The following is a 57,537-nucleotide window of genomic DNA, read 5'->3' on the forward strand; positions in this document are numbered from 1 at the left end:
TCACGGCCACCGTGCGGCTTCCCATGCTGCCGTCCCTCCGTTCGCTGAACCTGGCCAACGCGGCGTCCATTGCTGTCTACGAGGCCTGGCGCCAGCAGGGATTTTCCGGCGCCCAGATTTGAGCGCCCGTTCCGGACGCCCGCGGCCCATCCGGACGGCTGCCGGCACCGAATCACTCCTGACAGCAATTCCAGGGCGAGGAAGGAGCGGCAGGTGACACGGCTAGCGACGAGGCGGGCGGCCCCGTCGGCTCTCCCCTTTCCTCGGGACAGCACCGGCCGCGATGCCCAGGTTTCACCGCCGGGCGACTTATGCTGGGTAGTGATGGAAACTCCCAACGCGCCAAATTCCGAGGCCCGGGCCGCAGTCACTGACTCACCGGCGGATCTCAGCAAGCGCTTGGCCGGGCTGCTCGCCCGCATAGCCGGCGGCGACCAGGCCGCGTTTGCCGAGTTCTACCAATTGACATCGCGCAGGGTGTTCGGCATGGCGCGGCGGGTGCTCATCGATCCCGAACTCAGCGAAGACGCCACGCAGGAGGTTTTCCTCCAGGTCTGGCAGAACGCCGCGAAGTTCAACCCGGAAGCAGGCAGTCCGCTCTCGTGGCTGATGACCATTTCGCACCGCCGGGCCGTGGACAAGGTCCGTTCCTCGCAGTCGGCCACCGACCGAGAGGCCAAATACGGCGCCAGCAGCCAGGACGTGGACCACGACTCCGTCTCCGCCGAGGTGGACAGCAGGCTCGAGGCCGAGGCGGTGGTCCGGTGCCTGGAAACACTGACCGAAACACAACAGGAATCGGTACGGCTGGCCTACTACGGCGGCCTCACTTACCGCGAAGTCGCGGAAAAGCTAAACGCAGCAGTACCCACCATCAAGTCCCGCATCCGCGACGGACTGATCCGCTTGAAGACTTGTCTGGGGGTGAGTTGAGATGACAGAAATGAATAGTCAGGGAGGCACCCGCCGTCCCGGCTCGTTCGGAACTGAGATCGCCGCCGACCTGGAATCCGGGCGGGCCGTGGATCTCGCCGAGCTCTATGCCCTGGACGCGATCAGCGATGCTGAACGCGCCGCCATTGACCGCTACATCTCCGCCGCGCCCGACGCCGAGCGCAGCGCTTTCCTTGAGCGTGTCCGCCAGGCCAGGGAGACCCTCGCGGCGTCCTTTACGGCTGAGGCGGAACCTCCCGCGGATCTTTTCGCACGAATCGTGTCCCAGTTGCCGTCCCTCGCGCAGCTGCCTGCCGATGGGCCCACCGAAGTCACTGCTGCGCCTGCCGCACAGTCGCCGGCAGAGGCGCTGGATGAACTCGCCGCGGCCAGGGTCCGCCGGGACGAACGACGCCGGCCTGCCGGCGCCCGCCGCTGGCTCACCGCAGTCGCAGCTGCCGCCGTGATCGCCCTCGGTGGCGTGGGCGTGGGCGCCTACATCACGGACCAGAACGATCCCCTGAACCAGGTGGTCCGGGCCGCCGACGTCCGCGAAGCCTCCGTACCTGTCTCCGCCGGCGGCACCGCCACAGTGCTGATTTCGTCGTCGAAGGATGCCGTGGTGGTCAAGATGAACGGTGTACCCGCACCGCCGGCCGGCAAGGTCTACCAGATGTGGCTGATCCCGAAGGACGGCTCGGCACCGGTTTCCCAGGGCCTGATGGACGAAGCAGCCCTGTCAAAGCCTGCCGTGGTGAAGGGCATTGCGTCCGCCGCAGCGCTCGGCATCACCGTGGAGCCCGTGGGCGGTTCGGCTACCCCGACGTTCCCCACGGTGGCTGCCGCACCGCTGGGCGCCTGAGCCCGGGGGCGGCTGCGCCAGAGGCCAGCCGCCCCATCACCGGACGTCCTAGAAGCCGGCGATCGTCCCCGGGCCGTTGACGGCGACCACGTGGAAGGCTTCGGCGCTGCGGCCCTCAGCAAAGCCCGCACGTCGTGCGTTCATGTGCAGGCCGTTCCGCACCGCCGCTTCCATGGCCGCGACGTCGGGATGCTGGCTCACGTGCACGTGGATCGCGTCGAGCTTGGCGTCCACGTGGTCGGTGACATCCTCAAAGTGGTTCTCCCGCTCTTCGGGCCCGGCATAGAGCCACAGCCACGGCAGCTTGTACGCCGCGAGGCCTGCCTCGGCCAGCTCCGGATAGGCGAACGGGTTTTCGACCGCAGGGTATACAGCCCGGGTCACGGCCTCCCCCACGGCAAGGTGGTCCGGGTGGCTCTTCTGGAGGCGGTTCCAGTTCCGTTCCGGATGCATGGCGAGCACGACGTCGGGACGGACTTCCCGGATCAGCTTCACCACACCTTTCATCACCTTGTGCGTCGGTTCCAGGTAGCCGTCGCGCTGATGGAGGTAGTGGATGTCGGTCACGCCCACGAGTTCGGCTGCCCGGCGCTGCTCGGCCGCCCTGAGGGCGGTGATCTCGGCCCGCTGCGCCGGGTCGAAGCCGCCCGCGTCGCCGTCGGTCATGATGCAGTAGCTGACGTGGATTCCCGCGGCCGTCCAGGCGGCGATGGTGCCGGCCGCACCGAAGTCGATGTCGTCCGGATGGGCGGCGAAACAGAGTACCCGCCCAATCCGGTGTGTGTCCGGGTTGAACGGGCTCTGTGCTGAGGCAGCGGAGTGCGTCAAGGTCAGCCTTTTCGCTTCTTGATTTCTTCGGTGGCCTGCGGAAGGACGTCGAAGAGGTCCCCGATGATGCCAAAATCGGCGATTTCGAAGATCGGCGACTCGGCGTCTTTGTTCACGGCCACGATGACCTTGGCTGTCTGCATCCCGGCTTTCTGCTGGATGGCACCGGAAATGCCGGCAGAGATGTAGAGCTGGGGCGACACGGTCTTGCCGGTCTGGCCCACCTGGGCGTCGTGGCTGATCCAGCCGGCGTCCGTGGCTGCACGGGAGGCTCCGACGGCAGCACCGAGGGCGTCCGCAAGCTGCTCAACGGGGCCGAAGTCGCCGTCCACTCCGCGTCCGCCGGCCACCACGATGCGGGCGTCCGACAGATCCGGGCGGCCGCTGGCGGCCTTCTGTTCGCGGGCGGTGATACGGGCTGCCGTGGCCGTGCCGTCCGCCGGCACTTCGACGGTGGACGTCTCCGGGGCGGAAGCCACGGATGCCGGCTCCGGCGTGACGTTGTTGGCCTTCACCGTCAGCACGGATACCGCCGTGGTGGCCCTGGCAGAGGTGGTGTAAGAACCGGCGAGGACCGACTTGTGGGCTGTACCGTCGGCGTCGACCGCCACAACGTCGGTGATGACGCCGGCGTTGAGCCGGATGCCGAGCCGCGCCGCGATCTCTTTGCCTTCGGGCGAGTTGTCCAGGAGGACCGTGCCGGCACCGGCGGCACCCGCGGCGGCCGCGAGATAGGCTGCCTTCGCCGAGACAAGGTAGTCATCCAGGTCCTGGGCGGAGGGCCGGAAAACGGCGGTGACGCCGTATTCGGCGAGCGTGGCCGAAACATCCTGATGCAGATCGCCGTTCACGGCAACAGCGGTCTCTCCCAGGGAACGTCCCAGGGTGAGCAGTTCGAGGGTGCTCTTCTTCAGGGCGTCGCCGGGGTTGTCAATGAATACGAGTACGTTTGCCATGTCTGTGATCCCTCTTAGAGCAGCTTCTGGGCGGCCAGGAAGTCGACGAGCTTGATGCCGGCGTCGCCTTCGTCGGTGATGATGGTTCCGGCGGTGCGCGGCGGGCGTTCCTCGGCAGCGGTCACTGTGGTCCACGATCCGGTGTGGCCCACGTGCGCGGGATCGACTCCGATGTCGGCCAGCGACAGCGTGGTGATGCTCTTGCGCTTGGCCGCGATGATGCCCTTGAAGTTGGGGTAGCGCGGCTCGTTGATCTGGTCCGTCACGGAGACCACTGCAGGCAGCGAAGCTTCGACGGTCTCAGAGTAGGTGTCGGCGTCGCGGCGCGCGGTCAGCCGGCCGCCGTCGACCGTCAGCGAGGACGCGAAGGTGACCTGCGGCAGACCGAGGCGCTCGGCGAGCTGGGCCGGGACCAGGGACGTTTCGCCGTCGGTGGACGCCATGCCCGTGAGGACAAGGTCCACCGGAGCGCCGGTGCCAAGATGGCGGATGGCGGCCGCGAGGGCGAGCGAAGTGGCGGCGGCGTCTGAGCCGGCCAGGGCACTGTCCGTGAGGTGCACACCTTCGGTGGCGCCCATCTGGAGTGACTTCTTCACCGCGTTCACGGCACCGGACGCGCCCATGCTCAGCGCAATGACCTGGTTGCCGGCCTTGGCGCCACCGCGGGCCTCAGCCAGCTGCAAAGCCGCCTCCAGTGCGTATTCGTCCAGCTCGGAAAGGATGCTTTCGTTACGGTCCGTGGTGTAGCCCTCGCCGGTGAGGTGTCGGTCGAACTGTGCGTCCGGTACATGCTTGACCAGGACGATGATTTTCAATGTCTCTTCCACTGTGTTTACAGCAGCCTTCCATGCTTGTGGACAGCCAGCCGGATGGGGTCATGGCCTCGGAACGCCCGGGGTACGGGTAGATCCTAGCTAACCATATAGCCGTCCCCCGTTGCCGTCCCGTTAACGCCTGTGTCACGGCGCTGCCCGGGCGCACGGGAACGCGGACGACGGCGGCGGCGGTCACCTGTGGTGACCTCCGCCGTCGTCGTTGATTGTTTGCCGTGCGCTCTGCTGTTCAGGCCTACTGGTCCGCCGCGGTGCCGAGCGTGACGTCCAGCGTCTGCTCCTGGCCGTTGCGCAGGACGGTGAGCTTGACGGTGGAGCCGCCGGCCTGCTCACGGACGGCCGCTGTGAGCTGGTTAGGCTCGCTGATGACCAGGTCGTTGAACTTGATCACCACATCGCCCACCTTGATGCCGGCCTTTGCGGCAGCTGAATTCGGCTCTACCGTTGCCACGTCGGCACCTACGGAGAAGCCCGAGGACGAGCTGCTGGACGACTTTTCCTTGACGCTGACACCCAACTGGCCGTGGGACGCCTTGCCAGTATCAATGATCTCCTGTGCCACCCGTTTTGCGTGGTTGATGGGGATGCTGAAGCCCACTCCGATGTTGCCGCTCGACGCGGAATCGGAGCCGGCGGACGCGATGGCCACGTTGACGCCGATGATCTCACCCTTGGTGTTGACCAGGGCACCACCGGAGTTGCCGGGGTTGATGGCGGCATCCGTCTGGATCACGTTGATTGAGATGGAACCCTGGTTGGCGGTGCTTTGGCCTTGGCCACCGTTTGGCGGGGCGAACTGGAAGCCCTGATCGCCGCCCTGGGAAGTGTCGCCTTCCTTCGGTGCCGCCGAGGACGCAACACTGATGGTCCGGTTCAGGGTTGAGACGATGCCGTCAGTGACTGTTCCGGTCAGGCCAAGCGGGGAGCCGATGGCGATGGCCGTATCGCCGACGTTGAGCTTGCCGGAATCGCCGAGGGTCGCAGGAGTGAGTCCCGATGCGTCGTCCACCTTGATGACTGCCAGGTCAGAGAGGGGGTCCGTGCCCACGAGCGTGGCCTTGAGGACTTTGCCCTTGCTGGTACGGACTTCCAGGGTTGCGTTGGCGCTTTGGCCATCCAGGGTCACCACATGGGTGTTGGTAAGGATGTGCCCCGCGTCGTCCAGGATGATGCCTGAGCCGGTACCGCCTGAACTTCCGCTCGTCGCGCTGATGGTCACCACGCTGGGGGAAGCCTTCAGTGCTGCCGCCGTAATGGCGTTGACGTCGTCCTTGTTGTTCACGATGACAGTGTCAGTCTGGCTGCTGCTCGCCGCCGACGGGGAGCCGTTGTTGAAGAGGCTGCCCGAACCGACAGTGGCAACGCCGCCACCCACGAGGCCGGCGGCCAGGATGCTGGCCACCAGGGTGCCGACGCCGAAGGAGGCTTTCCTGCGGGGCGCGTCGGCCGGGTTCGGGGCAGCGTTGTACTGGCCCGGGGAGTACTGGCCTGTTCCGTACTGACCTGTTCCGTACTGACCAGTTCCGTACTGACCAGGGTTGTGCTGACCTGGATTGTGCTGACCCGCAGAGCCGCCGGGAGCTGCCGAATGCGCCCCGTGCTGGGCGTACTCGTGGCCGGGAGCCTGCTGGCCAGGTGTCTGCTGGCCGGGCGTTTGCTGGCCCGGGGGTGTCTGCTGGCCGTAGAAGGGCTCGCGGGGAGGAAAAACCGTACGGGGTGCACCCGGCAGCGGCTGGGTGAGGTTGTCGGGTCCCCCGGATCGGTCCAGCTGCTCCGTCGGATTAGCCTGACCGACAGCGTCACTGCGGACCTCCGCAGGGTTCTGGTCCGCATTCCGGTTCTCATCCGGATTGCGGTTCTCCGGCGCTGCACCCTGGGTTGGGTTCTCAGTCATTGGACTTCCTTTCATCCTCGTCTGCATTAACTATGTACCGTCTGGCTGGAACTGGGACGAACGTTGGCTGGGAGGTTGCTGGGAGACCGAATTCCGCTGCCAACAGGCACTTCCAAGGGTTTCGCTGGTGGCATATTCGCCGCTGTGGACGCACCAAGAGGTGCACCATAGAATCAAAAGGAAATGCCACAGCGACCTGCGGCTTTACACCACGCGTGGGGGCGCTGCTGCTTTCTGAGACGCTTATTCGTCCCGAATCGGTGTCAGGCGTGCTGAAGGGTTGCACATGCGGTCAAAGTTCAAACGTATCCTCGCCGTGATCGGCCTGACCGGGCTGCTCGCGGTTCCTGCCGGCGCGGCCTGGGCTGAAGACCCGGTGACCATCCCACCCGGAACCAACATTGTGGACAACGCCAAGGTTCTCGGCGGACGCAGTGGCGAGGTCCAGGAAGCCATCCAGAAGCTCCTGAAGGACCACAAGTACAACCTCTATGTGGTGACCGTGGACACGTTCACCAACCCAACCGTTCCAGCTGACTGGGCCGCGGCCGTTGCGACGAACAAGGGCATGGGCAGGTCCGACGCCGTCCTGGCGATAGCCAAGGATGACGGCAAATTCAGCTTCGTCCTGAACTCTGCCAGCCCCATCAAGTCCAAACAGGGCGCCATCAGCCAGAACGCCGTCACAGCCAACCTGGCTGGCGGCAAGAGGGACTTCGCCCAGGCTGCCATTGACACCGCTGGAGCCATCGGGGATGCGGCAGGCGGCGGCAGCGGCAATGTCCCCTCGGGTGATGGCGCCGGCGCAGCTGTCCTCGTTGGCACGGGCGTAGTTGCCGCCGGTGGAGCCGGCGCATACCTCTACTTCCGTAACAAACGGAAGAAGGCAGCCCAGGCGTCCAGCGCCAGCTACGGCCCCCAGGGCGCCGAGCTCGATCCGCTGGCCTCGCTCAGCATCGAGGAACTCCGGCGCAAGAGCGGCTCGTTGATCATCGAAGCCGATGATGCGATCAAGTCCAGCGAGCAGGAACTCGGGTTCGCGGAGGCCCAGTACGGCGATGCCGCGGTGGGGAACTTCACCAAGGCCCTGGCCGAGGCCAAGGCCCACATGTCGGAATCCTTCAAGCTCCAGCAGCAGCTTGACGACCACATCCCGGACACGGAAGAACAGCAGCGCAGCTGGCTCGGCGAGATCATCCGCCGGTCAGAGGCAGCGCTCGGCTCGCTCCAGGAGCAGAAGGCCGACTTCGACTCGCTCCGGGAGCTCGAGAAGAACGCCCCGCAGGCACTGGCAGCCATCAGCGCCGGAGCCCACGAAGCCGATGCCAAGATCGCCAGCGCCGAACAGTCACTGACGGCCTTGCGCGCCAAGTACGCGGACAGCGCGCTGGCGCAGGTCGCTGACAACATCACCCAGGCCAAGGAACGGCTGGCTTTTGTGCAGAACGCCACGGCTACCGCCCAGGAGAAGCTCACCGCAGGCGAGGGCAGCCTCGCCGCGGTCGCCGTGCGGGCGTCCGAAGAGAGCCTGCACCAGACCCACGTGCTGCTGGACGCCATCGCCAAGGTGTCCACCAGCCTGGACGAGGCCCGCAATGGGCTGGAGGCGGCCGTCGTTGAAACCTCCCAGGACCTCGCGCAGGCGAAGGCCATGATCCAGTCCGGCGAACACCCCGAACTGGCCGGCCCGGTAGCCGGTGTTGAAGCCGCTCTGGGCCAGGTCAAGGCCGAAATCCAGGGCGGGAAGATCGATCCCATCGCCACCCTGCAGCGCGTTGAAACAGCGCACCAGGCCCTGGACCAGTCCCTCACCGGCATCCGGAACCAGCAGGACCAGGCCCGCCGTGCCCAGGCGTCGCTGCAGCAGACAATCATGTCGGCGCAGGCGCAGATCAGTGCCACGTCGGACTACATCACCGCCCGCCGCGGCGGCGTAGGCACCGAGGCCCGCACGCGGCTCGCCGAGTCCCAGCGCAACCTCGACTACGCGCTGTCCATCTCCCGCAACGATCCGGTTACTGCCCTCACATACGCCCAGCAGGCCCACGCCCTCGCGGCTCAGGCAGCGCAGCTGGCCCAGGCAGACGTCGACAACTTTGGTGGCTACGCCAACCAGGGCTTCGGCGGCGGTGGCATGTTCGGCGGGCGCGGCGGAGGCGGTGGCGGCCTCGGTGGCGCCATCCTTGGCGGTATCCTCATCAACTCCATCCTCAACGGCGGCAGCGGCGGAGGCTGGGGCGGAGGCCACAGCGATGGTGGCGGCTGGGGCGGTGACTCCGGCGGAGGGGACTTCGGCGGAGGAGATTTCGGCGGCGGAGACTCGGGAAGTTTCTGATCCGACAAAGCTAGGCGCCAACAGGAACCAACCTGCAGGCGAAAGAAGCGCTACAACAACTGTTCACTGATCTCAGTGGCCACCATTGAGCAGGACGAAAGGTAACACCATGGTTAAGCAGTCCATTTTCGGCCGGATCGCACAGCTGGCAAAGGCAAACATCAACACCTTGCTGGACAACGCTGAGGATCCGCAGAAGATGCTGGACCAGATGGTCCGGGACTACACCAACAACATTGCGGAGGCTGAGTCCGCCGTAGCCCAGACCATCGGCAACCTGCGTATGCTCCAGGATGACTACCGCGAGGACATCAAGAACGCCCAGGACTGGGGCAACAAGGCCCTCGCCGCGTCACGCAAGGCTGACGAATACCGCAGCGCCGGCGACAGCGTTGACGCCGAGAAGTTCGACAACCTCGCGAAGGTAGCGTTGCAGCGCCAGATGTCCGCGGAAAGCGAAGCCAAGGGTGCTGAGCCGAGCATCGCCTCGCAGACCGAGGTAGTGGACAAGCTCAAGTCGGGCCTGGACCAGATGAAGGGCAAGCTCAACGAACTCACCAGCAAGCGCAACGAGCTGGTTGCGCGCTCCAAGACGGCCGCGGCACAGTCCCAGGTGCATGATGCCATTAAGAGCATCGACTTCATGGATCCCACGAGCGAAGTTGGCCGCTTCGAAGAGAAAATCCGCCGCGAAGAGGCCAAGGTCCGCGGACAGCAGGAGCTTGCCGCGTCGAGCCTGGACGCCCAGTTCAACCAGCTGGAAGACCTCGGCGAGCAGGTGGAAATCGAAGCACGCCTGGCAGCCCTGAAGTCCGGCGGGGCCAAGCCGGCCATCGGCGCTTCCGGCACCCGGTCCGAGTCCACAGTCGACGAAGCCGACTTCGACAAGCTGTAGCCAGCCGCGTCCGCCGCTGAGTGGGCCAACCGGGGCCGGGGTTCATCACGAACCCCGGCCCTTGGCATGTCCGGACAGAAACCTGCAAACGGCCGTGCGGCTCCTGACTCGGGTGTGTAGCGTGGAAGCCATGGTCTCCCCCGTTGCCTCCTCCATCGTCTGGCTCCGTGATGACCTTCGACTGGACGATAACCCCGCTCTGTCCCACGCCGTCGAACTCGGCCTGCCGCTGACAGTGGTCTACATTCTCGACGAGGAATCCCCCGGAATCCGTCCCCTGGGAGGCGCGGCCCGCTGGTGGCTGCACCACTCGCTGACTTCGTTGGCGGGGGTGCTTGCTGAGGCCGGTTCCGCACTCATCCTCAGGCGCGGACCTGCCAGCCGTGTGATCCGGGACCTGGCCGCGGACACCGGCGCAACGCACGTGCTGTGGAACCGCCGCTACGGCGGTCCCGAGCGGTCCCGGGACGCGGACATCAAGGCCTGGGCGGCGGAGAACGGCATCGAAGCGGCCAGCTTCCAGGCCAACCTGCTGTTCGAGCCGTGGACCATCACCACCGGCAGCGGCGGTCCCTACAAGGTGTTCACGCCCTACTGGCGGGCCTGCGCAGCGTCCGGCGAGCCCCGTCCGCCGCTGGATGCGCCGGCCCGCCTGCCCTCCCCCGCCGTCGCCGGTTCGATGAAGCAGGCCTGCAGCGACGCGCTGACAGAGTGGTCGCTGCTGCCCGTGTCCCCGGACTGGAGCGGCGGACTGGCTGAGACCTGGGAGCCCGGGGAAGCCGGAGCGCACAGCAGGCTTGAGGACTTCCTGGACGGGCCCGCACAGGACTACGGCACTGGGCGGGACATTCCCGGTGTGGAAGGCACTTCCAGGCTGTCCCCGCACCTCCGTTTTGGTGAAATCAGCCCGTTCCGGGTCTGGCACGAGCTCCGCCGCCACTTCCCCCGCGAGGCGACGCCCGACGTCGGGATCTTCCGGTCCGAGCTGGGCTGGCGGGAGTTCTGCTGGCAACTGCTGTACGCCAATCCCCAGCTGGCTACCCGAAACTACCGGCCCGACTTCGACCGTTTCGAATGGCAGCAGCCCACCGCCGTGGAACTGGAGGCGTGGGAACAGGGCCGGACCGGCTATCCGCTGGTGGATGCCGGGATGCGGCAGCTCTGGCAGACCGGTTGGATGCATAACCGGGTCCGGATGGCGGCGGCGTCATTCCTCGTCAAGAATCTCCTGGCCGACTGGCGTCTGGGCGAGTCGTGGTTCTGGGACACCCTGGTGGATGCCGATGCAGCCAGCAACCCCGCCAACTGGCAATGGGTTGCAGGCTCGGGCGCCGACGCGTCCCCGTACTTCCGGATCTTCAATCCCGTCACGCAGAGCAAGAAGTTCGACGCCGACGGCCGGTACCTTCGCGAGTTCATTCCGGAACTCGCCCACATGGACCGCAGAGCCATCCACGAACCGTGGAAGCAGCCCGGTATCCACGGCTACCCCGCGCCCGTGGTGGGACTCCCCGAGTCCAGGGAGCGTGCGCTGGCCACCTACCAGAGGCTTCGGGAGGACCGGCAAGGCCAGGACAACGTCACCGGCCCGGAAATTAGCGGCTGACTTTGCCCATCAGGGAGGCGATGGGGCGGAGGAAGAGGGGACGCGCCAGGAACCAGGCTGCCACCATGGCTGCCACCGAGGCGACGAAGACCCAGAAGCCGAACCAGCCGGCTTCGTCGCTGCCGCCGTACATGTGGTTCAGGTTCCGCAATGCACCTGTGGCGAGCACCAGGAAGACATGCACCGCGATGAACGCCACGAAATAGATCATGACCGGGAAGTGGATGGCACGCGCGAGCTCAATGGGGTAGGCCTTATTGAGAGCGGTGGCCTTCTTGGGCCAGGCGGAGGACGTCCGAATACCGGAGATGAAGGCAAGCGGTGCGGCGATAAAGACCGTTGCGAAATACGTCAGCAGCTGCAGCGCGTTGTAGTTGACCCAGCCGTTGTCGGTGGGCCAGTTCAACGAGGCGTACTGAAGCGCTGCGGAGAGGGCATTGGGGATAACGTCCCAGCTCGTGGGCACGATCCGCATCCATTGGCCGGTGGCGAACAGCAGGATGGCGAACACCAGGCCGTTGAGGACCCAGAGCGCGTCCAGCGTCAGGTGCAGCCAAAGCTCCAGGGTGATCTTGGTGGGCGCATTCCTGGTCTTGATCAGGCCCTTGTTGTTGCGCGTCCAGTGGCCGCTGGGCCGCGTGGTAGTCCGCACCTGCCAGCCGGTCCTGATGATGAGCAGCAGGAAGAAGCCGTTCAGGAAGTGCTGCCAGGCCAGCCACGCCGGGAATCCCACAGGCGCGCCGTCAGGCAGTTCCGAATGGCCCGGATAGTCAGCCAGGAACGAGGCCACCGCAGGAAGGCCGGTCATCCACCTGGCCAGCAGCACCACGAGCACCAGCACTACGAGCGCGGCAGGAACACCCCAGTAGAGTCTTGACCGCTTGCTCGTCGAGGAGCCGGGCTTCTTCGTGGGTGTGGACATCGAACAACATTCCTCTCGAGAATGACTGACCAGGTGCTCAAATGGCTTTGCGAACGAGAATACTAGGAACAAGGTGTAATCGGGCAAAAGAAGACCCCGGCCGGCGTTATGCCGGTCGGGGTCTTCTACATGGTTGCGGGGACAGGATTTGAACCTGTGACCTCTGGGTTATGAGCCCAGCGAGCTACCGAACTGCTCCACCCCGCGTCGCAAGATCAACACTACCGTACTTTGGAGTAGGTAAAAACCAATCGTGATTGAGGGTCCCCACGACGCCGAGGTTGCCTGCCTGGGGCGGGTCCGCTTAAACCAAAAAGTCCGGATTCTGTTTCCAGAATCCGGACTTTTCGCCAGTTGCGGGGACAGGATTTGAACCTGTGACCTCTGGGTTATGAGCCCAGCGAGCTACCGAACTGCTCCACCCCGCGTCGCAAGATCAACACTACCGTCCGGTGAACGGGAGGCCAAATCCTGGCGGCGTGATGTGCGTCTCGCTGGGTCAAACCCCTTAGTTGCTGGCCGCCGGCGAGGGCGTCGCCGTCGGCGTAGCTTCCGGCGACGGTGTCGCCCCGGGCGATGGCGTGGCTTCAGGGGCTGGCGCCGGGATCTTGCCCTCGGCGTCAATCGCCTTCTGCAGAGCCGCCGCGAGTTTCTTCTGCTCTTCCCCATAGGCTGCAAAGTCGCCAGCTGCCAAGGCTGCCTGGCCGGCCTTGATGGCGGCGTTGGCCTCATCCAGCGCCGCCTTCAGGTCAGCCTGGGCACCTGCGCTTACGGGCGGCGTAGTCCCCGGAGCGGGAGGCGTCTGGCCGGTGTTGTCGGAGTCACCCGCGGCAGCGCCTGAGTCGCCGCCGAAGAGTTGCTTCAGGGCACCGTCGAGGGTCGGCGCAAAGCCGACCTTGTCACCGAAGGCCACCAGCACACGCTGCAGGGTGGGGTAGGACGTCTCGCCGGTCGACTTGAGGTAAACCGGCTGGACGTACAGGATGCCGCCGCCCACAGGCAGAGTCAGCAGGTTGCCGTTGAGCACCTCTGAAGCACCCTGCCTCAAAAGGTTCAAAGCCTGCGACACCGTGGGATCGGAGTTGAACTTGTTCTGGGCCTGGCCTGGCCCGGGAACCTGTGTTTCCGGCGGAATCTGCAGGAGCCTCAACTTGCCGTAGCTGTCCGCCTTGACGCCCTTCTCGTTTCCGGCGTCAGAGTCGGCCGCCAGGAATCCGTAGAGCACGTTCCGGGCAGTGCCGTTGACGATCTGCGGGATGAAGGACGAGGTGAGCTGGAAGGCCGGCTTGTCCTGGTCAGGCATCTGCAGTGACATGTAGAACGGCGGCTGCTTGACTTCCGTATCCACCGTGGGATCGTTCGGCACGCTCCATACTTCGTCGCTCTTGTAGAAGCTCACTGGTTCCGTGACGTGGTAGCGGCCCAGGAGCTCGCGCTGCACCTTGAACAGGTCTTCCGGGTAACGGACGTGGCTCATGACATCGCCGGACATCTCGGAGTAAGGCTTCACGGACGTGGGGAAAACCTTCTGCCAGGCCTTCAGCACGGGGTCCTGGTCGTCCCACGCATAGAGGGTCACCGAGCCGTCATACGCGTCGACCGTGGCTTTGACGGAGTTCCTGATGTAGTTCACCGAGCTGTTCGGCAGGGCAACTGTCCGGCCTGACGTGGTCTGGGAGTCCGCGGTGGCAGCCGAGAGCTGCTCCTGCTGCGAGTACGGGTAGTACTGGCTGGTGGTGTAACCGTCCACGATCCATTTGACGCGGCCGTCAACAACGGCCGGGTAGGCGTTGCCGTCAACGGTCAGGTACGGGGCAACCTTTTCCACGCGGTCACGCGGGCTGCGGTCGTAAAGGATCTGCGACTCTGCGTTGACGCCGTCGGAGAGCAGGAGGTCCGAGGACTGGAACTTGATGGAGTAAAGGACCTTGTTGAAGAAGCTGCCCACGTTGGGCCCGCCGTTGCCGGTGAAGGTGTACTGGGTTTCCCCGTCCCCTTCCTTGCCGGAAGGCCTGTCCTGTTCGCGGTGCGGTGATCCCGCAGGCGCCCCGACAATGGAGTACTCCGGGGAGTCTTCGCCGAAGTAGATCCGTGGCTCGTAGGTGGAGTCATCGCCAAGGACACCGGTGGACGGGATGCCCGACTGGAGGAACTCCGGTTTGCCGTCGACGGTGAATTTGTTTCCCTTGGCCGCCACCACGCCGTAGCCGTGGGTGTACACGACGTGCTGGTTGAGCCAACCTTGCTGGTTGGTGGCAACGTTCGTCGGGTTCAGCTCGCGCACGGCGATGACGGTGTCCTGGATCTTGCCGTCCACCTCGTAGCGGTCGACATTCAGTGCATCCGGGAACTGGTAGTACGGGCGGTACTGCTCCAGCTGGGAGAACGCGTCGGAGATCAGGTTGGGGTCCAGGAGCCTGATGTTGGCGGTGGTCTGCGCGTCCGGAGCCAACGCCCCAGTGCTGGCAGTGTTCGTCGCGTCATAGCGGTCCACCTGAATCTGGTCCAGGCCATAGGCTGCCCGGGTCATCTCGATGTTGCGCTGGATGAACTCCTTCTCCAACGTCTGCTCGGAAGGCCGGACCTGGAACTGCTGGATGACCCACGGGTAAACGCCGCCGGCCAGGATTGAGGTGATGATCAGCATGGCCGTGCCGATGACCGGCAGACGCCAACGGCCGATAACTGCCGCGATGATAAAGAGTATGGCTACTAGCCCCGCCGCCACGGCGAGGATCGCCTTGGTAGGGATCACGGCGTTCACGTCCGTATACAGAGCACCGGCCCAGCGCCCGCCGTTGCCCTGAAGGGCGGCGTAGCGGTCCAGCCAGAAGTTTGCACCGAGCAGGATCAGGAAGGCTGCGCCGGTTACCGCGAGGTGGATCTGTGCCGCGCGGCTGGTGAACACGCCGCGCTCCATCAGCCGGATGCTGCCGTAGAGGTAGTGAGTGAGGATTCCGGCGATGCCGGCCACCACAACCACGCTGATCAGGAAGCCAGTGACGAATCCCAGGAACGGAAGAGTCATGAGGTAGAAGCTGATGTCCAGGCCGAACTCAGGATCGCTCTGGCCGAACGGTTCCTGGTTGAAGAACAACAACACTTTCTGCCATTGGCTGGCCGCGGCGCTGCCCGCGAACAGCCCGAACAGGATGGGCAGGCCCACCATTACGACGCGGCGCACCGGTTCAAGCTGGGCCTGGTAGCGGTTCAGGTTGTCGCGCATCTCCGAGTCCGGCGCGTACACGGGCCGCGCGTGGTAGGCAACCCGGATGGCAAAAAAGACCGCCAGGAACATAAGTGCGAAGCCGGCGAAGAAGATCCCGATCCGCGAGAGGTTTTCTGTCACAAACACTTCGAAGTAGCCGAGCTGCCGGTACCAGAGGACGTCAGTCCACACGTTGGCGAAGAAGATGAAGCCCACCACTGCGATGGCAACAACAATCAGCGTGGGCGTTAGGGCCCCGCGTCGCGAGGGGGGTCTTCCGGGCGGGATGGGGCTGGTAGGACGGGACAAACTCGGTACCTCATAGCTGGTCGTCAGGTTTACATGAGAAGCGTGCGTGCGGTTGACGTCCGGCACCGGTCAAGCGTGTGGCAACGTCCGTCATATCTGCCACGAGTGGCGGTAAAGCTTAGTTCCTGGCCTCAGTCTAGTTGTTGGCGCAGACCGGCAAAGCGCCCGTGTCCTGCCCGGATCCGGCGAGTTCGACGGCGTGACGCGCGTCTGCGATGTTCTCCACTTTGAGCACCTGCAGTCCGTCCGGCATATGGCCCACAACTTCGTTGCAGTTTTCTGCCGGGGCGAGGAATATGGTGGCTCCCCCGGCACGCGCGCCCAGCATCTTCTGCCGGATGCCCCCGATGGGGCCAACGGCGCCGTCGGGGGTGATGGTCCCCGTTCCGGCGACATGTTTGCCGCCGGTCAAGTCCCCCGGTGTCACCGTGTCGATAATGCCCAGCGAAAACATCAGCCCGGCACTGGGTCCGCCAACCTTGTCCAGTGAAATCTTCACGTCGAACGGAAACGTGAACAGGTACTTGAGCATGACTCCGAGAATGTAGCGGCCCGCACCGTTGTTCATGGGGGTGATGGTCTGTGTGACGGATTCTCCTGCGCGCTGCACCACCAGGGTGGCCGGCGCTCCCTGGCCGGCGGCCAGTTCCTCCTGAACCACGGCGAGCGATGTGATGGGTTTGCCGTTGATCGATTCGAAGATGTCGCCGTTTTCAACCTTTCCGGCGGACGGCGAACCGTCGGGGAGCCCCGCGGCTTGGAGCTGCTGGCCGAAGGGAATGTTGAGCTCCTTGAGTGCTGACGCCACCGCATTCTCCTGCGACGACGTCATGGCCACGGAGCTCTGCTCGTCAGCCTCCTCCTTTGTGGTGCCGCTGGGGTAAAGCATCTCCACCGGATGAACGGACTTGGAGCCGTCCAGCCAGGCGGTGAAGGCACCCAGGACGCTCACCGGGCCGTTGGGGCCGCCGTCGACATAAACTGTGGTCAGGTCCAGATTTCCCTTGGCGGGATAGGTTTCGTGGCCTGTCACGCTGATGACAGGGCTGCCATGGCTCTGCCCGAGGGTGTTGAAGGTTGGTCCGGGCGATTCCACAACATAAGGCACCGGTACGGTGACGGCCGCGATCCCCAGTCCCAGCGCCAGGACGCCGGAAAGCATCATCACGGACACCCGCCGGTCCCCGGGCGGGGAGCTGTGGGGAGCATTCTGCCCTGTTGGCGGGGGGCCGGCTACATCCGTTCCGGGCGCTGCGGCACCCGCTGTGGTGCCGGCGTCGAGCTCTGGAGCGTGGTCCTCATGCGGATGATCGCCGCGGGTTGTAGTCACTGAATCAACACTACGCGGTGCCGCCCCCGGCCAGCTCTTTGCCTACAGCGAACGTGGCGCCTGTCCGGCAGACAGCCGCCCCTGCCCGGGGTACCGTGAAGTGAACAGTCACACCGACGATCGGCGGGATCATGACCTCCAACCCACTCAATCCGTCCAACGGCGACGATACGCCGAAGGATCCGTTGACCGAGATGCTGCAGAACCTGATGGGCGGCAAGGGCATGGAGAACTTCGACCCCGCCGAACTCGCAAAGGCAGCCGGCCTGCCGGACGACCCCAATCTCCTGGCCCAGATGTTCTCCCAGGTCCAGGCCATGATGAGCGCCCCTTCCGAAGGGCCCGTCAACTGGCAGCTCGCGCACGAGAACGCCCGCCGGGTTGCCGCCAGCAGCGCCGACCCGTCCGTCACGTCCCTGCAGACCCGGGAAGTCGACGAGGCCCTGCGGCTGGCCGAACTGTGGCTTGATCCCGTGACCGACCTTCCTGCCACCGGCCTGATCGGCCGTGCGTGGTCGCGTGCCGAGTGGGTGGAAGCCACCCTTGGAACATGGAAGCGGCTGACCGAGCCCGTAGCCAACAGCATCGCCAACGCGCTCTCCAGCGCCATGACCGAACAGATGCCCGAAGAGATGAAGTCCATGATGGGCGGGGCCTCTTCCATGCTGCAGAACATGGGCGGCGCGATCTTTGGGATGCAGCTGGGGCAGGCGATCGGTGCCCTGTCCGCCGAGGTTGTCAGCTCCACGGACATCGGTGTTCCCCTGGCTGACCTGGAAATGGCGCTCCTGCCGGCCAACGTGTCCAAGTTCGGCGAGGGCCTGGGCCTGCCGGAGAACGACATCCGGCTGTTCCTGGCCGTCCGCGAGGCAGCCCATGCGCGGTTGTTTGTCCAGGTACCCTGGCTGCGCGGCCACCTGCTCGGCGCCATCGAGGCCTACGCCCGCGGCATCCATATCGACACTTCCAGGATTGAAGAGCTGGCCCGCGACCTGGACCCCAGCAACCCTGAAGGCATCCAGGAAGCGCTGTCCCAGGGTGTCTTTATGCCGCAGCGGACCCCTGCCCAGGAGCAGGCGCTTGAAAAACTTGAGACGGCCCTGGCCCTCGTTGAAGGCTGGGTGGACGAGCTCACCGCTTCGGCCACAGAGAAACTGCTGCCCTCCGCCGGTGCGCTCCGGGAAACAGTCCGGCGACGCCGTGCCACCGGCGGTCCGGCGGAACACGCTTTCTCTTCCCTGGTGGGACTCGAACTGCGCCCCCGCCGCCTGCGCGAGGCGGCCACGCTGTGGGCCACGCTGAAGGACGAACGGGGCATTGCCGGACGCGATGCCATCTGGCAGCACCCGGACCTCCTCCCCACCGCCGAGGACCTCGATGACCCGCAGGGGTTCAGTGGCCGCCGCCAGCTGGCCGAGGCCAGCGACAGCGAAGTGGACGACGCCCTGCAGAGGCTGCTCAGCGGCGGCTTCGACAACGCGCCGCAGGATGATTCCGAAGGCGGTGAAGACGGCGACCAGCCCACCGGCGACGGTGAGCAGCCCAAGGGCTAGGGTGTGTTGCGGCGCAATGTCGTGGAATGCAGCTTCAGCCTAACTTTCCTGGTCGCTGGCAGACATATCGCCGACCCCAGGGGTGCCATCGGCGAGCGCGTAGCGCTGCAGCACTGCTCCCTTCGGTGAGGCGACGACCGGCTCGATGAGTCTGAGGTTCGTCGGAACCACCCCGCCGGCGAAAACCTTCTTTCCACCGCCGAGGAGGATCGGATACACCCAGAGCGTGAGCCGGTCAAAGAGCCGCTCGGCGAACAGGGTCTGCACGAAGTCGAGACTGCCAATGACGTGGATGTTCGCGTGCCGGTCGCGCAGTTCGCGCACGGCAGCGACGACATCAGGACCCAGCAGTGTTGAGTCGGCCCACTCGAGGGCCGGCGACTGGCGCGAGGCCACGTATTTCGGGAGGCGGTTGAACAGCCGCGCAATTCCCCCGTCCGCGTGCGGCCAGTACGCGGCGAAGATGTCGTAGGTCCGTCGCCCAAGCAGCAGCGCGTCCATCCCCACCATCCCGGAGTCGACTTGCTCGCCGACGACTTCATCTAGGAGGGGCGCCTGCCAGCCGCCAAACGCGAAGCCGCCGTCAGCATCCTCGTCCGGCCCGCCGGGCGCCTGCGCGACGCCGTCGAGGGTGGTGAACAGGTCGATATGGATGAGTCCCATGCCATGCTCTTTCCCTGTTGCCCGTCGTCGCCCCGGCGACGGGATCACTTCGAGGCTGACACATGATCCCCCTGCGAAGCAACCATTTCCCCGGCTCGACCCGAGCATCAGGCGACGGTTAGGAGAGACTCTCTAGTCGGCGTCACCCGGGTCTGAATCATTGCTGCCCGCGGTCAGGCCCCGGGAGGTGGCGAACGAGACGCCTTCCAGGAACGCCTTGGCCCGCATCGTCTCGGGGTAAGCCTCCAACAGCTTCCAGAACGCGGCATTGTGCCCGGCCACCAGCAGGTGCGCGAGCTCATGCAGCAGGACATAGTCGATGACCCACGGCGGCATGGGCCGGAGCTTGTCGGAGAGCCGGATGGATCCTTCCGACGGTGTTGCGGAGCCCCAGCGCGAGTTCTGGTTGCTGACCCAGCGGACCGACGTCGGGACTGCCCTGCCGCCGAAGTACCGGTCCGAAAGGGCTGCGGCGTGGACGGCCAGGGCAGTATCAGTGGCGGGCTGTTTGCTTCCTTTGCGGGAGCGCCGCTCCCCCTGGCGGTGCAGCTTCTCCAGCATGCGGTGCACCCATTCAGACTCCTGCGCAGCGGTGAACCGGGCCGGAATGGCCACCACTGCCGTCCCGTTCTCCCAGAAGGCAGCCACGGTCCTGGTCCGGCGGGCCGACCGCCGCACCTCAACCGGTGATCCGTCCGCTGTGGTGACGGGGAGGGTGTCCTGTCCTGCCGGCCGGCGGGTCACAGGGTGGTGCTTTCGACGAGCACCCGCAGCACGTCTTCGCCGTAGCGTTCCAGTTTGGACGGACCGACGCCGGCCAGTGCCGCCAGTTCCTCCAGCGTGGACGGTTTGGCCTCTGCGATGGCCGTCAGCGTGGCATCCGTGAAGACGACAAATGCCGGCACTTCGGCGGCCAGTGCAATTTCCTTCCGCCATTGCCGAAGGGCATCGAAGGTCTGTTCTTCGTAGCTGGGAGGACAGCCGTTGCAGCGGCCCACCTTGCGTTCGGCGCCGCTGGCCAGCATGCTCCCGCAGACCCTGCAGGTGGCGGGGGCCGTCGATTTCCGGCGCGGCGCCGGCCCTTTACCGCGGGCGCTGGAACTGGCCACCGAGTTGGGCCGGAGCCCGTCGAGGAAGCGTGAGGGTTTGCGGTTGGCCCGGCCGCCCGGTGTCCGTGCCGTGGACCAGGACAGGGACAGGTGCTCGCGGGCGCGGGTGATGCCCACGTAGAGCAGGCGGCGCTCCTCATCCACGGATTCGGGTGTGTCCGCGAAGGAGATGGGCATCAGGCCTTCGCAGAGGCCCACCAGGAACACGGCGTCCCATTCGAGGCCCTTCGCGGCGTGCAGCGATGCAAGCGTCACGCCCTGGACAGTGGGAGCGTGCTGCGCCAGCGACCGTTCCTGGAGTTCATTAACAAAGTCACTGAGACTGAACTGCTCGCCGCGGACGTGGACCAGCTCGTCCGCGAGCGCCACCAGCGCTGCCAGGGACTCCCAGCGTTCGCGCAGCGCGCCGCCGTTGTGGGGCGGGGCGTCCGTGTAGCCGAGCGAGGCCACGATATCGCGGACCAACTGGCCGAGCGGTTCCGGCGTCGCCGTTTCAGCGACGGCCCTGGTTGCCGCGCGCAGCTGAAGGATGGCGTCGCGCACTTCCTTGCGGGCAAAGAACCGCTCACCACCGCGCAGCTGGTAACTGATGCCGGCCGCCGCGAGCGCCTGTTCGTAGGCCTGGGACTGCCCGTTGGTGCGGAAAAGGACAGCCACCTGGCTGGCGGGAGTGCCGGCGTCGAGCAGCTCCTGGATCTTGATGGCGACAGTGGCGGCTTCGGCTTCATCGTCGGAGCATTCGGTGAACTGTGGGACAGGCCCCGCCGGCCGCTGCGCCACCAGCTGCAGCGGAGCCGCCCAGGCAGCATCGGCCACCGGTCCGCCGCCACGCCGTGCGGCCAGGAGATCGTTGGCCAGCTTGACCACCTGCGGCGTGGAACGGTAATCCCGGATCAGTTTCACCACATTGGCCTCAGGGTACTGGGTCTTGAATCCCAGCAGGTGTTTGGGCGAAGCGCCGGTAAACGAGTAGATCGTCTGGCTCGCATCGCCCACAACGCACAGCTCGTCCCGCCCGCCCAGCCACAGCTCCAGGAGGCGCTGCTGCAGCGGCGAAACGTCCTGGTACTCGTCCACCACAAAATGCCGGTACTGCTCACGAACGGTGGCCGCGACTTTCTGGTCTTCCTGCAGGATCCCCACCGTGATCAGGAGTACGTCCTCAAAATCAATGACGTTGCGGTCCGTCTTGACATCCTCGTAGGACTGGAAGACCCGGGCGACGGCGGTGAGGTCGAACCCGCCGGGCGTTCCCCTGCCCTGTGCGTTCTCCAGGTAGTTGGCCGGGGTCAGCATGGAGACCTTGGCCCACTCAATTTCGGAGGCGAGGTCCCGGATGGACGCGCGGTCAGTGCTGAGCCGCAGGCGGCGGGACGCTTCGGCGATCATCTGGGCCTTGTGGTCCAGCAGGTTGGGCAGCGTGCCGCCGACCGCCTGCGGCCAGAAAAACTGCAGCTGCCGCAAGGCGGCGGCGTGGAAGGTGCGCGCCTGGACATTGCCCACGCCGAGATCCCGCAGCCTGCTGCGCATTTCCGCGGCGGCCCGGGCCGTGAACGTCACGGCGAGGAGCCGCTGGGGGCTGTACACCCCTGAGTGCACGCCATAGGCAATCCGGTGCGTAATGGCCCTGGTCTTGCCGGTGCCGGCACCGGCAAGGACGCACAGCGGCCCGTTCAGCGTGCTGGCGACCTCGCGCTGTTCAGCGTCAAGTCCCCCAAGGATTCGTTCCTCAAGGGACTCTGCACTGTCAAAATTCTCTGTGGTCACTTCTGCTGCTCTGTTGTCGCGACTGCCACGTGCTGGCGTCTGGCCAATGGTGATGCCTGTTCCGGGTGTCAGGTGTCCGTGCGGTCCATGATCCGGCCGCCATACCAGTGCTCAATCAGCGAGCGTGCAATGGACAGCCGGCTGGAGATGGTGATTTCGCCGGTGAGCACGGCGTCCTGGAGTTCCTCCCGGCTGAACCAGCGCGCACGGGTTACCTCCACGCCGTCGGGCTTTGCCACAGCGTCTTCGGTGATGGCGGTAAATCCAAGCATAAGGGAGGCCGGGAACGGCCATGACTGCGAGCCCAAGTACTGGCAGCCCGTGACCCGGACGCCCACTTCCTCGTGGATTTCCCTGACGACAGCTTGTTCCAGGGATTCGCCTGGTTCAACGAATCCGGCCAGCGTGGAGTAATTCTTCGCGTCAACCGGCCCGCCGCCACCGAGCAGCAGCCGTCCGTCCGGCCCCACCACCGTGACGATGATGGCCGGATCCGTCCGGGGGTAGTGTTCCGAGCTGTCCTGGGGGCAGCGGCGGACCCAGCCGCCGGCCTCCACGGCAGTGCGGGCCCCGCACCGGGGGCAATGCGTATGGCCGGCGTGCCAGTTGGCGATGGCGCTGGCTTCAACGAACAACGCCGTATCAGTGGGGTTCAGGACGGCGGCGATGTCGCGGAAGCCGGACCACTGCGCGCCGGCCGGGATTCCGGCAGTGCCGGGCTCGGCAGGTTCAGGAAGGACAACAAGGACCACTTCGGTGCCGGCGGCAAGATCCGAGCTGTCCAGCGCGGCGCCAAGATAGATGACCTGTTCCGGGGCTGAGCCACGGTCCCGCAGGTCAGCCAGCAACTGGGCCGCTGCGGGCAGTAGAAGCTGGTTGCCCCGCACCAGGGCCTGCCGCCCGGCAAGGACCACCGCCCGGGTGTGTTCGCTGTCCACCAATTCCTCAACCATGCCTGGCCGGACACGGTCTGCGGAGCCGCGGTCCACGGCGGCCGGGAGAACCGGCAGTACGGTATCGAACAGGTGGTTGGCCGGCAGCTGGGCTGCCTGCGGCTGGTAGGCCGGTATAGCGGACTCCGCATGACTCATGTGTCCACCGTACTGACTCGGACTGACAATTTACATTCGGCGGGGACATTCGGCGGGACAGGCGGCGTGGACGTCCGGACCGGGTGCGGACGCCGACTTTTGCAGCATATCTGGAGACTCGCCGCCGCACATCGTTGTCTTGGACGCCACTCAATCTACCGTGGAACGGTGAGAAGAAAACCGATCGAACTGGCAGCCGTAGCAACCGCGGCAGTCCCCGGGCTGACCCCAACCGCCGTTAGCTCCGCTGCGGACGATCCCGCGGATTTTGACTCCGCGCTGCTGCTGGATTCCGAAGACAAACAGTGGCGGGTCAGGTCCCCGCGGCATGCGGAAGCAAGCGCCAGGCTCGAGACGGAGTTCCTCGTCCTCCGGGCATTCGTACCGGCCATCCGCGCCGAGCTGCCCTTCCTGATGCCCACTGTGGCCGGCAGCGTCCGGCTTGGTAACCTCAGCACCTTTGTGTACTCCCACCTGGCCGGGAGCACGCAGAGTGTGGAAGAACTCACCGCAGGTCCGGCCGCGCTCGCCCGGGAAATCGGGACGGCGCTGGCGGCCATCCATGATCTTCCGCACTCCCTGGTCAGCAATGCCGACCTGCCCAGCTACACGCCCAACGAATTCCGCCAGCGCCGGCTCAACGAGCTCGACCAGGCGGCCACAACCGGAAAAATCCCGGCGTCGCTGTTGCTCCGCTGGGAACATGCCCTTGAAGACGTCTCACTGTGGCGGTTCAACCCTTGCGTTGTCCACGGGGACCTCCATGAGGACAACCTGCTCGTGGAAAGCAGCCGCGTCACGGCCGTTACGGGCTGGACGGACCTGCGGATCGGGGATCCCGCCGACGACTTCGCCTGGCTGGTTGCCTCGAACGAACAGGATTTCGTGGACGCGGTTCTTGCCAGCTACACCGGCAGCCGCCGCGACTCCCCGGACCAGCACCTGCTCCGGCGAGCTGCCCTGTCTGCCGAGTTCGCGTTGGCGCAATACCTGGTCAAGGGCATCGCTGCCGGCGACGCGGGTATGGTTGCCGAAGCCGAAGGCATGCTGGAAACCCTCGCGGCCGACGTCGAAGAGCACGGCGGCCAGGCCATCAGCGTCGAGCCGCTGCCAGCCCCGGCTGCCCCGGCCGACGACGCCGCCCAGTCCCCGGCAGCCCAGTCCCACGCGGTGGGTGTGGCCGCTGCTCCGGCGGTGACCGTCGTCCCCGTGCCCGTCCCGTCGGTGGAGCCTGTTCCGGTGGTGCCCGCAGTGGAAGTCAGCCCTATCCCGGCTGAGCACCTCCCGGCCGACGAAGCACCGGCGGACGACGACTCTGCAGACGAGTCACCGGCGGACAAGCCGTCAGTGCGCCCGTCCGCCGAGGACACGTCCACCGCGGCCATCAGCATCCTCGACATCAGGAAGCACTGACACCCGGGAACGCTTCCTGAGGTCAGCCTGCGCTGACCTCAGGGAGCACTGACGTCGAGGGCGGCGGCCACAATCTGTTCGAGCTCCTCAGCGGAGCCCAGATCGTGCGGCCGCACGACTTGGTTGTCCGCAACGTAGAAGAAGGCGGCCCTGACGTCTGACACCGCCACACCCTTGAGCCGGGCCCAAGCCAGCCGGTACGCGGCGAGCTGCACCGATTTGGCCCGCAACTGCGCGGCAGAGGGCCTGCGGCCGGTTTTCCAGTCCACGAGGTCCCACCTCCCGTCCGCGTCCTGGAAGACGGCGTCGATGCGCCCGCGTACCACCACGTCGCCCACCCGCGTTTCCACCGGAACTTCGACAAAAGCCGGTGACCTGTCGGCCCATTCCGAGGCTTTGAAGGTGGCCACCATGGTGTCGAGGTCGTAGGCGGCGTCAATGTGGTCGTCGGAGCCGGGGGCCTCGCCAAGGTCGAGCATGCCGGTTGCGCCGAAGTACTCTTCAACCCAGGCGTGGAATGCCGTCCCCTTCCGCGCCGACATGCCGGGCTCACGCGGAACAGGCCTTCGCAGCCGGCCCACAACCCCCGCCGGGTCCTCGCCGAGGTCCACCAGCGTGGACGCCGAGATGTGGCCGGGCAAATGAACGTCCTGCCCGGAGGCGCGCCTGGACCGCCGTTCCAGCAGCAACGCAGCTTCCCTGGCCCAGCCCGCCGCAGGGCCCCGAAGCCTTGGCCCGGACTCATTGGCGGATGCAGGCCCAAGGACCGTCACAGAGTCCGCAGGATCCAAGGGCTCCAACGCGGCCCGGACGCGTGCCGCGGCGCCCTCCATGGCCAGCCGCCTGCCGGGAACAACCCGCAGGCGCTCCCCGGTCCGCGCATCCACGGGACCTTCGAGGGGGTCATAGGGCCATCCGGCCACCTCCGTTTCGGTAGTCAACGGGCTCTTTTCAGGCAGGGAGGCTTCGTCCACTGACGCCGGGTGCACTATGGCGGGACAGATTTCCGCGGCGTCCACCGGGGCCGTGTTGGGGCCGGAGCCGACAAGCTGTTCCAGTTCAGCGAGGAAAGGTGACATCTCGGCACGGCCTGCCCTGGAGCCCACCCATGCCGCGCTCGAGACCCAGAGGACGTGCTTTGCCCTGGTGTAGGCCACATATGCCAGGCGGCGTTCCTCGCCCTCACCATGGACCTGGACGGCTGATTTGAAGTCCTTCTCGGCGTCCAGCCAGCCCTTCTGGTCCGGCTGGTCGGTATCCCATTGGGGCAGGTCCGAACGGTCCCCCCGCAGCGGCCACGGCAGGGCCGCCGCGCCGCTGCTCCAGCGCGAGTCCTTGTTGCTGGGGAAGGCGCCGGCGTTGAGGCCCGGTACAAAGACGACGTCCCATTCCAGGCCCTTTGACGCATGGACGGTCAGCAGTTGCACAGCCTCGCGGTTGATATCCGACGGCGGAGCTTCGAGGCCGTTTTCCTCGGCCGCGGCGGCTTCCAGCCAGGCAAGGAAGGCGAGGATATCCACCCGGTGCGAGGTCCGCAGGAAGCCGGCCGCCGCGTCCTGGAAGGCATCCAGGTTTCGGCGGGCCTGGTGGATGCTGGTCCCCGGGCGTGCTGCCACTTCGATGTCGAGCAACATGGCGCGTTCCACTTCGCCGAGCAGAGTGGTGAGGTCGTCCCCGAGGTAGCCGCGCAGCTGCCTGAGCTCCGCCGAAAGCCTGCCGAGGCGGTCGCGGGCCACTTCGGTCAGCGACCGTCCGTGGGAAGAGGCCCAGTCGTCGCGTGGCAGCCAGTCCAGCGCTTCAACGAGGCTGGCACCGTCCGTCAGGTCGCTTTCGATGACGGCCTCGTCGGACGCGTCAGCGGGCCCGTCCTCCGTCGTGGCCGCGCCTGCGGGGCGGCCACGACGGCGTGCGAGGTGGCTGGACCAGTCGCGGAAGGCCATCAGGTCTGCCGGCCCGATCCGCCAGCGTGCACCGGCCAGGAGGCGCATCAGGGAGTCCGAGCGTCCGGGATCTGCAAGCACCCGGAGCGTGGCCACCAGATCAACGATTTCGGGAGTGTCGAGCAGTCCGCCGAGCCCCACGATTTCGTAGGCTATCCCCGCGCCTCGAACTCCCGCCGGATGGTTTCCATCTGGGCGCGCCGCCGGCACAGGACAGCCAGTGCCGGCGGCACCGGTGTGCCGTCGGCCTCACGTTCAAAGTCCGTGACCCGGTACTTTATGACGTCCCCGGCAAGGGCGGCGGCTTCGTCGAGGTCTGTGCCGAAGCGGCCCAGTACCACCCGTCCCTCCACCGCGAAGGGACTGGGCTGTAGCGGCGGCACATTCGCCGCCGCCGTAGCCGTAGCCGTGCCCACCGGGATAGTGCCGTCCGCGGCGGTGCCCGCTTCGGTGATGCTTTCCGCGGCCGCGCCCACAGCGGCGCTGCCGGCAGGGGCCTTCTGTGCCTCGGCGCGCCCTAAGGCCTCTGACATGATGTTGGCGGCGGACAGGATGGCCCGGCCGTTGCGCCACGCCGTTGTGAGGTACGACGTAGGGGCCAGCGTGAAGCGTCCCGGCCCGTCGTCCCCGTCCACGCGGACAGGGAATTCACGGACAAAGTGGAAGAGCTGACCTGCCGAAGCACCCCGGAAGCCGTATATCGACTGGTTGGGGTCCCCCACGGCGGTGACCGCGTGGCCGTCGCCGAAAAGCCGCGAAAACAGGACCAACTGGGCATACGACGTGTCCTGGAACTCGTCGAGGAGCACCACTTTGTAGCGCTGGCGTTCCATGTCCGCAGCAAGGGGGATTTCCGTGGCCACACGGGCCGCAAGTGCCACCAGGTCGCCGAAGTCCAAGGCCCCCCGTGACTTCTTGGCGGCGGCGTAGCGGCCCACCATGTCAGCCACGCTTGCCCTGGTGCGCAGCATCGCGGCCAGTTCACCGGCTGCCTGGGGTGCGTTCTTGTTCGCCCCGGCCACGTAGGGACGTTCTTCAAACTCAGCGAGTCGCGCCAGAAGCCAGGCCTCGACGTCGGCCGGTTCCTGCAGGTGCTCTGCGCACTCCCCCGCGAGCTGGATGACTGCCTTGACCAGTGTGGACTTGGCTGCCTTGAAGTGGCTGTACTCGCCGTCGAACGCTTCCACTACTTCGCTGGCGAGCTGCCAGGCTTGGGCTCCGCCGAGCAGCACAACGTCGCGTTCCACGCCCAGCCTCAGCCCGTAGTCGGAAACAATGCCGCTGGCAAATGAGTGGTAGGTGGACACCTTGGGCTCCAGGGCGTCGCTGCTGAGCAGCCCCTCGGGGAACACTTCGTGCCGTGTGTCCTGGGCTGCGACGCGCTGCAGTGCCGCCAGCTTGGCCCGGATCCGCGTGGCCAGCTCGCCTGCTGCCTTCCTGGTGAAAGTTACGCCCAGGACTTCCTCAGGCCTGACCCAGCCGTTGGCAACGAGCCAGACGACGCGGTCGGCCATGGTGGCCGTCTTGCCGGAACCCGCCCCCGCGATCACCAGCCGGGGAGCCAGCGGTGAGGAGATGATGGCCGACTGTTCGGGGGTCGGCGTGTTCCTTTCACCCAACAGCATGGACAGCTGCTCCGGGCTGAACAGGGGCTCTGGAACCTGGGGCTGGCTCATTCGGTGACCTGCTTTCCGCGGACACAGAGCGGACAAACTTCAGGGAGCCTGCAGCCGTGCCCCCCATGGCTGCTCTTTGCCGGGTCATGCCTGGCTTCGAAGGTGCTGCCGGACATTACCGCAGCAGCATCGGTGACCATGTCCAGGGCCCAGTTATCCTGGGCCTCCAAGGGTTCCTGTTGCTGGACGCCGGGACTCTTGGTAGTTGTTCCGAGCTGCGCCAGCACGGCGCCGCCCGGCACGAGTGAGCCCGGCGCTGGTGAGTCCGGCACTGGTGCACCGGGTTCTGCTGCGCTGAATTCTGCTGCGCCGGGCAGTCCGTGTACCTCCGTGAAACCGCCGGCCAGGACCGCCGCTTGGTAGGCCCCCAGCTGGGGATGGCGGGACAGCTCGGTCTTGCCAGGCTGCCTTTTGCCCGTCTTGAGGTCCACAATGACCAGCCTTCCTTCGGCGTCGATCTCCAGCCGGTCAACCTGGCCGCGGAGCACGGCGGCGCGGGGAAGGTCGGTCCCGCCGGCCAAATCTCCGACGGACTGGCCATCGCCCGAATCCGTCGCCGCCGGCGGAACATCGGGCAGCCGGACCTCAAAGTCCTGCTCGACGCCCAGCAGGCTCCGGCCCTCGCTCCGCATCACCAGGACGTACTGGGCGAGCTTGCGCACCATTGTTTCGGCACGCTGGAAGTCCAGTTTGCCTTCCCAGTTGTCCTTCATCCCCAGGGTTGGCCACCGGCGGATGAGTTCGGCGACGTACTCGCCCCCGGAGGCTTCCGGCAGGTCCTGCGCGATGGCGTGTACCAGGGTGCCCAGGCTCCGGGCGAAGTCGGTGGCGGCTTCTCCGCCGGCCGCCTGCACAAACCAGTCGAGCGGTGATTTCTGCACGGATTCCACCTTCGAGGGCGAGACGTAAACGGTCCCTCCGGGCGGGACAACCGGTTCAGATGTCGTCAAAGGGGGCAAACCCCACCAGCTGTCCGGATGCGCTCCCGGGACCGCCGGTTCCGCGGCGGCAAGTCCGGCCAGGACCCTGGCGGCCTCGGCAGCTTCGGGCTCATACTTTCCATCCAGCTGCGCGTATTGCCGCAGCTCGGCCACCAGGGCACGCAGCGTCATGGGCCGTTCCACCGGCGTGAACCCCCTGCCCTCGGCTCCCGGCTCAAGCGGCGCCACATAGTCGAGGAAGGACGACGGCTGGTCGTCCTCAGACGAAACAGCGGTGCAGATCAGCATCTCGCAGGCCCTGGAAACGGCCGTGGAGAAGCTTCGGAGTTCGTCGTAGCGGATTTCCCGCAGCCGGCTCAGCGGGTCCAGCTGTAATGCATAGCTGACCCCATGCTCGACGGCGTCAGCGTAGAGGCTGCTGCCCAGCAGCTCACCGCGGAGCCGGGTATTGGGCCAGACGCCTTCCTGCAGCCCCGCCACAATGACCACCGGCCATTGCCGCCCGGCAGCACTGGCCGGGGTCATCAGCTCGACGGCGTCGTCCACCTGGGCCCGCGCGGCCAGGGTATCCATCGGCAGCTCCTGGTTCAGGAGGTACTCAAGGAACTGCTCCGGCCCGGCGCCCGGCATCTGGTCCACGTAGCGCTCGGCTGTATGGAAGAGCGCCATCATGGCATCAAGGTCCCGGTCGGCGCGGGCTCCGTGGGAACCGCCGATGAGGGCGGATTCGGTCCACGCATTGGCCAGTCCGGTGGAATGCCACAGGGCCCAGAGCACGGTCTCGGCATTGGCGCCGGGCTCGGCGGCGGCGCTCCGCCCTGCCTGGATCATGCGTGCGGTCCGCCGCGCGGAACGGCCTTCCAGGCCCAGCGTCCCCAGGGCACCGGGTTCCGATAATGCTTCAACCAGCAGGGCGTCGCTGGTCCGTCCGCCGCCGCCCTGCAGCTCTTCCCGCCTGAGCGACTGGCGTAGCCGGCGTAGTTCAATGGACGTAGCGCCCCCGATGCGCGACGTCAGCAGGGCGACGGCGGCTTCCGGAGTCAGCAGTTCAGGATCCAGCGCAATGGCGTAGGCGTCCAACAGCGGGCGTACGGCCACTTCATCTCGGACCGCGGACTCGGCTACCGGAACGCGCACCGGGATCCCCTGGCCCGTGAGGTAGCGCTGCAGCTCACTGAGCTGTCCGCCGTTACGTACAATCACGGCGATCTCTGCCAGGTCGCGGCCATGGTTGACGTGCTGGTCCAGGATGCGCTGGGCAACGTACCGGAGTTCGTGGACCGGGGACGGCACCAGGTGTGCTTCCACCGTGCCGGCGGGCTGATTTTGGGGTTCGACGACGGCGTTGGGCCCGTGCGCGGTTCCGGCCAGGGGTTCGGGCTGCTCGAGCCGCCTGGCAAGCTGGCCGCCCGCACGCTGCGAGATCCTGCCCGCGACGCCGAGCCAGGCCGCCGCGATGGCGGGGGCGTGCCGATGGGTGTGCCACAGCGGCCGCTCGATGACGCCGGCTTTCGCAGAAAGCAGGCGCGGCAGCTCCGCAACGAGGTCGGGTCTGGCCCCGCGGAAGCCCTGCACAACGGTGTCTGGGGAGTAGGCGACATAGCAGTCCTTACCGGCGGCGATATCGGCGAGCAGTTCGAACACGGCAGGGTTCGCCTCCTGCACATCGTCCACCAGCACCAGCTGGAGGCGGTCCCGTTCTGCGGCCAGGAAGTGAGGCTCATCCTGGAAGATCTGCCGTGCCGTGGTGATGATGCCGGCGGGGTCGAAGGCCTCGGGCATGCGCAGGTCCAGGACGTCCCGGTACTCGGCGTACAGAGCCGCCGCGGCGATCCAGTCGGGCCGGCCGCACTGGTGGCCCAGCTCCTCCAGGTCGCCGGCGGTCCGGCCGGATTCGATGATCCGGTCGAAGAGTTGGCGTACCTCGTGCCGGAAACCCCGCGTCTCCAGTGCCGCTTCCAGGTCCGCGGGCCACGGAAGTTCCAGGCCTGGCATCCGGTGGCCGTCCAGGAGTTCGCGGATGATGAGGTCCTGTTCCGGGCCTGACAGGAGGCGCGGCGCGCGCGGAAGCGGAAGGATTCCCTCAGCCTTGGCCCGGCGGATCAGGTCAAACGCATAGGCTGCCCAGGTCCGGGCCGGTGTGGTGCTCAGGCTCCTGTCCAGCCGTGCGGTGAAGCGGTCGCGGAGTGAGTCGGCGGCGAGGCGTCCGGGTGCCAGGATAAGGATCCGCTCCGGGTCCACACCGTCCTGCAGGGCCCTGCGGACGGCGGCTTCGATCAGGACCGTTGATTTTCCGGTTCCCGGTGCGCCGGGAACCAGGACGGGCCCTGAGCCGTGGGGCACGTCGACGGCGTCGCGCTGGTCCGCGGACAGCCCCGGCACGTCGGCGTGCAGCTGCCGCGGCGGAAGGAGGCGCAGGCCCGTTTCGCCGGATCGTCCGGCCGCGGACGCGGGCCTGGCTGAGGTGCGTGTGGACTCGGCGGGGTCAGCAGCGGGGATTGTTACGGTCACACAGACATTTCATCATCAGCCACCGACAATCTATGCAGCCGCCGCTCCAGCTGCTCCGCAATGGCGTCGATCCGGTCGAAGTCATCCTCGCCGGGGGCCCAGCGTGCTGCCATCAGGTCCACCCGCCATTTGCCTTCGCCGGTGCGCCGGAAAGCATCGTGGTTGCCGAGCAGGGGCGTCCCCTCCTGCAGGTAGTGGCGGAGGGCTTCGGCCTCGTGGCCTTCCGGACCATGGCCGTTCGCTTTGAGGATGCGCCACCACGCGACCTGGCTGCCGTAGTGGCTCATGGCGTGGCCCACCTGCCGCGGACCGCCGGACCCCAGCAGCTCGGCCACATCACCGTAGGCCAGTGCGGTGCCGGGTGGAACCAGCTCGACCAGCGCGAGCACCGCCTCAATGTACTCAGTCCGCATACCTCAAGGTTACCGGCAGTGGCGTTGGCAGATCCTGTCGGTGCTGGCCGGTAGCGTTGAAGCATGACCTCCTGGAACACCCTCCCCCGCGCAGCCTTCGATCTCGAAACCACCGGACGGAATTCGCGTGCCGCGCGGATCGTCACGGCGTCGGTCACCGTGGTGGACCACAAGGGGGACGTCATCACCGAACACGAATGGCTGGCCGATCCCGGTGTCGAAATCCCTACCGAGGCCAGCGATATCCACGGCATCACCACGGAGCAGGCCCGGCGTGAGGGACGGCCGGCCCATGAAGTCACCGGGGAGCTCGCAACGGTCCTGCAGGACCTGTTCGACGCCGGCATTCCGGTCATTGCCTTCAATGCCAGCTACGACTTCACCGTCCTGGCCGCTGAATCCGCCCGCTACGGCGTCCGGCAGTTGAGCCGGTTCCCCGTCCTGGACCCGTTCATCATGAACAAACAGGTGGACCGCTACCGCAAGGGTAAGCGCACGTTGACGGCCCTGTGTGAGGAATACGGCATCACGTTGGACAACGCCCATACGTCGGCCGCGGATGCTTTGGCCACACTCCGGATGCTGGATGCCATGGCAATCAAGTTCCCCAAGCTCAAGATGCCGGCCAGCCAGCTTCACGAACTGCAAAAGGACTGGGCTGTCAGCCAAGCGGCAGACTTCCAGAACTATCTGCGCAAGACCAAGCCCGCCGCCGTGATCGAAGGCGAATGGCCTGTCCTACCTCCGGAAGACGCCAGCGGCGACTTCTAGTTGAGAGCTAACTCACATTTAGCCAGGAACCGCTGACTGCGACTGCGGGAACCCGCAGATTCGGCCGCGCGGGAAGCTTTCATTCATCAGATGTTCAGGAAGAGTCAACTTCAGCCGCTAATTCGGCAGGAGGCGCATTGAAGCAAGGTCTTATTCGCCCGAAGGCGCTGAAAGCCGGAAATGAGATGATTAAGTTCAGCGGTAATCCCGCCCCGGCCGGCCGGCATTTGGGAGCAAGGCTCCAGGCGCCTGACGCGCATCCTTCGGCCCGGTTGATCTTAAGACCCTGATGAAAGTGACTTTCTCATGAAGACCAAAGCCATGAAGTGGCTGACCAGTGTTCCGGTCGCGGTTGCGCTGGCAGTCTCGCTGGCCGCCTGCGGTAGCGGGACTGCCCAGCCGAGCGGCACGCCCACCGATGCCCTCGCCGGCAGTGACCAGCAGACGCTGGACAAGTACACCACCGCCGACGTCACGCCGTTGGACCAGATCGACAAGACCAAGCTGGGCCTCAACACCGACGGCAAGCTGGAAGTTGGCACGCTCTCCGACGCCCCGCCGAATATCTTCATCGACCCCGCCGGCAAGTTCACCGGCTACGACAACGAGCTCCTGCGCGCCGTTGCCGGCAAGCTTGGCCTCGAGGTCGAGTTCGTAGCCACCGACTTCTCGGCGCTGCTCTCCCAGGTACAGACCAAGCAGTTCGATGTGGGATCGTCCTCGATCTCCACAACAGACGCCCGCCGCGCCAACGTGGGCTTCACCAACGGCTACGACTTCGGCTTTATGGCTGTCGTTGCCAAGACCGACAGCGACGTCAAGGGCTTCGCAGACCTGGATGCCAATGTCCGCATCGGCGTTGTCCAGGGCACTGTCCAGGACGACTACGTCACCAACACCCTGAAGCTCGAGCCGGTCCGTTTCCCGGACTACGCCACCGTGTACGCCAACGTGCGCAACGGCCAGATCGATGCCTGGGTGGCACCCTCGCAGCAGGCCACCGGCCAGGTGAAGGACGGCGACGGAACTGTCATCGCCGAGTCTGTTGTGAACACCCAGAACTTCACTGCTTACGCCGTGAACAAGGACAACAAGGCCCTGATCGACGCTTTGAACTCCGGCCTTGATGCCGTAATTGCTGACGGCACCTGGTCCAAGCTGACCAAGGAATGGTATCCGGACCGCGAGACCCCCGCCGACTGGAAGCCGGGAAGCAAAGCTGCTCCGGCTCCCCAGAGCTGATCTGGGCTTAACCGCTTATGGATCTCCTGGACCAGCTGGGTGAAACGTTCCTCAACTGGGAGGAAATGGCGAAAGTCGTTCCTTCCCTTCTCACGGTGGGCTTGCCCAACACCCTGATCCTGGCCTTGGCCTCGGGCGTCCTCGGCTCCTTGTTGGGGCTACTGCTCGCGCTGATGGGCATTTCCCGGAATCCCGTGGCCCGCTGGGCAGCTCGGATCTACACCGACCTGTTCCGCGGCCTGCCCGCCATTTTGGTCATCCTGGTGATCGGTATCGGGCTCAGCCCCATCGCTCGGGAACTCACCGGTAACCGGAACCCCTATCCGCTCGGGATCCTGGCTCTGACGTTGATCGCCGGCGCCTACATCGGCGAGATCTTCCGTTCCGGTATCCAGAGCGTGGAGAAGGGCCAGCTGGAGGCCTCGCGCGCTTTGGGGTTCAGCTACGGCAAGTCCATGCGCCTGGTGGTGGTGCCACAGGGCATCCGCCGCGTGCTGCCTGCCTTGGTGAACCAGTTCATCTCGCTGCTGAAGGATTCCTCCCTGGTATTCGTGCTGGGCCTGGCTGCCTCCGACCGCGAGATTTTCCGGATCGGTAACGATGCGATGGCCAACACGGGGAATCTTTCGCCGCTCGTGGCTGCCGGCGTTCTGTATCTGATCCTGACTGTTCCGCTGACCCACTTCGTGAACTTCATCGACAACCGGCTCCGTACCGGCCGGCCGGAGAAGAAGGAACCGGACGAGCTGGCGGCACCTATCGGCAAGGGGGCACAGGCATGACGGAATTTACTTCCGGCACCCTGACCGGCAAGAACCTGCACCTTTCGTTCGGGCACAACCATGTGCTGCGCGGCATCGACCTCCACGTGGAGAAGGGCACCACGGCTTCGGTCATTGGTCCGTCCGGTTCCGGCAAGTCGACGCTCCTGCGGGTCATGAACCGGCTGATCGAACCGGACCAGGGCGACATCCTGCTGGATGGCCGGTCCGTGCTGAAAGACAACCCGGACGAGCTGCGCCAGCGGATCGGCATGGTGTTCCAGCAGTTCAACCTGTTCCCGCACAAGACCGTGCTGGACAACGTCTCGCTTGCGCTGCGCAAGCTCCGGAAGCTCTCCAAGGACCAGGCGACCGCCGAGGCCCTTGAGCAGCTGGACCTGGTGGGCCTCAAGCACAAAGCTGACGCCCGCCCGGCCAACCTCTCCGGCGGCCAGCAGCAGCGCGTTGCAATCGCCCGTGCGTTGGCCATGAAGCCTGAGGTGATGTTCTTTGACGAGGCCACCTCCGCGCTGGACCCGGAGCTCGTGAAGGGCGTCCTGGCGCTGATGACCGACCTCGCCAAGGGCGGCATGACCATGGTGGTGGTGACCCACGAAATGGGCTTCTCCCGCAACGTCTCAGACACCGTTACGTTTATGGACGCCGGTGTGGTGGTCGAATCGGGTCCGCCGGAGCAGATCTTCACGGCGCCCGCAACGGACCGCCTGAAGGGCTTCCTTTCGGACGTGCTGTAGGCGCACCAAAAGAAAATCCCCGTCTCCCGGACTTTTCCCACACGCATGGTGCGGGGATTTGTCCGGGAGGCGGGGATTTTCTTGCTTCAGCCGTTGCGGGCGCCCGTCAACGGCCGACGGCGGCGCTAGGCTGTCGCGGCAGCTGCAGCCTTCGCGGCGGCCGGGAGGGCGTCAAAGATCCGGTTCATCGCGATGTCGTCGTGGGCGGCCGACAGGAACCAGGCCTCGAAGACCGACGGCGGCAGGTAAACGCCGGATTCCAGCATGGAGTGGAAGAACGGCGCGTACCGGAAGGTTTCCTGGGCCTGGGCGTCAGCGTAGTTGTGGACGCCGTTGGCGGACGTGCCAAATGCCACGGAGAAGAGGTTTCCGGCGAACTGGACGGAGTGGTCCACCCCTTCACTGTCCAGGGCAGCGGACAGCGCCGAGGAGAGCTCCAGCGAGCGGGCGTCAATAAAGGAGTACACGTCGCGGGTGGCGTGCGTCAGCGTGGCTACGCCGGCTGCCATGGCCACGGGGTTCCCGGAGAGTGTCCCGGCCTGGTACACCGGGCCGAGTGGCGCGAGGTAGTCCATAACGTCCGCACGCCCGCCGAGGGCCGCCGTCGGCATTCCGCCGCCGATGACCTTGCCGAACGTGAGCAGGTCGGGGGTCCACGGCTCCGTCGCGTCAGCAGCACCGCCGGTGAGCCCCCAGTAGCCGGAGTAGCCGGTGCGGAAGCCTGTGAGCACTTCGTCCAGGATCAGCAGGGCGCCGTGCTCGCGGGTGATGCGGGACAGCCCCAGGTTGAAGCCCTCCCCCGGAGTCACCACGCCCATGTTGGCCGGGGCGGCTTCGGTGATGACGGCTGCGATGTTCGGCCCGTGCGCAGCAAAGGCGGCTTCGACGGCAGCGAGGTCGTTGTAGGGAAGGACCAGCGTTTCGGCGGCAGTGGCTGCGGTGACGCCGGCCGAGCCCGGCAGCGCCAGCGTGGCAACACCCGATCCTGCGGCGGCAAGCAGCCCGTCGAGGTGGCCGTGGTAGCAGCCGGCGAACTTGATGATGAGGTTCCGGCCGGTGAAGCCGCGGGCCAGCCGGACGGCCGTCATGGTGGCCTCGGTGCCGGTGGAGACCATCCGGACGCGTTCGGCGGCCGGCACGCGCTCCTGGACGATGGCTGCCAGGTTGGCCTCGTCCGGGGTGGACGCGCCGAAGGAGAGGCCGCGGTCCACAGCCGCGTGGACCGCCTCCAGGACGGCCGGGTGGGCGTGCCCCAGAAGGGCCGGGCCCCAGGAGCAGACCAGGTCGACGTACTCTTTGCCGTCGGCATCGGTCAGGTATGGGCCCTGGGCCGACACCATGAACCGTGGGGTTCCGCCCACCGAGCCGAAGGCACGGACGGGTGAGTTGACGCCGCCGGGCATCAGGGTCTGGGCACGGGCGAAGAGGTCTTCGGAACGAGTCATGCCCCCTATTCTTCCATCACGTGCGGTGGCATCCGGCGCCACCCATGGTGCGGGCGCCGGATACAGTAGCTGCCGGATCAAGTGGCCGCCTGGCTCAGCGGTCCGAGCGCACCTCTGCAAGCATGTCTGCAACGCGGGGCGCCACCTTGGAACCGAACAGCTCGATGGAGCGCATCATCTGCTCGTGGGGCAGCGTGCCGCTGCTGTACTTCATCTCGAAGCGGTCCGCCCCCAGGGTGCCCTTGAGCCGGGCGATCTTCTTCGCCACGGTCTCCGGGGAACCAACGAACAGGGCGCCGTCCTCGTCCGCCGCGGCTTCGAACTCGCCGCGCCCGGCCGGTCCCCAGCCGCGCTCCGCGCCGATCTTGTTGCGGACGGCGAGCCAGTGCGGGTAGTACTGCTCCAGGGCCTGCTCATCGGTCTCGGCCACGTAGCCGGGAGAGTGCACGGAGAGTGCCTGCGGTTCCTTACCGGCTTCGGCCAGCGTGCGCCGGTACAGATCGGCATAGGGGCGGAAGCGCTCGGGCTCGCCGCCGATGATCGCCAGGACCATGGGGTACCCGTAGGTGGCCGTGCGGACGACGGATTGGGGTGAGCCGCCCACTCCGATCCAGGTGGGAAGCAGGCGGCCTTCCACGTGCGGATAGACCATCTGGCCCCGAAGCGACGCCCGGGTCCGGCCGTCCCAGTTCACCGGGTTCTGGGACCGTACCCGGTCGTAGATCTCCAGCTTCTCCTCGAACAGCGCGTCGTAGTCGCTGAGGTCGTAGCCGAAGAGCGGGAAGGACTCGGTGAACGAACCCCTGCCCAGGATCACTTCGGCGCGGCCGTTGGAGACGGCGTCGAGGGTGGCGAAGCGCTGGAAGACGCGGATGGGATCGTCCGAGCTCAGGACCGTGACAGCACTGCCGAGCCGGATGTTTTCCGTGGCCGTGGCGATGGCCGCGAGCACCACGTCGGGCGCACTGACGGCGAAGTCCCTGCGGTGGTGCTCCCCCACGCCGAAGGAGTGCAGTCCGACGGCGTCGGCCACCTTGGCCTGTTCCACCACCTGGCGCAGCACCTCGGCGTGGTGCTTGGGTGCGCCGTCGGCAGCCAGATCGACGTCGCCGAAGGTACTGACGCCCAACAGGATGGTGTCCGCGGGGACGGGGGCAGTGGGGTTGCCCGGGGTGGACGGAGTGGTTACGGAAGGCTCGCTGTTTTCATGCATACGCATACAAACCACGGAGCATCCGGAAACATTCCCTGCCGCGTCAGGATTCCTTGAGCCAGCCCGCTACTTCGGAGGCCCAGTAAGTCAGCACGGTGTTGGCGCCGGCCCGCTTGATGCCGAGGATGGATTCCGTGATGGCACCCCGCCGGTCGATCCAGCCATTGGCGGCGGCGGCCTCGATCATCGCGTATTCCCCCGAGATCTGGTAGGCCGAGACGGGCACGGGACTCATGGCGGCGACGTCGGCCAGGATATCCAGGTAGCTCATGGCCGGCTTCACCATCACCATGTCTGCGCCTTCCTCAAGATCCAGCTCCACTTCAAGGAGGGCTTCGCGGCGGTTGGCGGCGTCCATCTGGTAGGTGCGGCGGTCGCCCTTGAGCTGCGAATCCACGGCCTCCCGGAAGGGACCGTAGAAGGCGGAGGCGTACTTGGCCGCGTAGGCCAGGATGACGGTGTTTTTGTGGCCGGATTCCTCAAGGGCCTGGCGGATAACCCCGATCTGGCCATCCATCATGCCGGAGGGCCCCAGCACATGGGCGCCGGCGTCAGCCTGGGCCACTGCCATCTGGCCATAGATCTCGAGCGTGGCGTCGTTGTCCACGTAGCCGTCGGCATCCAGGACGCCGCAGTGGCCGTGGTCGGTGAATTCGTCCAGGCAGACATCGCCCATGATGACCAGGTCGTCGCCCACCTCGGCGCGGACGTCGCGGATGGCCTTGTTGAGCACGCCGTCCGGGTCCAGGGAGGCGGTGCCGCGGGCATCGCGCACGGCGGGCACGCCAAAGAGCATAATGCCGCCGACGCCCAGTTCCACGGCTTCCGCTGCGGCGCGCTTGAGCGAATCGGTGGTGTGCTGGACGACGCCGGGCATGGAGGTGATGGGCGACGGTTCGCTGAGGCCTTCGCGGATGAACGCCGGCAGGATCAGGTCCGCCGGAGCCAGGCGGTATTCGGCGGTGAGCCGGCGCATGGCGGGTGTGGTGCGGAGGCGGCGCGGACGGTGGTTCGGAAAGCTCATCGGGTGTTCCCTTCGTTGGCAAATACGGTGCCCAGCGCGGCCACTATGCCGTCCGGGGTGGGGACTTGGGCGGTGGCGGCCACCGGGATGCCGAGGGCGGCAGCTTCCGCCGCCGTCGGGCGTCCGATGGCGATGAAACGGCAGCGGCCCAGCGGCAGGAGGGTCGCTGCAATGCGCCGCGCGGCGCTTGGCGACGCGGCCACGACGGCGTCGAGCGTCCCGGCGTCGAGCTCCCTGCGGGTCTGCGACTGGCTGAGCTCACGGGGAGCGACAGCGTGGGAGATTCCGACGGCGGACGGCAGTTCCGCCTCCAGGCGGAGTTCTTGCCGGGCCGGGTAGTCCACGGTGTGGTAGGCCACAACTGCGGTGACGTCGGCGCCCTTGGCTGCCAGGCCATCGCGCAGTTCAGGGGCCGCGATGTCGGCCTGTGGCAGCAGCACGCGCGCCGGCGCGGCGGTCCACAGTTCCACGAGCCCTTCGGCGGACTGGATATCCACCGGGGCCAGCGCAACAGGAATGCCCGCGGCCTCGAGGATCCGCCGGGAGGACGGTCCGATGGTGGCCACCCGCGTTCCCGCCGGCACCAGTGCGGCCGGCGTGGTGCCGCGCTCAATGGCCTTTTCCACGAGCACACGCACCGTGGTGATGCTGCTGACCACCAGCCAGTCGAAGCCCCCGGCCACCAGATCATCCAGCGCGGCATCGAGGGCCGGCTGGTCCGCGGCCCGTTCAAAGTCGATGAGCGGCAAGAGCAACGGTTCGGCCCCCAGGCCGCCGAGCAGCGCGGCCAGCGGCCCGGCACGGTCGGCGCTCCGGGTGATCAGGACGCGCCGGCCACCCAGAGCGCCCGCCAGGTCATCAGGAGGCGGCAAGGTCCGCGATCTCCGCGGCGCCGGCAGCCAGCAGGAGCTCGGCCACCTCGATGCCGAGCAGCGTGGCACCAACCTCGGTGAGACCGTCGGTTGCCTTCTTTTCGCGCACAGTCTTGGTGCCGTCCACGGCGCACACCGCCGCCTCGAGGTACAGCATGCTGCCCTTGCGGTACGCGAAGGCACCCACGGGGGCGGCGCAGCCGGCCTCGAGGCGGGCCAGCACGGCACGCTCGGCGGTCACGGCGAGGCGGGTGTCCTCATCGTTGAGCGCGGCCAGGGCCTGCGCCAAAACGCCCTGCGACCCCTCGGCGGAACCTGCCTTGCGCGGGGCGTCAGCCGTCCGGCATTCGATGGCCAGCGAACCCTGTCCGGGCGCCGGCAGCATCACGTCCATCTCGAAAAATTCGCTGACGGCGTCCAGGCGGCCGATGCGTTCCAGGCCTGCGGCGGCCAATACGACGGCGTCCAGGTCACCCGGCGCGCCGGCGGCGTTTCCGGGCAGGCCGGGCACGCGGCCCAGGCGGGTATCCACATTGCCGCGGATGTCCTGCACTTCCAGGTCAGGGCGGGCGGCACGCAACTGGGCAGCTCGGCGCGGAGAGCCGGTGCCCACCTTGGCGCCCTGCGGCAGATCAGCCAGCTTTAGGCCGTCGCGGGCGCACAGGACGTCCCGCACGTCCGCACGCTTGGGCGTTGCGGCGATGGTGAGGCCCGGCGCGGCGCCCGTGGGAAGGTCCTTGAGCGAGTGCACAGCGACATCGCAGGTGTCCTGCAGGAGGGCATCGCGCAGGGCGGCGACAAACACCCCGGTGCCGCCCATCTGGGACAGGGACCCTGTCCTGACGTCGCCCTCGGTGGTGATGTGCACCAGCTCCACGGGGAAGCCTCCGACGGCGGCCAGCTGGTCCGCCGTCTGCTGGGTCTGGGTCAGGGCGAGCTTGCTGGCCCTGGTTCCGATCCGTACGGTCACGGGGTTCCTTCTCTCCCGGGAGCGCCCGCAGGTGCGGCCGGGTATGCGTCGTGTCCGGTGCCGACCGTGGTGTCGGCTCCGGCGATGGTGGGCTTTTCGCCGCGGAAGTTCGCGCAGCATCCCGGCCGGCAGACGTCGTACCAGGGGCCCAGTCCCGTCACGGCGGGCCGGTCACTGATGTTGTTGGCGAGCGTCCGTTCGGAGATGAGGTCCACCAGGCCGTTCACAAACTTCCGGTGGGTGCCCGGGGTAGGGACACGCGTGGCAGCCAGGCCGAGGTTGCGGCAGGTTTCCAGGGCTTCGGTGTCCAGGTCCCAGACAACTTCCATGTGGTCGCTGACGAAGCCCAGCGGGACGATGACGATGCCTTTGATGCCCTCGCCAGCCAGGTCGGCAATGGCATCGTTGATGTCCGGTTCCAGCCAGGGCACGTGCGGCGCGCCCGAGCGGGACTGGTAGACGAGCGACCAGGGTGCGGTCAGGCCTGACTCGGCCTGCACGCGGCTGATGACTGCGGCGCCGGTGGCCAGGTGCTGGGCCACGTAGGCGGAACCTTCGTCGAACTCGCGCGGTTCGTCCGCGGACCGTCCGGCGGCCTCGGCATCCCGGGTGGGGATGGAGTGGGTGGCAAAAAGGATGTGCACGGGGGCATCCGGTGTTCCGGCGGCCGCAAGCTGCGCCCGCACATCCGCCAGCCCGGCTGCGGTGCCTTCAATGAAGGGCTCCACAAAGCCGGGGTGGTCGAAGTACTGGCGGACCTTGTCCACCTCAAGCCGGCCGTCCAGTCCTGTCTCCGTCAGGGCGATGCCGATGTCCTCGCGGTACTGGCGGCAGCTGGAGTAACAGGAGTAGGCACTCGTGGTGACCATCAACAGTTTCCGGTGGCCGGCGTCGTACGCGTCCTGCAGGGTCTGCGGAATGTAGGGGTCCCAGTTGCGGTTGCCCCACAGCACGGGAAGCTCAATGCCGCGGGCGCTGAGCTCCGCTTCCAGGGCTGCCTTGAGCTCGCGGTTCTGCTGGTTGATGGGGCTGACGCCGCCGTTGGCCCGGTAGTGGTGGGAAACCTCTTCGAGCCGCTCGTCCGGGATGCCGCGGCCGCGGGTGACATTGCGCAGGAACGGGATAACGTCATCCTGGCCCTCGGGCCCGCCAAAGGCGGCCAGCAGGACGCCGTCATAGTTTTTGGGCGCCATCCGGCCGGCTTCGGTGACCTGGTTGATTCCGGTGAGCACGGCGCCCGCCGCAGGATCGGGCTGGGTCATGCGAGGACCTCAGCGACCTCGGCTGCGGTGATGCGGCGGCCGGTGTAGAACGGGATTTCCTCCCGTACGTGGTTGCGTGCTTCGGTGGCGCGGAGGCGGCGCATGAGGTCCACGAGGTCCACCAGTTCGGGGGCTTCCAGTCCCAGGATCCATTCCCAGTCGCCCAGGGCGAAGGAGGATACCGTGTTAGAGATGACCTGCGGGAACTCCCGGCCCAGCATGCCGTGGTCGCGCAGCATCTTGCCGCGTTCTTCCTCGGGCAGGATGTACCACTCATAGGAGCGCACGAACGGGTAGACGCAGAGCCATTCGGCCGGGGCCACACCGCGTGAGTAAGCGGGGGTGTGGTTCTTGGCGAACTCGGCTTCCCGGTGCACGCCCATGGCGGACCAGACAATCTCGGTTCCGGCGAAAAGCGTGCTGCGGCGGATGTCGCGGATGGCCTGCTGCAGCGCTTCGGGCTTCGGGCCGTGGAGCCACACCATGACGTCGGCGTCGGCGCGCATCGCGGAGACGTCGTAGCTGCCGCGGTGCGTGACGCCGGCCTCGGCCAGGCGGACCAACAGGGCATCGAAATCGGCGGCAGCATCAGCGCTGCGCACCAGTTCCTCGGACCGCTTGAAAACAGTCCAGAGAGTGAAGAACTGCTCGGCTGATTCTTCGGTTTTAGTGACAGATTCGGCAGAAGTGTGGCTCATGGTTACCAGTTTGCCCCTTCCCTACCGCCAAGTCGAAACCAGCGACTTCTACAAGACGTAGAAGTGCTCAATGTCACACGTTCGGCGAAGCATGGGTTGTGAGCCAAACCGGCACTAAGGTCAGATCTGGCGGATCCGGGCAAAAAGGAGGCCAGCGGCTCCGGCGGACCCCACCAGTCCCACACCAAGCCAGACCTTCGCGGGTTCGGCGGCCGCGGCTGCTGCCGTGGCGGACGCCATGTTGTCCCGGCTGGCAGGCGCGTTTCCGTGGCGCCCCGGTCCCGAAACAGGCGTGGCGTTGGTGCTGTGGGTGTCCGTGGGCTGGTCAACAGCAGGATCGGCTTCCTGTCCGGCATCCTGCGTCACGTCGGCGGGGGCACCGGGCTGGCCGTTCGGCTGCGTGCCTGCCGCTGAACCTGCGGCATCCGGGGACGTGCTGAGCGGCGCCGGAGCGCTCGACGGCGGGACGGCACCTTGGGGAGCCGTGCCCTGCGGAGTGGTGCCCTGCGGCGCTGGGCTGGCAGATGTCGACGGAGCGGACGACGTCGGCGCAGTTGACGTCGGCGCGGTTGACGTGGGGGCCGTGGACGTGGGGGCCGGAGACGGTGTGACCGTCGGAGTGGAAGATCCTGAGGGGGCGGGAGTCGGTTCGGGTGAGGCTGTGGAACGTCCACCGGAACCGCCCAAGAGGCCGCTCAGCAGGCCATCGACCCCGGCGAGGTCCGAGTCGGCAGCAACCGCGGCGGACTCTGTGGGTTCGGCGCTGCCGTCAGCCGCCTGGGATGCCGGAACGCCGGCGGACAGGACCAGTACCGCTCCGACGGCAGCCGCTGCAGCGCCACGCCGGAGTCCCCCATGGATACTGGTCCGGGAAAGGGAAGATTCGGACCTGTAAATAACCATAGTTATCGACCCTAGCCACATGAGGGGGTGGATTGAAAACCGGAAACTGCACCCCGGAGTGGTCCTTTCCAGGCCCATATTCCACTGAACAGGAGCGATGGTCAGCTGAGCAGGCTTCGAATTTCTTTTCGGGTATCGGCCACCACGGCGGCGAGTCCGTTGCCGGCCACCCATCCGCCCACAATGCCGAGGCCGGCCTCTGCCGCGCAGAGCTTCCTTACCTCGGCCACCCGGGCTTTGTGTCCCACGGCCGCGAACGGCAGGGCCCCTTGCCACCTGACAACATCCCAACCGACGACGTCCGTCCCCTGCACCGGGACGTCCAGCAGCGCCGAAGCGTCGCGCAAGGCAGCAGCCAGTAATTCCGCGTCGAGGGCAGGGGCGGAGCCGCCGGTTTCAGGGGTCGCGGGTTCCGCGGCTTCCAGGCGGCCGTAGGAGAGCCTCAGCACGTGGGTCCCGGGACCTGCCGCAGCGGCCAGCCAATCCCACTTCGCGGTGGCATGCGTGAGGGCTTTTGCCTGGATACCTGGCGTCTGGGGGGCTACCAGGATCCCGGTGCCCCGCGGCCTGCGGTCCAGTTCGGGCAGGTCCACTACTACGGTGACGAGCCGGACATCCGGACCGCTTTCGGGGCTCCTGCCGGCGAGGGCGGGCACGGCCGCCTGAAGCAGCCCCACTGCGGCCGGGCCGGGCAGCGCCACCACCAGCAGGCCGCCGTCGTACGCTGCGTCACCGGCGGTGACGCGCCACCCGTCCGGCGTCCGTTCGACGGCGTCCGCGGCTGTTCCACTCATCAGGGTGACACCGCGGCCGCGGAGATCGCTGAGCAGGGCCGAAACCAGGGTGTGCATCCCGCCGTCGAGGCCGGCGACGGCGGAACCCGCCTTCGCGACGGACGGCTGGGCGGAGCCGCGCCGCTGGGCGGCCACCGCGGCCGCGAGGGAACCGTGCTCTCGGATTCCGGCCCGGAGGCCGGGTGCCACCATGTCCACGTCCAGGAGACCGGGGTCCGCGGAGTGCACGCCGCCAACCACCGGGGCCACGAGGCGCTCCAACACGCGGCGGCCCATCCGGGCCCGCACCAGCGCCGCGACGCTGGTGACGTCCGCCGACGCACCGAGTGAAGCCGGCAGGTACTTATCAAAGGACGCCCGCAGGGAGCCCACAAACCCCAACGACCGCCTGACCTCCGGGTCCCAGGGGTTGGCGGGGATTCCCAGGACTCCGGTCTTGGGCAGTTCGCGCGGGCCGTCCGGAAGCTGCACCCAGGCCCCGCCCGGGCGGGGCGCCACAACCTTGCTACCAAGTCCAAGTTCATCCGCAAGGTCAGCCACGGCTGAGGAGCGTGTGGCGAAGGACTCTGCCCCGCTGTCCAGGGTGAGGCCGGCCACCACGTGGCTGCCCACGCAGCCGCCCCAGGATGCTGTGGCTTCCAGAACGGTGACGGTGCGTCCGGCAGCTGCCAGCTCGCGTGCGGCCAGCAGGCCGGAGATGCCGCCGCCCAGGACGACGGCGGTCTGGGCCGGTGTCACGGAACTGCCCACGGTCCTACTCCGGGGAAATGGAGTGGATGAGTTCTACAACACGGGTCAGGACCGTGGGGTCGGTTTCCGGCGGCACCCCGTGTCCAAGGTTGAGCACATGGCCGGGCGCAGAAGCGCCGGCCGCAATGACCGCACGGACATGGGCCTCCAGCACGTCCCACGGCGCGGACAGCAGCGCGGGGTCGATGTTGCCCTGCAGCGGCACCGTTCCGCCCAGGCGCCGGTTGGCCTCATCCAGCGGAAGGCGGTAATCCACGCCCACTACGTCCACGCCGACGTCGCGCATGGCAACTAGCAGTTCGGAGGTTCCTGTACCAAAGTGGATCAGCGGCGCGCCGAGGTGGCGGACATGGTCCAGCGCCCGGGCCGAGGCCGGTGCCACGAACTTGGTGTAGTCGGCCAGGCCCAGCGACCCTGCCCAGGAATCAAACAGCTGCCCGGCCGAGGCGCCGGCTTCCAGCTGGGCGCGGAGGAACATCCCCGAGGCGTCGGCGGCCCAGTTGGCCAGCGCCGTCCATGCTTCCGGGTCCGCGTGCATCATGGTGCGCGGGCCCAGGTGGTCACGGGAGGGTTTGCCCTCCACCATGTAGGCGGCGAGGGTGAACGGGGCACCGGCAAAGCCGATCAGCGGGGTTTTGCCCAACTCGGCGACGGTCAGCCGCACGGCTTCGCGAATCGGTTCCAGCGCTTCCCAGGTCAGCTGGGGCAGGGCGGCAACGTCTGCAGCCGTGCGCACCGGTTTGTCCAGCACGGGGCCCACGCCCGGCACAATGTCCACGCCGACGCCGGCGAGCTTGAGCGGAATGACGATGTCGGAGAAGAAAATGGCAGCGTCCACGTCATGGCGCCGGACGGGCTGCAGCGTGATTTCGGCTGCGAGCTCGGGCCGCAGGCAGGAATCCAGCATGGCCACGCCTTCGCGCACCTTCAGGTATTCCGGCAGGGAGCGCCCGGCCTGCCGCATGAACCACACCGGCCGCCGCGACGGCTTGCCGCCACGGTAAGCGGTGATGAGCGGCGAATCTGCGGTTCGGCCGTCCATCAGCGGATGGCCGGCAGCAAGGGCGCCGTCGTTAGACGGGACACTAGACGCGGCATTGGACACGGCGGAGCTGGAAGTCATGCCTTTGATTGTGCCCAAAATCGGCCCTAAAAGATAACGACAGCCTGTCACGGAGAGCCGCCCCGGCCGCGCCGTGGCAGGAAATGCGGCCCTCCACAGCCCGTGGCTGTTTGCCGGGTTGTTCTACCGGGCCACGAAAAAGCTATGATTGGTCTGCTGTGGTTCTTTTTTCATTGGTGGCTACACACGCCGACATCGACCTTGAGACCGTTGCTCAACTGAGCAACGGTGCCTCCGGTATCGCAACATCCGCACTCTCCGGATCGCCGGCAGTGACGGGTGCGATTGTGCTTGCCACCTGCAACCGCTACGAAATCTACGGCGAAGCGCCCCACGCTGACGATGTTGAGGCCGCACGTGCGGCTCTCGTGTCCGAGATCAGCGGACTCAGCGGACTCAACGAACAGCTCGTGTCCCGCTCCTTCAGCACACGCACCGGCCCCGAAGTCAGCCAGCACCTGTTCGCCGTGAGCGCCGGACTGGACTCCGCCGTCGTGGGTGAACGTGAAATTGCCGGCCAGGTCCGCCGCGCACTCATCACTGCCCAGCACGAGGGCACGGCCAGCTCCGGCCTGGTCCGCCTCTTCCAGGCCGCCTCCAAGACGGCCAAGGATGTCGGAGCACAGACCGCCCTCGGTTCCCGGGGCCTGTCCATCGTTTCAGTGGCACTGGATCTGGCCACCGATCTTTCCGAAAGCCCCGACTGGTCAGCGAAGAAAGTGGTGGTGTTCGGCACCGGAGCCTACGCCGGCGCCACCATGGCTCTGCTCCGCGAACGGGGCTGCACCGACATCTCCGTGTTCTCCTCGTCGGGACGCGCCGAAGCGTTCGTCGCCACGCGCGGCGGAACAGCGCTGGACAGCGAATCCCTGCCGGTAGCCGTAGCTGCAGCCGACGTTATGATCGGCTGCAGCGGCTCCGACACCCGGGTCGAAGCCGGCGAACTCGCCGAGATCCGCGCGGACTCGCCCCAGCCGCTGATCGCGATCGACCTCGCCCTCACCCATGATTTTGACCCGGAAGTCGGCCAGCTCGACGGCGTTGAGCTGCTCACGCTCGAATCCGTGCGTTTGGCGGCACCCCAGGAACAGGCCGAGTCCCTCACCCAGGCCAGCGGCATTGTGTCCGGCGCGGCCCAGGCCTTCGAACAGGAACGGGAAGCCCGCTCAGTGGATTCCGCCATCGTGGCGCTCCGCCGGCACACCATGAACGTCCTGGATGCGGAAATGGAACGCGTCCGTGCCCGCCACGGCTGCACCGCCGCCGCCGAGGAAGTGGAGTTCGCCCTCCGCCGGATGGTCAAGCAGCTGCTGCACGTGCCCACTGTCCGTGCCCGTGAGCTCGCCGCCAACGGCCAGCAGGACGACTACGTGTCCGCGCTCGAAACCCTCTACGGCATCACCGTGGAGCAGCCGGCCACCGCAGCGCAGGCGGAGTGCCCCGTGGACCACCGGGGCCTCGAAACCGCCTGACCCGCCCCCGTTGCTCTATCAGTTTTGGCTCTCAACCGAGAGATTTGGCGACCAAAAGTGATAGGGCAACCGGTCAGTAGACCGGCTTCTGCGGTTCCACGTCGCGCACCCAGGCCAGGATTCCGCCGTCGAGATGGCTGACCCGCTGGTAGCCTGCCTTCCGCGCAGCCTCCAGAACGTTGGCTGACCGCGTGCCCGCCTTGCAGTGGAACACAATGTCCTTGTCCTGCGGAAGTTCCGCCCAGGCCTCCCCCGCAAGGATCCTGCCCTGCGGGATCAGCACCGAGCCGTCGATTCTCACGATGTCGTGTTCGCCGGTTTCCCTGACGTCCACCAGCTCGAAGTCCTTCAGGCCTGCCTTCCGGGACGCCAGCATGGTGGCCAGCTGGGTTGCCGTCACTGTGTGCTCCGTGTCGGCGAAGGCGGCGGGGGTGATGCCGCAGAAGGCTTCGTAGTCCGTCAGTTCCGTAATGGGCTCGGCCGCCGGGTCCTTGGACACCCGGATCTCGCGCCAGCTGCCGCCCAGCGCATCAAACAGTGCCACCCTGCCCAGGAGTGAACGTCCGACGCCGGTGATCAGCTTCACTGCCTCGGTCACCATAAGTGAACCCACAGCCGCACAGAGCATGCCGAAGACGCCGCCCTCGCCGCAGGAGGGCACGGATCCGGCGGGCGGGGCCTCGGGGTATAGGTCCCGGTAGGTGGGTCCGTGCTTTTCCCAGAACACGCTGACCTGGCCGTCGAAACGGAAGATCGATCCCCACACATAGGGCTTGCCGAGGATGGCGGCGACGTCGTTGACCAGGTAGCGGGTGGCGAAGTTGTCCGCCCCGTCCAGGATCAGATCGTAGTCCGCGAACAGCTCCAGTGCATTGGAGGCATCCAGCCGGACGTTGTGCAGCCGAACGTCCACCAGCGGGTTCAGGGCCGCGATGGCGTCCCGCGCGGATTCGATCTTGGGCCGTCCTACGTCGGCGACGCCGTGGATCACCTGGCGTTGCAGGTTGCTGAGGTCAACGGAGTCGTCGTCGATGATTCCCAAGGTCCCCACGCCCGCTGCCGCCAAGTAGAGCAGGGCGGGCGAGCCCAGTCCCCCGGCACCGATAACAAGTACCCTGGCGTTCTTCAGCCGCCGCTGCCCCACCGCTCCGATTTCGGGAATGATGAGGTGCCTCGAGTAGCGTTCCACCTCGGCCGGCGTCAGTTCGCCGGCGGGCTCCACCAGCGGTTTAAGCGAGACAGAGGAATCATTTGCGGTCAAAGTCGAAGCCATACTTCAATGTATGCCCCGAGATGCCGCCCGGTCATATTACCGCGCAGTATTGTGTAGGTAACGGCAAGCGAAAGTAGGGCAACTGTGGTCCATGAAGCACGGGCTGACCGGGCGTCCGGCGGCGAACCGGCAGCACCTCAACGGACCGCGGGCCAGAGGTCCGCCCGGCTTCCCCGGGATGAGCGCCGGGCGCAGCTCCTCGCTGCGGCGCAGGAGGTTTTCGTCGCCAACGGCTACCATGGCGCCGCCATGGATGAAATCGCCGAAACGGCCCATGTCAGCAAACCGGTGCTGTACCAGCACTTCCCGTCCAAACGTGAGCTGTATCTTGCCCTGCTGGACAGCCATCTCGCGTCGCTGACGGACCTGATGCTTGGTGCGTTGAGCTCCACTACCGACAATGACGAACGTGTCCAGGCGGTGATGCGCGCCTACTACCGCTTCATCGCCAGCGACGACCAAGCCCACCGCCTGGTCTTCGAATCGGACCTCATTAACGATCCCGATGTCAGTTCACGCCTCGAGACATTCAACAAGACGTTCGCGGACGCTGTTGCCCGCGTGATTGCCGAGGACACCAAGCTGCCCCACCTGGAGGCGCAGCTTCTGGGCCGTGGCCTGGCCGGAATGGCCCAGGTCAGCGCGCGTTACTGGCTGGAAACGGACGGGAACCTGGACCTCGATGTGGCCAGCGACCTCATTTACCGTTTAGCTTGGCGCGGAATCTCTCGCTTCCCCAAAGAGTCCTAGACTACAAATAAGAGAACCCAAGAAACTTTGATTGGCTGGGAGGCCCCCTTTTGGAAATTAAGATCGGCATTCAGAACATTGGCCGCGAAATCGTATTGGAATCGGCTCAGGATGCTGACGCTGTAGCTACGGTCGTTGAAGAAGCCATCACCAAGGGCAGCGAACTCCGCCTCAAGGACGACAAGGGACGCATCATCATCGTTCCCGGCAACGCCCTGGGCTACGTGGAAATCGGCGCCGAAGAGGCACGCAAGGTCGGTTTCGGCCAGTTCTAGCACGTCCGCGGCCAGCCCCCTATGGCGGCTGGCCGCTGCTTTCCGAGGAGATTCCATGCTTTCGCTGACCATCGTTGTCCTGGTCACTGCGGCCGCAGGCTTTGTTGTCTGGGCCAATGACAAGCGCCATACGCGGTACGGCACAGGGTTGCCCGCAGGGGTTGCCGTGGTGGTGGGCGCGGTCAGCTGGATCATTTTCATCGCGGCAGGTTTTGGCTACCAGCCGGGCCTGACGTGGATTCCCTGGGTCCTGCCCATGGCGCTCGGCACCGTCGCTGCCATCGGGACGGTCATCTACCTGGGCCGGACGCGCGAAAGCCACGATACGCGGCGGCTGACGCAGGCGCTCAAGCTTTAGGCCGCACCTTTTTCCTTAAGAACCCGTGACCACCACCCCAGCAGGGTGCGTGGTCACGGTCCTTTAACCCGGCGGCTTAACCCACGGGCTGGGCTGTGGCGCCGAGCCGAACGGCAGCAGCACTCACGGCCGCGGCAGCAGCGGCATCCCGCTCAGTGACCTCGCCTCCGGCGTCATGGGACGTGTAGCGCAGATGCACCCTGTTGTAGCGCCAGTCAAGGTCCGGGTGGTGGTTCTGTTCTTCCGCCAGGCGTCCGACGGCGGCAATCAGCTCCAGTGCGGCGGCCGCCGTCGGCGTCTTATAGACAGCAACGAGCCCGCCCTGCCGGTACTGCCAGTCGGGCAGCGTGGCGAGGACGGCCTCGATCCGCTCGCGTGTGAGTGTGTCGTGTTTGCCGGCCATGGCGGCCTCCTCGGCTCGAACGGTGAGCCGCCCCGGCGTTTGGCCGAGGGCGCCGGGCCTGGAGAAAGCGGCCTAGAGAAACTCTGCCCGGCCTTCCATGGCCGATGACGCCAGGGCGTGCTCGCGGCGCGGAATCCTGCCGGCCGCTTTCGCCAGCCTACCGGCGATGACGGCGTGTTTGAAGGCCTCCCCCATGAGTGCCGGGTTCTGCGCCCGCGTGACCGCGGTGGCCAGCAGCACGGCGTCACAGCCAAGCTCCATGGCCAGGGCGGCGTCGGACGCCGTTCCGATGCCGGCGTCCAGCACCACGGGCACCGAGGCGCGCGAGACGATCAGCTCGATGTTGTGTGGATTCAGGATTCCCAGGCCGGTGCCGATGGGCGCTCCGAGGGGCATGACCGCGGTGGCACCCAGGTTTTCCAGCCGCAGCGCCAGGACCGGGTCATCGTTGGTGTAGGCGAACACTTTGAAGCCCCGGTTCACAAGCTGTTCCGTGGCGTCCACCAGCTCCACGGCGTCCGGCAGCAGGGTCTGTTCGTCGGCGATGACTTCCAGCTTGAGCCAGTCGGTTTCCAGCGCTTCGCGGGCCAGCTCCGCCGTCATGACCGCCTCCCGGGCGGTGAAGCAGCCTGCGGTGTTGGGCAGGATCCGGATCCCGTGGTCCACCAGGAGCTGGAAAAGGGACCCCGATTCAGCCGGCGAATAGCGGCGCATGGCCACTGTGGTCAGCTCGGTTCCAGAGGCCAGCAGGGCGGCGCCGAGCCCGTCGAGGCTGGGGGCGCCACCGGTGCCCATGATGAGGCGGGAGCCGAGCTCGACGCCGTCGATCACCAGCCTGTCGGCGGCCTCTGGCAGGTTCTGTGTGCTGATGTTGCTGGTTACTGTCATGGTGTCAGCCTCCCTGGACTGCTGTGACCAGTTCGACGTCGTCACCTTCGGCGAGCGCCGTGACGAACCACTGGCTGCGGGGTACTACTTCGGAGTTATGGGCGACGGCGACGCCGAGTTTCTGCCCGTCTGTTGACTGGCCGTTGGCCGCGAGGGGACGGCCAGTGATCTGGCTGATGAGGGTGGTGATGGAGGCGTCGTCCGCCACGGAATGGCGCGAGCCGTTGAGGGTGATGTTCATGCTGATTCCTTCTGTGGGTCGAGGGCCTTCGTGCTGCTGATGTCCTTGCGTGGGGCTTGTATGCCGGCTACGTGGTGCGTTCCTGAAAAGCGGGCCGGGCTGAGGGCCTCCCATCGCGGGTCCGTCCGGCCATCCAGCAGGTCCCGGCAGATGGCCGCCGCCGCCGGGGCCAGGAGCACTCCGTGGCGGAAGAATCCGGTGGCAACTATCAGCCCGGCAATGTCCGCTGTGTTCCCCGTCCTTGGTGCGGAAGACGGTACGCGGCCGAGGAGAGGGGCGTTGTCCGGGGTCGCAGGCCTTGCCCGTGCCGTGCATTCCAGGAGTTCAAGCTCCGAGACGGCCGGCACCAAAACCTGGGCGTCCCGCAGCAACTGGTAGACGCCGCCCGCCGAGACAGCGGCGTCGCCCGTCCCGGCGAGCGCGTCTTCCCGCTGCGTAGCCCCGATCACCACCGTGCCGTCCTGCCGGGGAACGATGTAGACCGGCACACCATGGACCATTCCGCGGACCGTGGAGGTGAGGAGCGGGCGCAGGTGCTGCGGAACAGCCAGCCGCAGGATGTCACCGTAGACGGGCCGCAGGGGCAGGTGCAGTCCAACCGGCAGGCCCTCCAGCGACCCCGCCTGCAATCCGTTGGCCACGATGGTCTCCCTGGCTTGGACAGTCCCGCCGTGGGCGAGCCTCACGCCGATGACGCGGCCGTCCTCCCAGAGCAGGGCAGCGGCACGCTGGTCAACGGCGAATCCCGCGCGGGCACCTGCCACGGCGGTTCCTGCTTCCGGTTCGTGGAGGGCCAGGACTTCCTGGAGGCACGCCACGAGTTTCCGTGGATCCACCTGGTGGTCGGCGGGGATGTCCAGGGCGCAGGATATGGCCGGACTGAGCAGGGAATCCCTGGTCCTGGCCTCACGGACAGTCAGGGGTTCCACCACCAGGCCGCTGGCCTGCTGCACGGCCCGCAGGTCCATCAGCGCCCGGCGGTCCGCAGCGTCCGCGCCGATGGCGAGGGTCGGCGTCGTCAGATATCCGGTATCGCCAGCCCCGGCCAGGGCGAGGTCCGCCGCAAAGGCAGGCCACAGGCCCGAGGATGCCAGCATCAGCTCAAGGAGGTCTTCCTCCTGGTAGTGCAGTTCGCTCACAGGGGCCAGCATGCCGGCGGCTGCCCAGCTGGCGCCGTTGCCGGGCGCTTCATCGATCAGCACGACGGAACGGCCGGATCGCCGGACTTCCCAGGCTATGGCGTGGCCGATGACTCCGCCGCCGATGACGGCCACGTCGGCGTGCAGGGCGGTGGCCGGGCTGGCTGGTGCGGGCTCACGTGGGCTGCTTATCGCGGGGGGCATATGTTCCTTCCCTACGCCGGTACTAGCCGGATCAGGTCAAGCGGTCGGCTCTGACGCCCTCTCAGCCCGGCCGCTTTGTGACGGCTGCATCGGGCTCCCGCAGTACCCGCCCAGTTTAGGGGACTTAGGCTGGTTTCCATGAACGCGCAATCCTTCGCCGCTGCAGGCACGCCCTCCGCCCCCTCCGCCGCTCCCGAATCCTTGACCGGAACAGACTCCGCCGGCGGCACAAACACCGGCCTCCCGCACAGCGCCAGGCTGTACCTGTGCACCGACGCGCGCCGGGACCGCGGGGACTTTGGCGAGTTTGTGGACGCGGCGTTTGCCGGCGGCGTGGACATCATCCAGCTCCGGGACAAGGCCATCGAGGCAGCCGAGGAGTTGGAGCTGCTGGCCGTGCTTCAGGCCGCGGCCGAACGCCACGGAAAGCTGTGGGCAGTCAATGACCGTGCCGATATCGCGTTGCTCTCCGGCGCCCCCGTCTTCCACATCGGGCAGAAGGATCTGCCGGTCGCTTCCGCCCGCACGCTGCTCGGGGCACCAGCCGTGATCGGCCTTTCCACGCACAGCGCCGAGCAGATCGAAGGGGCCATCCGGCTGTCCGGTGGGCTGACTGACCAAGGCGGCCTGGACTACTTCTGCGTAGGACCGGTCTGGGCCACTCCGACGAAACCGGGCCGGGCCGCCGTCGGCCTTGACCTGGTGCGGTACGCGGCCGAAGCCGTCCGCGCTGCCGGTGGCACCCAGGCCACGCTGCCCTGGTTTGCTATCGGAGGCATCGATCTCGGCAACGTGGAGCAGGTGGTGGAGGCCGGCGCCGGCAGGATTGTTGTGGTGCGTGCCATCACCGAAGCCTCGGACCCCGCAGCGGCGGCCGTGGCACTCCTGGCGGCCCTGGACGCCGGCGCATCCTGACAATCCCCCGCGTGGCGGGCGGCGGGCGTGCACGATCCGTGGAAATCGAGCTAACCTGATTTTCGTGTCACATCATAGGTTGGCCCCCAATGTCCACGAGCAAACGAACGACCTCGCGGCGGCGCTGAGCGCCCTGCGGACCGAGCTGGAACTGCCGGGGCCCTACCCGGCGGAGGCGGTCCGGGACGCGGAAGCGGCAGTGGCCGCGCACGAGTTGCCGGGTGCTGACCTGACGGATGTGGCCTTCCTCACTATCGATCCGGCGTCGTCCACTGACCTGGACCAGGCGCTGTTCATCGAGCGTGCGGCCGCTGGCTACCGGGTGCTTTACGCCATCGCTGACGTGCCGTCCTTTGTCCGCCCCGGCGGCGGACTGGACGCCGAGACCCGGCGCCGCGGCCAGACGTTCTACGCCCCTGACGGCCGTATCCCGCTGCACCCGGAAGTCATCAGCGAAGGGGCAGGCAGCCTTCTGGCCGGCCAGCTGTGTTCCGCCTACGTCTGGGAGTTCGGGCTGGACGACGCCGCGCAGGTCTCCACTGTGAGCGTCCAGAGGGCCACCATCCGCAGCCGGGCCAAGCTGAGCTACAAGGGAGTCCAGGCCGAATTCGACGCCGGGACGGCCGGCCCTGTCCTGCAGCTCCTGAAGGAAGTGGGCCTCAAGCGCGTTGAACTGGAGCGGCAGCGCGGCGGCGCCAGCCTGAACATGCCCGAGCAGGAAATCGTGCAGCTGCCCGACGGCGGCTACCGGATTGCCGCGGCGCCGCAGCTTCCGGTGGAGGACTGGAACGCCCAGATCTCCCTGATGACGGGGATGGCGGCGGCAGACCTGATGCTGGCGGGAGAAGTGGGCATCCTGCGCACCATGCCCGCCCCGGACGAGCGCTCCCTGCGTCACTTCCGCATCCAGACTGAGGCATTGGGCAAGCCGTGGGACGGCAAGATCAGCTACGGCGAATACCTCCGCAGCCTTGACCCGACCGAGCCCCGGCAACTGGCCATCCTGCACTCAGCCGGCATGCTGTTCCGCGGCGCCAGCTACACGGCGTTCGACGGCACAGTCCCGAAAGAGGCCATCCAGTCCGCCATCGGCGCTGCCTATGCCCACACTACGGCACCGCTCCGGCGTCTGATCGACCGTTTTGTCCTGGTGATCTGCGAAGCCCTGAGCAACGGCAAGCCGGTACCGGACTGGGCGCGGGAAGCCCTGCCGTCCCTGCCGGAGATCATGGCCGGATCCGACCAGCTGGCATCTCGGATGGAACGCATGGCGCTGGACACCGTGGAGGCCGCGCTCCTGGTCAACCATGTGGGCCAGGAATTCGATGCGATCGTGATTTCCGGCTCCAAGCCGCAGAAGGACAACGGCAACGGGAAAAGCGGGAACGGCACCAGGAACGGAGCCGCAAAAAATGGAAACGGCCCCTCGGGGATCATCCAGATCGCCGAACCCGCCGTGACGGCCCGGTGCGGCGGTGACCTGGAATCCGGCACCAAGGTGCGGGTCCGCCTGATCTCTTCCGACATCGCTGCCCGCGAGGTCCACTTCGAGCTGCTGGCCTAAAGGTTTTGCGCGCCGCCTGATCGGCCCAAAGCCGGGATTCAGGGTCCGTACGGCTAGACTGAAGAAGTAGATATGGATGCCCGGTCGTTGATTTCCTTGATTTTGAATTCAACAAGCCCGCCCCTACGCGATCTTGAGATGCACCCGTTGGTCACCAGTGCCAGCATTTTGATAGCCCGCGATCGGCTTCCACTGGATTTGCTTGCGCGCTTCGAGCGTGCTCCGGAACGGCCACGTTGGCCGGCCCGTTGAGCAGGCAGCGCCAATGCCCAAATGAATAAGGAAACTCCCCTGTGAGTGAATTGCATACCCACCAGATCCTGACTGACGACTCCGGCATCGAGACGATCGAACCCGAAGAAACCATCATCTCGGACGAGAAGCCGCACGAGATCGAGGAGAAATCCTTCGCTGACTACAACGTCCGCGCCGACATCGTGGAGTCCCTCGCCGACGCCGGGATCACCCACCCCTTCCCCATCCAGGCCATGACCCTGCCGGTGGCGCTTTCGGGCCACGACATCATCGGGCAGGCCAAGACCGGCACCGGCAAGACCCTCGGCTTCGGCATTCCCGCGCTGCAGCGCGTGGTGGGTCCGGACGACGCCGGCTACGACAGGCTCGCCGTTCCGGGTGCACCGCAGGCCCTGGTCATCGTGCCCACCCGCGAGCTGGCCGTCCAGGTGGCCAATGATCTCCAGAACGCTTCCCGCAAGCGGAACGCCCGCATCACCACCATCTACGGCGGCCGTGCCTACGAGCCCCAGGTGGAGGCCCTGCAGAACGGCGTCGAGGTAGTTGTCGGTACTCCCGGCCGCCTCATCGACCTCTACAAGCAGAAGCACCTGGTCCTGAAGAACGTCAAGATGGTCATCCTCGACGAGGCCGACGAAATGCTGGACCTCGGCTTCCTGCCGGACGTGGAAACCCTCATCGCCGGTACCCCCGCAGTCCGCCAGACCCTGCTGTTCTCTGCCACCATGCCCGGCCCGGTCATCGCCATGGCCCGCCGCTACATGACGCAGCCCACCCACATCCGGGCCGCTGATCCGGACGACGAGGGCCTCACCAAGCGCGACATCCGCCAGCTCATCTACCGTGCCCACAGCATGGACAAGATCGAGGTCGTTGCCCGCATCCTGCAGGCACGCGGCCGCGGCCGGACCATCATCTTCACCAAAACCAAGCGCACCGCCGCGAAGGTTGCCGAGGAGCTCGTGGACCGCGGCTTCGCCGCCGCCGCCATCCACGGTGACCTGGGCCAGGGCGCCCGTGAGCAGGCGCTCCGCGCCTTCCGCAACAACAAGGTGGACGTCCTGGTGGCCACCGACGTCGCCGCCCGCGGCATCGACGTTGACGACGTCACGCACGTCATCAACTACCAGTGCGTTGAAGATGAAAAGATCTACCTGCACAGGGTGGGCCGCACCGGCCGCGCGGGCAACAAGGGCACAGCAGTGACGTTCGTCGACTGGGACGACATG

The 57,537-nt window shown here is 66.6% G+C and carries 47 protein-coding genes, 2 tRNA genes, 1 pseudogene and 1 riboswitch (2 of these 51 running past the window's edge); of the genes and pseudogenes, 19 read left to right on the plus strand and 31 right to left on the minus strand.

Translation table 11 applies throughout. The annotated features are described in order from the left end of the window. The 3 genes from NIBR502772_RS16845 to NIBR502772_RS16855 form a co-directional block, all read left to right on the plus strand. Nucleotides 1-122 carry the 3' end of a tRNA (cytidine(34)-2'-O)-methyltransferase gene (locus NIBR502772_RS16845; RefSeq protein WP_058931909.1) on the plus strand. The gene continues 346 nt to the left of window position 1, outside the view, so 122 of the gene's 468 nt are visible here — the last part of the coding sequence; the start codon falls outside the window, past its left edge; the stop codon is at nt 120-122. A gap of 202 nt (nt 123-324) precedes the next feature. Further along, nucleotides 325-933, plus strand: coding sequence for an ECF RNA polymerase sigma factor SigK (gene sigK / locus NIBR502772_RS16850; RefSeq protein WP_141141047.1), 609 nt, complete (start codon nt 325-327; stop codon nt 931-933). Between the two features lies 1 nt (nt 934). Further along, nucleotides 935-1,795 carry an anti-sigma factor domain-containing protein gene (locus NIBR502772_RS16855; RefSeq protein ID WP_141141048.1) on the plus strand — a complete coding sequence of 287 codons (861 nt, stop codon included), beginning with the start codon at nt 935-937 and terminating at the stop codon, nt 1,793-1,795. A gap of 48 nt (nt 1,796-1,843) precedes the next feature. On the opposite strand, the gene NIBR502772_RS16860 is transcribed toward NIBR502772_RS16855, so the two are convergent. The 4 genes from NIBR502772_RS16860 to NIBR502772_RS16875 all read right to left on the minus strand — a co-directional run bounded on the left by NIBR502772_RS16860 (nt 1,844) and on the right by NIBR502772_RS16875 (nt 6,306). Next, nucleotides 1,844-2,623 (minus strand): PIG-L deacetylase family protein, encoded by a 780-nt coding sequence (locus NIBR502772_RS16860; RefSeq protein WP_141141049.1) that lies wholly within the window; start codon nt 2,621-2,623, stop codon nt 1,844-1,846. 2 nt (nt 2,624-2,625) lie between these two features. Further along, the gene (locus NIBR502772_RS16865; protein WP_141141050.1) at nt 2,626-3,579 is read right to left on the minus strand and encodes an electron transfer flavoprotein subunit alpha/FixB family protein; all 954 of its coding nucleotides are present in this window, start codon (nt 3,577-3,579) and stop codon (nt 2,626-2,628) included. Between the two features lie 14 nt (nt 3,580-3,593). Beyond that, complete coding sequence (locus NIBR502772_RS16870) at nt 3,594-4,394, minus strand: electron transfer flavoprotein subunit beta/FixA family protein (RefSeq protein WP_141141051.1); 801 nt, start codon at nt 4,392-4,394, stop codon at nt 3,594-3,596. A gap of 253 nt (nt 4,395-4,647) precedes the next feature. Continuing rightward, a complete protein-coding gene (locus NIBR502772_RS16875) occupies nt 4,648-6,306 on the minus strand; it encodes a trypsin-like peptidase domain-containing protein (RefSeq protein WP_141141052.1) in 1,659 nt (552 codons plus the stop codon). 286 nt (nt 6,307-6,592) lie between these two features. Here NIBR502772_RS16875 and NIBR502772_RS16880 point away from each other — a divergent pair, with 286 nt between their 5' ends. The 3 genes from NIBR502772_RS16880 to NIBR502772_RS16890 all read left to right on the plus strand — a co-directional run bounded on the left by NIBR502772_RS16880 (nt 6,593) and on the right by NIBR502772_RS16890 (nt 11,142). Further along, nucleotides 6,593-8,641: a TPM domain-containing protein gene (locus NIBR502772_RS16880; protein WP_141141053.1), complete on the plus strand. Its 2,049-nt coding sequence runs from the start codon at nt 6,593-6,595 to the stop codon at nt 8,639-8,641. A 109-nt stretch (nt 8,642-8,750) separates the two neighbouring features. Then, nucleotides 8,751-9,536 (plus strand): PspA/IM30 family protein, encoded by a 786-nt coding sequence (locus NIBR502772_RS16885; RefSeq protein WP_056343844.1) that lies wholly within the window; start codon nt 8,751-8,753, stop codon nt 9,534-9,536. A 130-nt stretch (nt 9,537-9,666) separates the two neighbouring features. After that, nucleotides 9,667-11,142, plus strand: a complete 1,476-nt coding sequence (locus NIBR502772_RS16890; protein ID WP_141141054.1) for a deoxyribodipyrimidine photo-lyase — start codon at nt 9,667-9,669, stop codon at nt 11,140-11,142. On the opposite strand, the gene NIBR502772_RS16895 is transcribed toward NIBR502772_RS16890, so the two are convergent. The 5 genes from NIBR502772_RS16895 to NIBR502772_RS16915 all read right to left on the minus strand — a co-directional run bounded on the left by NIBR502772_RS16895 (nt 11,132) and on the right by NIBR502772_RS16915 (nt 16,911). Next, entirely contained in the window at nt 11,132-12,064 is a 933-nt protein-coding gene (locus NIBR502772_RS16895) for a cytochrome b/b6 domain-containing protein (protein WP_141141055.1), read from the minus strand. The two genes, NIBR502772_RS16890 and NIBR502772_RS16895, sit on opposite strands and share 11 nt — an antisense overlap. A 130-nt stretch (nt 12,065-12,194) precedes the next feature. Further along, a tRNA-Met gene (locus tag NIBR502772_RS16900) sits at nt 12,195-12,271 on the minus strand. Nucleotides 12,272-12,418: 147 nt separating this feature from the next. Beyond that, a tRNA-Met gene (locus NIBR502772_RS16905) sits at nt 12,419-12,492 on the minus strand. Nucleotides 12,493-12,572: 80 nt separating this feature from the next. Further along, nucleotides 12,573-15,581 (minus strand): UPF0182 family protein, encoded by a 3,009-nt coding sequence (locus NIBR502772_RS16910; protein WP_141141056.1) that lies wholly within the window; start codon nt 15,579-15,581, stop codon nt 12,573-12,575. Nucleotides 15,582-15,717: 136 nt separating this feature from the next. Continuing rightward, entirely contained in the window at nt 15,718-16,911 is a 1,194-nt protein-coding gene (locus tag NIBR502772_RS16915; protein WP_371706693.1) for a PDZ domain-containing protein, read from the minus strand. 131 nt (nt 16,912-17,042) lie between these two features. Between NIBR502772_RS16915 and NIBR502772_RS16920 the strand changes: the two genes are divergently transcribed. Beyond that, nucleotides 17,043-18,464, plus strand: coding sequence for a zinc-dependent metalloprotease (locus tag NIBR502772_RS16920; RefSeq protein WP_141141057.1), 1,422 nt, complete (start codon nt 17,043-17,045; stop codon nt 18,462-18,464). Nucleotides 18,465-18,503: 39 nt separating this feature from the next. Here the strand turns inward: NIBR502772_RS16920 and NIBR502772_RS16925 are convergent, their stop codons facing one another. The 4 genes from NIBR502772_RS16925 to nudC form a co-directional block, all read right to left on the minus strand. Beyond that, nucleotides 18,504-19,127, minus strand: coding sequence for a dihydrofolate reductase family protein (locus NIBR502772_RS16925; protein ID WP_141141058.1), 624 nt, complete (start codon nt 19,125-19,127; stop codon nt 18,504-18,506). A 132-nt stretch (nt 19,128-19,259) separates the two neighbouring features. Next, a complete protein-coding gene (locus NIBR502772_RS16930; protein WP_141141059.1) occupies nt 19,260-19,871 on the minus strand; it encodes a M48 family metallopeptidase in 612 nt (203 codons plus the stop codon). Continuing rightward, the gene (locus tag NIBR502772_RS16935; protein ID WP_141141060.1) at nt 19,868-22,003 is read right to left on the minus strand and encodes an ATP-dependent DNA helicase UvrD2; all 2,136 of its coding nucleotides are present in this window, start codon (nt 22,001-22,003) and stop codon (nt 19,868-19,870) included. Before NIBR502772_RS16935 ends, NIBR502772_RS16930 begins: the two co-directional genes overlap by 4 nt. A 68-nt stretch (nt 22,004-22,071) precedes the next feature. Next, nucleotides 22,072-23,094, minus strand: coding sequence for an NAD(+) diphosphatase (gene nudC / locus NIBR502772_RS16940; RefSeq protein ID WP_141141061.1), 1,023 nt, complete (start codon nt 23,092-23,094; stop codon nt 22,072-22,074). Between the two features lie 168 nt (nt 23,095-23,262). Here nudC and NIBR502772_RS16945 point away from each other — a divergent pair, with 168 nt between their 5' ends. Then, nucleotides 23,263-24,507, plus strand: coding sequence for a macrolide 2'-phosphotransferase (locus tag NIBR502772_RS16945; protein WP_141141062.1), 1,245 nt, complete (start codon nt 23,263-23,265; stop codon nt 24,505-24,507). 38 nt (nt 24,508-24,545) lie between these two features. On the opposite strand, the pseudogene NIBR502772_RS16950 reads toward NIBR502772_RS16945, so the two are convergent. From NIBR502772_RS16950 to NIBR502772_RS16960, 3 genes and pseudogenes are all read right to left on the minus strand, one after another. Further along, nucleotides 24,546-28,123, minus strand: a pseudogene (locus tag NIBR502772_RS16950) (ATP-dependent helicase). Beyond that, a complete protein-coding gene (locus NIBR502772_RS16955; protein WP_141142127.1) occupies nt 28,120-31,482 on the minus strand; it encodes an ATP-dependent DNA helicase in 3,363 nt (1,120 codons plus the stop codon). The pseudogene NIBR502772_RS16950 and the gene NIBR502772_RS16955 overlap by 4 nt, the downstream one beginning before the upstream one ends. Nucleotides 31,483-31,571: 89 nt before the next feature. After that, nucleotides 31,572-31,988: an MGMT family protein gene (locus NIBR502772_RS16960; protein WP_104062168.1), complete on the minus strand. Its 417-nt coding sequence runs from the start codon at nt 31,986-31,988 to the stop codon at nt 31,572-31,574. A 63-nt stretch (nt 31,989-32,051) separates the two neighbouring features. On the opposite strand from NIBR502772_RS16960, the gene NIBR502772_RS16965 reads away from it, so the two are divergent. The 4 genes from NIBR502772_RS16965 (at nt 32,052) to NIBR502772_RS16980 (ending at nt 35,517) form a co-directional block, all read left to right on the plus strand. Next, on the plus strand, nt 32,052-32,759 hold the full coding sequence (locus NIBR502772_RS16965) for a 3'-5' exonuclease (protein WP_056343881.1): 708 nt from the start codon (nt 32,052-32,054) through the stop codon (nt 32,757-32,759). Nucleotides 32,760-33,065: 306 nt separating this feature from the next. Continuing rightward, on the plus strand, nt 33,066-34,001 hold the full coding sequence (locus NIBR502772_RS16970) for an ABC transporter substrate-binding protein (protein ID WP_141141063.1): 936 nt from the start codon (nt 33,066-33,068) through the stop codon (nt 33,999-34,001). 17 nt (nt 34,002-34,018) lie between these two features. Continuing rightward, a complete protein-coding gene (locus NIBR502772_RS16975) occupies nt 34,019-34,783 on the plus strand; it encodes an amino acid ABC transporter permease (protein ID WP_141141064.1) in 765 nt (254 codons plus the stop codon). Then, nucleotides 34,780-35,517 (plus strand): amino acid ABC transporter ATP-binding protein, encoded by a 738-nt coding sequence (locus NIBR502772_RS16980; protein WP_141141065.1) that lies wholly within the window; start codon nt 34,780-34,782, stop codon nt 35,515-35,517. The genes NIBR502772_RS16975 and NIBR502772_RS16980 overlap by 4 nt, the downstream gene beginning before the upstream one ends. Nucleotides 35,518-35,642: 125 nt before the next feature. Here the strand turns inward: NIBR502772_RS16980 and hemL are convergent, their stop codons facing one another. The 10 genes from hemL to hemE all read right to left on the minus strand — a co-directional run bounded on the left by hemL (nt 35,643) and on the right by hemE (nt 46,571). Next, nucleotides 35,643-36,962 (minus strand): glutamate-1-semialdehyde 2,1-aminomutase, encoded by a 1,320-nt coding sequence (gene hemL / locus NIBR502772_RS16985; protein WP_141141066.1) that lies wholly within the window; start codon nt 36,960-36,962, stop codon nt 35,643-35,645. A 94-nt stretch (nt 36,963-37,056) separates the two neighbouring features. Continuing rightward, a complete protein-coding gene (locus tag NIBR502772_RS16990) occupies nt 37,057-38,175 on the minus strand; it encodes an LLM class flavin-dependent oxidoreductase (protein WP_141141067.1) in 1,119 nt (372 codons plus the stop codon). A 43-nt stretch (nt 38,176-38,218) separates the two neighbouring features. Further along, nucleotides 38,219-39,199, minus strand: a complete 981-nt coding sequence (gene hemB / locus NIBR502772_RS16995; protein WP_141141068.1) for a porphobilinogen synthase — start codon at nt 39,197-39,199, stop codon at nt 38,219-38,221. Continuing rightward, nucleotides 39,196-40,071 (minus strand): uroporphyrinogen-III synthase, encoded by an 876-nt coding sequence (locus NIBR502772_RS17000; RefSeq protein WP_141141069.1) that lies wholly within the window; start codon nt 40,069-40,071, stop codon nt 39,196-39,198. Before NIBR502772_RS17000 ends, hemB begins: the two co-directional genes overlap by 4 nt. Beyond that, a complete protein-coding gene (gene hemC, locus NIBR502772_RS17005; protein ID WP_141141070.1) occupies nt 40,058-41,041 on the minus strand; it encodes a hydroxymethylbilane synthase in 984 nt (327 codons plus the stop codon). Before hemC ends, NIBR502772_RS17000 begins: the two co-directional genes overlap by 14 nt. Beyond that, nucleotides 41,038-42,303, minus strand: coding sequence for a ferrochelatase (locus NIBR502772_RS17010; RefSeq protein WP_141141071.1), 1,266 nt, complete (start codon nt 42,301-42,303; stop codon nt 41,038-41,040). Before NIBR502772_RS17010 ends, hemC begins: the two co-directional genes overlap by 4 nt. After that, on the minus strand, nt 42,300-43,001 hold the full coding sequence (hemQ, locus tag NIBR502772_RS17015; protein ID WP_141141072.1) for a hydrogen peroxide-dependent heme synthase: 702 nt from the start codon (nt 42,999-43,001) through the stop codon (nt 42,300-42,302). The genes NIBR502772_RS17010 and hemQ overlap by 4 nt, the downstream gene beginning before the upstream one ends. Before the next feature lie 120 nt (nt 43,002-43,121). After that, on the minus strand, nt 43,122-43,904 hold the full coding sequence (locus NIBR502772_RS22475; protein WP_168223563.1) for a hypothetical protein: 783 nt from the start codon (nt 43,902-43,904) through the stop codon (nt 43,122-43,124). Between the two features lie 101 nt (nt 43,905-44,005). After that, nucleotides 44,006-45,448, minus strand: a complete 1,443-nt coding sequence (gene hemG, locus NIBR502772_RS17030; protein ID WP_141141074.1) for a protoporphyrinogen oxidase — start codon at nt 45,446-45,448, stop codon at nt 44,006-44,008. A gap of 4 nt (nt 45,449-45,452) precedes the next feature. Further along, entirely contained in the window at nt 45,453-46,571 is a 1,119-nt protein-coding gene (hemE, locus tag NIBR502772_RS17035) for a uroporphyrinogen decarboxylase (RefSeq protein WP_141141075.1), read from the minus strand. Nucleotides 46,572-46,729: 158 nt separating this feature from the next. On the opposite strand from hemE, the gene NIBR502772_RS17040 reads away from it, so the two are divergent. Further along, the gene (locus NIBR502772_RS17040) at nt 46,730-48,043 is read left to right on the plus strand and encodes a glutamyl-tRNA reductase (protein WP_141141076.1); all 1,314 of its coding nucleotides are present in this window, start codon (nt 46,730-46,732) and stop codon (nt 48,041-48,043) included. A gap of 73 nt (nt 48,044-48,116) precedes the next feature. Here NIBR502772_RS17040 and moeB read toward each other — a convergent pair whose 3' ends face one another. After that, entirely contained in the window at nt 48,117-49,316 is a 1,200-nt protein-coding gene (gene moeB, locus NIBR502772_RS17045) for a molybdopterin-synthase adenylyltransferase MoeB (protein ID WP_141141077.1), read from the minus strand. 84 nt (nt 49,317-49,400) lie between these two features. On the opposite strand from moeB, the gene NIBR502772_RS17050 reads away from it, so the two are divergent. The 3 genes from NIBR502772_RS17050 to NIBR502772_RS17060 are packed head-to-tail and all read left to right on the plus strand — an operon-like array spanning nt 49,401 to nt 50,699. Further along, entirely contained in the window at nt 49,401-50,066 is a 666-nt protein-coding gene (locus NIBR502772_RS17050; RefSeq protein WP_056343929.1) for a TetR/AcrR family transcriptional regulator, read from the plus strand. Between the two features lie 50 nt (nt 50,067-50,116). After that, a complete protein-coding gene (locus tag NIBR502772_RS17055) occupies nt 50,117-50,341 on the plus strand; it encodes a DUF3107 domain-containing protein (protein ID WP_141141078.1) in 225 nt (74 codons plus the stop codon). Nucleotides 50,342-50,396: 55 nt separating this feature from the next. Then, complete coding sequence (locus tag NIBR502772_RS17060; RefSeq protein WP_104062155.1) at nt 50,397-50,699, plus strand: hypothetical protein; 303 nt, start codon at nt 50,397-50,399, stop codon at nt 50,697-50,699. 76 nt (nt 50,700-50,775) lie between these two features. On the opposite strand, the gene NIBR502772_RS17065 is transcribed toward NIBR502772_RS17060, so the two are convergent. The 4 genes from NIBR502772_RS17065 to thiO form a co-directional block, all read right to left on the minus strand. Further along, a complete protein-coding gene (locus NIBR502772_RS17065) occupies nt 50,776-51,102 on the minus strand; it encodes a 4a-hydroxytetrahydrobiopterin dehydratase (protein ID WP_141141079.1) in 327 nt (108 codons plus the stop codon). 72 nt (nt 51,103-51,174) lie between these two features. Beyond that, nucleotides 51,175-51,990, minus strand: a complete 816-nt coding sequence (locus NIBR502772_RS17070) for a thiazole synthase (RefSeq protein WP_141141080.1) — start codon at nt 51,988-51,990, stop codon at nt 51,175-51,177. Nucleotides 51,991-51,994: 4 nt separating this feature from the next. After that, nucleotides 51,995-52,231, minus strand: a complete 237-nt coding sequence (thiS, locus tag NIBR502772_RS17075; RefSeq protein WP_104062152.1) for a sulfur carrier protein ThiS — start codon at nt 52,229-52,231, stop codon at nt 51,995-51,997. After that, nucleotides 52,228-53,574, minus strand: coding sequence for a glycine oxidase ThiO (thiO, locus tag NIBR502772_RS17080; RefSeq protein ID WP_141141081.1), 1,347 nt, complete (start codon nt 53,572-53,574; stop codon nt 52,228-52,230). The genes thiS and thiO overlap by 4 nt, the downstream gene beginning before the upstream one ends. Further along, nucleotides 53,565-53,685, minus strand: a riboswitch (TPP riboswitch). Its footprint overlaps the gene before it by 10 nt. A gap of 27 nt (nt 53,686-53,712) precedes the next feature. On the opposite strand from thiO, the gene thiE reads away from it, so the two are divergent. The 3 genes from thiE to NIBR502772_RS17095 all read left to right on the plus strand — a co-directional run. Then, nucleotides 53,713-54,489: a thiamine phosphate synthase gene (gene thiE, locus NIBR502772_RS17085; protein WP_141141082.1), complete on the plus strand. Its 777-nt coding sequence runs from the start codon at nt 53,713-53,715 to the stop codon at nt 54,487-54,489. A 64-nt stretch (nt 54,490-54,553) separates the two neighbouring features. After that, nucleotides 54,554-56,053 (plus strand): RNB domain-containing ribonuclease, encoded by a 1,500-nt coding sequence (locus tag NIBR502772_RS17090; RefSeq protein WP_141141083.1) that lies wholly within the window; start codon nt 54,554-54,556, stop codon nt 56,051-56,053. 293 nt (nt 56,054-56,346) lie between these two features. Further along, nucleotides 56,347-57,537: the 5' portion of a DEAD/DEAH box helicase gene (locus NIBR502772_RS17095; protein WP_141141084.1), read on the plus strand. Its footprint extends 504 nt past the window's final position; the window shows 1,191 of its 1,695 coding nt (coding positions 1-1,191); its start codon is at nt 56,347-56,349; its stop codon lies beyond the right edge, outside the window.

The sequence above is a fragment of the Pseudarthrobacter sp. NIBRBAC000502772 genome, assembly GCF_006517235.1.
Taxonomy (GTDB): domain Bacteria; phylum Actinomycetota; class Actinomycetes; order Actinomycetales; family Micrococcaceae; genus Arthrobacter.

Bases quoted from the DNA above. Each gene is read 5' to 3' on its own strand.
- thiS (WP_104062152.1), bottom strand. From the start codon at position 52,231: ATGAACATCACCCTCAACGGCTCGCGCCATTCCGTGGCGGACGACGCC.
- NIBR502772_RS16885 (WP_056343844.1), top strand. From the start codon at position 8,751: ATGGTTAAGCAGTCCATTTTCGGCCGGATCGCACAGCTGGCAAAGGCA.
- NIBR502772_RS16960 (WP_104062168.1), bottom strand. From the start codon at position 31,988: ATGCGGACTGAGTACATTGAGGCGGTGCTCGCGCTGGTCGAGCTGGTT.
- NIBR502772_RS17010 (WP_141141071.1), bottom strand. From the start codon at position 42,303: ATGACCCAGCCCGATCCTGCGGCGGGCGCCGTGCTCACCGGAATCAAC.
- NIBR502772_RS16895 (WP_141141055.1), bottom strand. From the start codon at position 12,064: ATGTCCACACCCACGAAGAAGCCCGGCTCCTCGACGAGCAAGCGGTCA.
- sigK (WP_141141047.1), top strand. From the start codon at position 325: ATGGAAACTCCCAACGCGCCAAATTCCGAGGCCCGGGCCGCAGTCACT.
- NIBR502772_RS16890 (WP_141141054.1), top strand. From the start codon at position 9,667: ATGGTCTCCCCCGTTGCCTCCTCCATCGTCTGGCTCCGTGATGACCTT.
- NIBR502772_RS16970 (WP_141141063.1), top strand. From the start codon at position 33,066: ATGAAGACCAAAGCCATGAAGTGGCTGACCAGTGTTCCGGTCGCGGTT.
- NIBR502772_RS17060 (WP_104062155.1), top strand. From the start codon at position 50,397: ATGCTTTCGCTGACCATCGTTGTCCTGGTCACTGCGGCCGCAGGCTTT.
- moeB (WP_141141077.1), bottom strand. From the start codon at position 49,316: ATGGCTTCGACTTTGACCGCAAATGATTCCTCTGTCTCGCTTAAACCG.
- nudC (WP_141141061.1), bottom strand. From the start codon at position 23,094: ATGAGTCATGCGGAGTCCGCTATACCGGCCTACCAGCCGCAGGCAGCC.
- NIBR502772_RS16990 (WP_141141067.1), bottom strand. From the start codon at position 38,175: ATGCATGAAAACAGCGAGCCTTCCGTAACCACTCCGTCCACCCCGGGC.
- NIBR502772_RS16855 (WP_141141048.1), top strand. From the start codon at position 935: ATGACAGAAATGAATAGTCAGGGAGGCACCCGCCGTCCCGGCTCGTTC.
- NIBR502772_RS16880 (WP_141141053.1), top strand. From the start codon at position 6,593: ATGCGGTCAAAGTTCAAACGTATCCTCGCCGTGATCGGCCTGACCGGG.
- NIBR502772_RS16865 (WP_141141050.1), bottom strand. From the start codon at position 3,579: ATGGCAAACGTACTCGTATTCATTGACAACCCCGGCGACGCCCTGAAG.
- hemL (WP_141141066.1), bottom strand. From the start codon at position 36,962: ATGACTCGTTCCGAAGACCTCTTCGCCCGTGCCCAGACCCTGATGCCC.
- NIBR502772_RS16975 (WP_141141064.1), top strand. From the start codon at position 34,019: ATGGATCTCCTGGACCAGCTGGGTGAAACGTTCCTCAACTGGGAGGAA.
- thiE (WP_141141082.1), top strand. From the start codon at position 53,713: ATGAACGCGCAATCCTTCGCCGCTGCAGGCACGCCCTCCGCCCCCTCC.
- NIBR502772_RS17070 (WP_141141080.1), bottom strand. From the start codon at position 51,990: ATGACAGTAACCAGCAACATCAGCACACAGAACCTGCCAGAGGCCGCC.
- hemE (WP_141141075.1), bottom strand. From the start codon at position 46,571: ATGACTTCCAGCTCCGCCGTGTCCAATGCCGCGTCTAGTGTCCCGTCT.
- NIBR502772_RS16920 (WP_141141057.1), top strand. From the start codon at position 17,043: ATGACCTCCAACCCACTCAATCCGTCCAACGGCGACGATACGCCGAAG.
- NIBR502772_RS17065 (WP_141141079.1), bottom strand. From the start codon at position 51,102: ATGGCCGGCAAACACGACACACTCACACGCGAGCGGATCGAGGCCGTC.
- NIBR502772_RS16925 (WP_141141058.1), bottom strand. From the start codon at position 19,127: ATGGGACTCATCCATATCGACCTGTTCACCACCCTCGACGGCGTCGCG.
- hemQ (WP_141141072.1), bottom strand. From the start codon at position 43,001: ATGAGCCACACTTCTGCCGAATCTGTCACTAAAACCGAAGAATCAGCC.
- NIBR502772_RS16965 (WP_056343881.1), top strand. From the start codon at position 32,052: ATGACCTCCTGGAACACCCTCCCCCGCGCAGCCTTCGATCTCGAAACC.
- hemB (WP_141141068.1), bottom strand. From the start codon at position 39,199: ATGAGCTTTCCGAACCACCGTCCGCGCCGCCTCCGCACCACACCCGCC.
- thiO (WP_141141081.1), bottom strand. From the start codon at position 53,574: ATGCCCCCCGCGATAAGCAGCCCACGTGAGCCCGCACCAGCCAGCCCG.
- NIBR502772_RS22475 (WP_168223563.1), bottom strand. From the start codon at position 43,904: ATGGTTATTTACAGGTCCGAATCTTCCCTTTCCCGGACCAGTATCCAT.
- NIBR502772_RS16980 (WP_141141065.1), top strand. From the start codon at position 34,780: ATGACGGAATTTACTTCCGGCACCCTGACCGGCAAGAACCTGCACCTT.
- NIBR502772_RS16875 (WP_141141052.1), bottom strand. From the start codon at position 6,306: ATGACTGAGAACCCAACCCAGGGTGCAGCGCCGGAGAACCGCAATCCG.